Here is a 57,671-nt window from a genome sequence, read left to right as displayed (position 1 = left end):
CCATAGGTCATCCATTTCGCTTATCAAGGAGAAGCCAAATGGTTGAAATATCTTACCGAGATCCCAGAGGTCAAAGAATTGACTAAAAACAGCAGGTATAAAAATTGAAGCAATTAAAAGCATTGCGCTCCCAAAGTAGCTTGTAATGGCTTTCTTACTAAGAATTGAAATTGAAAACTGAAAACCTGAGGCTACAAATAAATTTGGAAGTACTATTAATAGGTATGCGTTCATATACGAAGACAACTGAAGGGGTCCTATTAGTTCAGGGCTGTGTGGTTCTATATAAAATGCTATAAGGGCACCAAAAGGTATGGCAAGCAACAATAAAGAGTTTACTACAAAGACAGCTAAAAACTTTCCGCCAAAATAGTCAAGCTTAGTAGACTGACTAGTATAAACCATTGGGAACATGCGGCATTGTACATCACGAGTGCCGGCATCTCCAGCAATAGAAGAAGCTATTACAAGCCATACAAGAGTGCCAATTGAAGATAGAAATGCAATATGAATAGGTGCGTTTAAATAGCTTTCATCCATAGGACTAGAGAACCTCATCATGAAGAAGGAGAACACAAGTATGATGAAAAAGACTATCCAGACTATCATAGTTCGGAACTGATATGCTATTTCAAAACGAAAAATTTCCCGAAACTTCATAGTAGTACCTTCTTTTCTATTATACCATTACTACGAATTTTACAGAAGTAAACATCTTCTAGGTCTGGATTAATCTCTTCAAATCCGCTACCTGGATGTTCCCTACTATAAATATGGACCACGGTTTTTCCATTAAAAAGCTTAGTAGAAATCACTTTATGCTCTATTTCCAATTGTGGTAATAATTTCTTTTCCACAATTCTTCGCCATATTTTTCCCTTTAGTTTTTCAATAGCCTCTAGAGGCTTAGTTTCGAGCAAAATTGATCCTTTGTTAATAATGGCCATTCGTGTACATAACTCGCTTATATCTTCAACAATATGTGTAGAAAGAATTATAATACTTTTTTCCCCTAACTCGCTTAGAAGATTAAGGAAGCGTACCCGTTCTCCAGGATCCAGCCCTGCAGTTGGTTCATCTACTATCAGAAGTTTTGGATTACCTATTAAGGAAATAGCAACTCCAAACCTTTGACGCATACCGCCAGAAAATCCCCCTACTTTTTGTTTGCGTACTTCATATAAGTTTGTTTTTCGCAATAACTTTTCAACAACTTCTTTGCGGGCCATCCTATTTGTAATACCTTTTAGAATAGCGAAATGATTGAGCAAATCCTCTGCCCTTGATTTAGGATAGAGTCCAAAGTCCTGAGGCAAGTAACCAAGGGTTTGACGCAATTCATTTGGCTGCGCAACTATATCTATTTTTCCTAAGTAAATACTTCCTTCATCCGGTATTTGTAGTGTGGAAAGTATACGCATTAACGTTGATTTGCCTGCCCCATTTGGCCCTAACAAACCATACATTCCCACAGGCACGTCAAGGCTTACATTCTTCAATGCCTGTACTCCATTTGAGTAAGTTTTAGAAATGTTTTTAATAGAAAGTAATAAATCTTTAGTGTCCATATGGTTTTAATAATTTATGGATGTGAGTTTAGGGTATTATTTTGCCTTTATAATTTCCAAAGGAACGCTTAAGGGACATCTTTTAAAAAAGTGATATACAAACTCAACAAAAAAATCTACCAAAACAGCATTACTATCGATTAGAACTTCTATGGATTAAATGATTAATCCTGTAGATTGATTTTGAATTTTCGTCGATTTGAATAAATTCCTTCCTTCAGAATAGTATACCTTTGCTAGTATGGGAAGAATTAAGAAGATATTCGTAGTGATTCATATCGTGGGATGGACTCTTCTATCTATTTTTGTTTTCTGGATAAATAGCGTAATAGAGCCAGAAACCAAGGTTTCCGTATCATTAGGCATGCTATCAATGGGTTTGTATGCCTTTTATGGCCATTTTTTTATTATAACATACCTGCAAAATTTTAAAAAACTTGCAACCTACATTCTTTGTCTTCTAGGCTTACTTCTATCAGCTCCACTATTCTTTGTAGTTTTTCAAGCTCAAGGTATAGATATAAGAGTGGCCTCTTATGCACCTTCAATGATTATAGTCCTACTAATGTGTGGAGCAAGCTGGCTCTTAAGGATTATAGAAGATTGGTTTCTTAACTCCCTAAAAACTGAACAACTGGAGAATCAGGTAGTTAGAGCAGAATTAGATTTCCTAAAATCGCAGATTAATTCTCATTTTCTTTTTAATACTCTGAATAACATCCATGCTCTTGCTTATAAAAAGGATGATTTAGCTCCAGATGCAATTCTTAGATTAGCTTCTTTGATGCGCTATATGATATATGAGTCAAATACTCCATTAGTGCCTCTTCAATTGGAGATCACCTACTTACAGGACTATATTTGTCTACAGGAACTACGCTACAAGGAGGAGTGTCTAAAACGGAGGTCACTGGGCCATAGTTTACGCTGATACTGGGCCAGCCATTCCGGGAATCAACGGGCCAAAAATCAGGCGTTGTTTCCGGAGGTCATTGGGCCATTTAATTACGGCAACCCATTCGAATTCCGGAGGTCATTGGGCCACTTTCCATGATAATTATTAGCCTTGTAGTTTTTAAAAACAATCTACATGGCAGGACAAAGAATAAACATCATGGAATTAAGAAGTTTGATAGCATTTAAGCAAAAAGGCTTGAGCAACCGAAAGGTGGCCGCCCTTTTGGGTGTCAACCGGAAAACCGTAGACGAGTACATCAAGCGGTTCAAGGAACTCGGCTTGGGGTACGGGGAGCTCCTGACTCTTGAGGGAAAGGATCTTGAGGAACTTTTCACCCAAAACAGCCAGACGGAAAAGGAACGGTACGAACAGCTTTCCGGACAGTTCCCACACTTCCAGAAAGAGATGAAAAAGCCCGGGTGCACCCTGCAGGCACTTTGGAAGGCATATATTGCAAAACATCCGGAAGGCTATAAATACAGCCAGTTTACCTGGCATTACCGGCAATGGAGCAAACGCCACCATGTTAGCGGAAAGCTGACCCACAGGGCCGGAGAAAAGCTTTTTGTGGACTTTTGCGGCAAGAAACTCTTTTATGTGGACAGGCATACCGGCGAACAGATCGATGTTGAGGTTTTTTTGGGGATCATGCCCTGTAGCCAATATACCTACGTCAAGGCCGTGGCCAGCCAGAACCGTGAAGATTTTATCAGCTGCCTAGTCCATTGCCTCGGATGGATAGGAGGCGTCCCCTATGCGGTGGTGCCGGACAACCTTAAGTCTGCCGTAAGCAAAAGTTCAAAATATGCCCCCATACTCAACAAGACTTTTGCCGATTTTGGACAACATTATGGCTGTGCACTTGACCCCACACGCCCTTACAGCCCACAGGACAAGGCCCTTGTCGAGCGGACGGTAACCATTGTCTATCAACGGATATACTACCCCCTGAGCAACCACACCTTTTTCAGCCTGGCCGAGCTCAACGATGCCATTGCCGACAAATTGGTGGAGTTCAACGATTATCTGTTGAGCCACGGACAGGGCAGCAGGAGGAGCCAGTTCATCGATATTGAAAAAGAGTTCCTTCAGCCCCTGCCAAGTGGTATTTATAGTATCAGGAACTATAAAAAAGCCACAGTCCAGAAAACCTCCCACGTCTTCATGGGAGAGGACAAGAACTATTACAGCTGTCCCCACCGCTATATCGGGCTGGCCGTGGAAGTACAGTACAATCAGGACATAGTGGAGATCTTCCACAGGCAGGAAAGGATAGCCTTCCACAAAAGGAGCTTCAAAGCAGGTCACTACATCACAGTGGGCGACCATATGCCCAGCAGCCACCAATACTTCAATGAATGGAGCCCCGAATTTTTTCACCGGAGAGCCCAAAAGGTCGGTCCCCACACCCAAGAGTACATCGGCAGGCTGATCGGGCAGTATGACTATCCCGAAATTGGCTACAAGCAGGCCCAGGGGATCCTTGCCTTTTTGAAAAGCTACGAACCGGAGCGCCTGGAAAGGGCCTGTAAAAGGGCTCTGGGATTCGAAAAAGCCTCTTACCATACCCTTGAAAGGGTGTTGCAGAACAAAATGGATATGGAGGAGATCCCCTTTCCGGAGGACCGAGTGACACCTGAACACAAAAACATCAGGGGGCTTTTCAGTTGAGCGGCTTCAACCCATCTACATTAAAAACCAATCCATATAAACTATGAACGAATACAACACAATCGAAAAATTGAAACAGATGCGCATGGGGGCCATGGCCGAACTTTACCACAAACGGCTCACCGAAAACCTTTACAAAGAATTTTCTGCCGATGAGCTGTTGACCTTGTTGGTCGACAGCGAATGGGAACAAAGGCAAAACAGGACGATTGACAACCTAATCCGCCAGGCCGGTTTCAAGCAGGCTTCCGCCGCCACTGACATCGATTACCATGCCTCACGTAATCTCGACAGGTCGGTGTTTGAAAGGCTGCTAGGGCTTGGCTTCATCCGCAACAGGGAAAACATCATACTTACCGGTGCCACAGGTTGCGGAAAAAGTCACCTAGCCCAGTGCCTCGGCGTAAAGGCATGCCAGTTCAGGTACAAAACACTTTATTACAATACCTCGAGATTTTTTGACACGGTCCGGCTTGCAAAGCTGGAGGGCACCTACCATAACCTACTTAAAAAGCTGGAAAAAACCGCGGTATTGATCCTGGATGATTTTGGACTGGCACCCATGGACACCCAAGCCAGGCATGCCCTGATGGACGTTATGGAGGACAGGTATGGGAAAAGCTCTACCATCATAGCCTCACAGATCCCGGTGGCCCAGTGGCATGCTACCATCGGAGATGACAGCATTGCAGATGCCGTTCTTGACAGGCTGGTATACTCCTCCCACAGGATAGAACTGGAAGGGGAATCTATGAGAAGTAGAAAGAAGTTGGACAATTAAAATATAATCCCATAATTGCACATGGAAAGTGGCCCAGTTATTCCCGTAATCACTGGCCCGGCATGCTCCGTAATCACTGGCCCATCATCGCCGTAATAGACAGAGGAGTCGGTTGTGAATTTTGCAATTGAAGGTAATTTAGAAAATCATAAAATTTCACCATTGATTTTTATACACCTCCTTGAAAATGCTTTTAAGCACAGTCCTTCTTGGCTTCACTCCAAAGATATAAAGGTCAAATTATTCATTGAAGGAAATAAACTTGCTTTTCGGATTGAAAACCCAATAGATGAAAATGGTGAGAATTCAAGGAAACAAAAAGGGGGGACAGGATTATCAAATGTCCGGAAAAGGCTCCGACTATTATATCCTGGGAAACATACTTTTGAAACTTATGCAGACTCAGGAAAATATACAGTTATACTAAACTTATACGATCTTTATGCTGGTGAACATGAAAGAAACACTCACATGTTTTATAATTGAAGATGAACCTCTGGCGCAGGAAATGCTGGAAAATTATATTTCCAAAGTTTCATTTTTGGAGTTAAAAGGTGTTTTCATGAATGCAATGGAAGCGGTAAAGCCTATTAAATCAGAAAAACCTGATATTTTGTTTTTAGATATTAACATGCCATATATGGACGGTATGAGCTTTATACCGATGCTGAACCCCAAACCATCAATAATACTTACGGTGAATATGCTCTTAAAGCCTTTGAGCTGGAAGTAAAGGACTATTTAGTAAAACCTTACTCATTTGAAAGATTCTATAAAAGTGTGCTAAGGCTTTACCAAAAGGAAAACAACCATCAGGAAGCCCTGGAACCTAAAATTATTAAAGATAATTCTTTCATCTTCTTGAAGGTAGGGCATCGCATGCAAAAAATTTTTACAGATGATATCTATTATATAGAGGGCATGAAGGACTATCTGCGGATCTGTACTGCTGGCGAGAAAATAATGACATTAATGAACTTTGCAGGGATTGAAGAAATACTTCCTTATGAAAAATTTGTCCGTGTGCACCGCTCTTTTATAGTATCCATCGAAAAGATTGATCACATTGAAAGAAACAGAATTAAAATATTAGATCAATATATACCAATTGGTGATAGTTATAGCGAGTATTTTTTTAATAAAATTAAAGGGTTAAGTAAGTAGTATGGATATTATCCGATTTACCCCTAATTCTGAGGGTTTCATAAAATGGGCTTCAGAATATAAAAAAAGTAAGTCACTTTATTGAGCTAACAAGTCGCCGACAACTTTTGGCCTGAAGATACTAAAGCAGCACGGTATTCGGGCATCCTACCTTAATATCAAAGGAAAATTACTTACTAGCATCATTGCGAATATCCATTTTTAAACAATTCAAGGAGCTGAGTTTGCAAGAAAATCCTTCACCCGCATCAATTCAACATGAAACTTCTGAGGCTCTTCATAAAAAGGAAAATGAGCAGATTCCTCAAACCAAACCACCTCTTTATGTGGTGCATCAATCCTGTCCATGTACTCCGCACCCAAAATTGAAGGGGTGTTGAAATCATGTCGTCCCAAGAAGAAAAACAAGGGGACCTCAAATCCGTCTATCTCCCCTTCATAGGGATTTGGCCAAACATCGTATTCCATTTTTCTTCCGACTAAATCCGCACCTCTTTTGACATTTATAATGTCTTGTATAGTATATTCCCGAGCTTTAAGGCCTGTTTTGAGAAGTGGCCAAAAGCTAGTTGAATTTTTAAGTTCTCCTCCGTACTTGAAAAGGTCATTTTCCGAAACTGAGATTTCTCCGCTAGCATAACCTGCAGCTAGTTCGTTTTCTCCTTTTTCTGCACTCTTTTGGGCCAAAAAATCCAGTTGGATATCCATAACTTGTTCTTTGGTGCCTGCCACCTGCCCCATCCCTATAAAAGCCTGGTAATATTCAGGATGTTTTTGTATGGCCAAAAGACCTAAATAACTTCCCCATGAATGCCCAGCAAGGTATATCCTGTCTTGCTTGAATCTTCGGCGCAGCAATTCGGTGAGCTCAATTGTTTCTTTAAGAGTTTGGCTTACAGTTAAAGGAGAATTCATAGAATCCTCAGAAAAGGATTTACCTGCCCCTCTCCTGTCCCAATGGACTATAACAAAATCTTTTTCAATATCACGTTGAAAGGAATGGGCAAGGTACATGGCAGGCATACCCGGCCCCCCATGGAGGAAAAGTAAGACCGGATTGTTCTTACTCCTTCCCCTGGTCAAGATCCATTGATTCGCACCTCCCAGATTCACTTGCTCCAATGAAGCTATACTCTCAGGATTATTCAGAGGCGGGGTTTCCCCTCTGCGGATACCAAACTCTACTGCTAACCAAAGAGTAGCGGTAAGCATCATGCATAAAAAAACAGCCCAAAATTTATTAATTTTCATACGACAGTTAGTTTAACCCTTTAAAACGCCATCCATCAAAAGTAATTTAAAGTAAATTACATAATATTCAAAGAAAAATATTAACCTAAAGACATTTACAAAAAGTTCTTCATTTCAGGTCCCATGACATTTAGACATAGGTTTCTTAGTTTTATATATGTCGGATGGCCGAAGTCCAATTGGAAGCCGATCCCCTCCTTCAAAGTACCACAGATTTCTTCACTTTCCCACAAAGCCGGATTGGTACAAAAGGGAGGATTGGTGTGCGGTGGGAATTTGGAAGATTCTATAAGCTCAGACCCTTAACTTGCTTATATTTGACGCCAAAATTACTCCTGGATAGTAGATATCCTTATTTTCCCTGATATGGTATGCATTTTTAGCTAAGCTTCCTGGTACAGTCCACAAACTTGACCAGTTCAGATTTTTCAAACTATGATGATGATTTTTTTGAATTAAAGAGAGTTCATTACCATCTTCAATGCTTAGTGAAATCTCACCTTCAGCTACTCCATCAAAAATTGTAATAATGTGCAAGGGCAGGATTATTATCCCATTAGAGTCATACATCTTCATCAGGCTACTTGAGCAATCTTTGATCTGAACAATTGCTTCTTCCCATTTACCATGTGTATCCTTATTTATTGAGAGAGACTTATAAGAAGCAAAGCTATGTTTCACTTCAAGGTAAAAATCTATTTTCCGGTACCTAGCCCAAATATCAACCCAGCCATGTGATTCATATCCCTGCTTTAAATTTTTACGGTTTGCAGGTATCTCCAAAAGAAAAGCTTCTGCAAATCCTGCTAATGCCGGAGCTAGAATGGAATTTACTTGCCTTTCTCCAAAAGCAAATGGAGTCTCATAAACAAATTTCATGTATTTAGTGGAATGCTTCACAAATCCATTAGTCAATCTTTCTAAAAAATCCTGAGCAATTCTTTTCCCCTCACCGTCAACTACTTCGCTTAACACTCTAGTATTGTTGTTTAAAAATCTGGTTTTCATAAATAGAAAAAATTAGGATGGTATATTTGATAAAATTGATTCAATTAATGGGTCCCTGATATTATATATACTTCACCTTGTTAATAAAGTTTCCCCAACAAGTCTGAGCACTACCCAACGGCCCTAGCTTTTTAAGATTGAGGGATGGTAGTAACAATCCCCTTACTCCAGGCTTAAATTTTGGCAGAGTTACTTCCAGTTTAATTTTCTCGAGTCGGAGACTCTTTACTCAGAGATGCGCAAGTCGGAGACTTGGCATAACGAGATTTAAGTTCAATCTTAAAAAGTCAGAAGCACAATGGGGTTTTATAGTTTATGAGATTATAGGTTTATGGATGTTGCATTACTGAAACAGGGATTACAAATCCCATTTATCTGAGCTCGAGATTGCAAATCACGAACAGCGTTGCAAGAACAGCGTGGTGCCAGGGACTCCACATTTCTTATGAATTTGCTATGGGTAATGCAAATAGATGTTTACATTATAAACAATAAAATGTCAACATTATAAACAATACCTATGGATACCAGGCAACAGCTACTGAATCTAAAGTCTCGATGTGAGGCTAAACTGAAATCCTTCTATTCCTGGCAGAAGCTACCTTATGACAGGATTGCTAAGGGAAGAGGGATAATTGCGAATATTGATATCGCGCTTAACTATATGAATGATGGCAATGAAGATGGTGTAGAGAGATGTCTCAAAGAACTGAGGGATAAAGGTTTTGAGATTTGATTATACTATACAAACTCCCTTATCTCGTAATTGGGTTTAAGGCCTGCGGCCTGGGTTAAGGGATTGCCTGCCCCTGTTCAGTGTTTCAGCAATAAAGTCGTCTTTGGCCACACGGTACCCGACCCTGTCATTTTTGTATTTGGCTGCTAATTCGGTTTTCAGTTGTTCATATTCCTTGGCCCTTTTAGGGTAAGCAGTCAAGTAGTCACGGAAAATGATTTGGTCCAGCATTTCATGTTTAGGAGGGCACATATGGATATGAAATATCTGCTCCCTTAGGCCATCCAGATTGTATCCCTTCACAAATATCATATAATCTGCATCCTTTCCGATCTGTCGAAAAAAGTGATAGTTCAAATCTTGCAAAGCGTCAATAATTTCATCGTCGAACAGGTTCTCTTTGGGGATTTCAATCGAGATGTCGATATACGGTTTGGCTTTGATATCAAGAATTGCTGTGCTTCCTACGTGTTCGATGCTGATTATCTTGTCACCGATCTTTTCGGTGATTTGTCGCCTCTCTTGTTCAAAGATATTTTTCCAGTTTAGGTTATGGTTTACTAGTTCAATGGGAAATAAAGTATCCCATTCATGCTTGGTCAAGTCTTCTAGTTTTTTGTTCATGATTCAGATTTATAGGGCAGAGCTTGCTACTGACGCAGAGAAAGGATTAGCTGTGATACATTTATTCCCAAAAAATATCCGCTAAATTAACCCAATCCCCCTCCCCCTGCAATACCGCGATCAGGGTATTTTTAGGTATTAGCCACTAAGACGCCAAGGCACAAAGATAAGTTAGCTTAGCACCTTCGGGCCTTCGTGGCAGTGAAAAACTCTGGCCACAAAGAAAACTTAGAGAAAGAAATGGCTACAAAGTCGCCAAGGCACAAAGAAGTAAAACTTAGCGCCTTCGGGCCTTCGTGGCAGTGAAAAACTCTGGCCACAAAGAAACTTAGAGAAAGAAATGGCTACAAAGTCGCCAAGGCACAAAGAAATAAATCTTAGCGCCTTCTCGCCTTCGTGGCAAAAACCCGAAAATTTATTCTCCTTTAGCCTTGTCACATACCATATCCCGCTTTTCAAGCAGCTTAAGCAAAACTTCCCTACCTTACGACAGGATCGCTAAGGGAAGAGGGATAATTGCGAATATTGATATTGCGCTTAACTATATGAATGATGGCAATGAGGATGGTGTAGAGAGATGCCTTAAGGAACTGAGGGATAAAGGTTTTGAGATTTGATTCTACCTGCGGCCTGAGTTAAAGGATTAAAGTTTAAAATTGACAAATTTTTACCTTTCGGTGAATGGGGGTTATTTAGAGGTGAATGAGGTGATTTGGCAGGTGAATGATATAGGCCTATTATTTATTCCCGTATTGAAGCCGTCAGTCATTTTTCAACACCTCTTCCATGATATGGTGGTGGATAATTTTAAGTAATCTTGGCCGGTTAAAGCGTTGAAGCATGATTGGGTATATATTGAGCAATATGTTAGTGATGATCAACCACTTCGCATCGTTCAAAGAATTTGGGACAGCAAGGGTCAGTATTAAAACTATAAGGGCTATGATAGTGTGCCCAAATTCTGATGAACGTGAATTATATTCAACTAACTTCAATGCAGATATGCTTTTCTGTACGGGGTTCTTCTGCCGGGTTATTTTCTCCCATCCCACCCATACAAGCAGTCTTCTGTAATAATGGACACCTAAGTATCCATATATTTTCCCCTCTTTTTCAAATTTCTTTGATTCAAAATAACCTGAATCCAATTTAAAGTCAATCTGTGATGCCAAAAAAGTAAACCAGGCCATCAGTAAAAAATTTAATGTCCAACTAAATACGAAGCTTGAAACTGTGAACATCTGACCCACCAAATAGATCAACCCGATGACGCTTAGTGTGGCCATGGTAGAGGTAATCCATTTCATTATATTCTTTTCCATCTCATTCTCTTTTAACCTTATTGCCACCAATTTAAAAGGTTCTTTCTAAATCTGCCAGCATTGCCGAAAAAGGTTTACCAAAGGGGCCTCAAAGTAAAAAAGGTTGAAATAGGTCGCACTAAACAAAATGGGCACGAGGGCACACAATGAGGCCACCAAGGAGCACAAAGTTTTATGCCATTCCATTATTAACCATAGAGGGATAATACTTTCGATTTACCGATCTGTTGTGTATACCCTTGGTCTCGCCCCCTTGATAAAGAGGCTCTGACTCATTAGGTTTCGAGCCTTAAATCCATCAACTTGGATCGACATCCTAGTTAAACAAATATAGATTGCGGGTTGTTATGGCAGGACAAAAACCTATTATAATAGGCCATTGCAACAATGATTAAATTTTGATTTTAATTTCAGTCGTGGACAAAACAAAAATTATTGAGAACAACTGCCTATGGAAACCACCCCATTCTTCATTTTTCTCTTTATACACCTAAGTTCCCTGATTTTAGGTTTTGGATCAGTCTTGGTAACTGACTTATATGGCTTGCTTTGGGTTCGGGATCGTGTTCGATTCACACAGGTTGTGAGTGTAAGTGGCATCACCGAATATTTCATCTGGGCAGGTTGGATAGGAATGGTGGCAGCAGGTATCCCACTCGCCATTCTAAAAGGGGAGATTGACAACCTGATGATAATAAAGCTCTTCTTCGTCGTACTCATTGGTATAAATGGCGTACTATTGCATTTTCTTCATAAGAAGGTTGGTAGATACCAGAAGGGTGAGCATGTACCAGATCTATTTATGTTCCGACTAATGCTGTCTCTCGGAGTGTCCCAACTCAGCTGGTGGAGTGCACTACTTATCGGATTCCTCCATCGTCACGTATCAACTGTCATTAATTGGCCGGATATGCCATGGTTAGCTAGTGGCCTGATCCTAGGAATCCTTCTGGTTATATGGGGAATAGGTGAGATATTCTTAAGAAAAACTGTTTAGATCAATTCTACTAATCAACGCTATTTAGACTTGATCTAAGAAAGTGACAGATAAAAAATCTCAAACTATGACTTTTTCTTCTTATAATTATTTGGACTTAATCTAAATACCCAATACCTTTCGGCAATTAAAAGAGGTATTTATGACACTTGATCAATTAAAAATCGGACAGTTTGCTGAGCTGGATAAGATCTTGGACTCCCCGCTCACCCTCAATTTTCTGGAAATAGGCCTTTCCCCTGGGAAAAAGATTCAAATAATCCAGAAGGCACCGTTTAAAGGCCCAGTGGCCGTGCTGCTCGAAAACCAAACCATTGCCATCCGGCTGCAGGAAGCTAAGTTACTAAAGGTCAAAATCTAGCCATTCAACGTATGGAAGCCCTTATTGCCAAACAAACAAAAACCATTGCCATCATTGGAAACCCCAATGTTGGAAAGTCCAGCATATTCAATCAGCTTACAGGCCTGAAACAGAAAGTCGGAAATTACCCAGGAATTACCGTTGACAAAACCGTAGGCGCATTAAAGAACAAGGAAAAGCAGTTCCATATCCTTGACCTGCCAGGCACCTATAGTCTTTACCCCAAATCAGAGGATGAACTGATCGCCCACCGGGTACTCAGCGGCAAGGCAGATGCAAAACCTGATTACATTCTGATGGTTTTGGATGCCTGCAATCTGGAAAGGAGTTTTTTGCTGGCAAGTCAGGTAATGGATTTGGGAATACCGGTAGCCTTAGTGGTGAACATGAAAGACTTGGCGGAAAAAAAAGGCATCAAAGTCAACACCTTTAAGCTTTTTAGGGAAACGGGAGCACCCATCATCCTTACCGATGCCCGAAAGAATGATGGAATGGACCAGATCAAATCCATGATTTTCGAGGAGAAATTCGCCGCTCCCAAAACTTTCCTAAATCTGGATGGCCTCCTACCACAAGACCTTTCCGGCAAAATCAAATCCCGATTCTCCTTGGAGACCGATTATCAGGCTTTCCAGTACCTGGTTTTTGCCGGATACGACCTGACGGCCCCTGCCGCAGACAAAGTCTGGCTCACCCGGCAACTTGTAGAGTTCGACTGTGACATCAGATCCCTGCAGATTGCCGAAACCAATGCCCGTAATAAAGAGATTGAGTTATTGCTGGAAAAGGTCGTCTCCAAAGACCCATTGCCCCAGAGGAACCTGACCCAGAAGCTGGACAACTTCCTGATGCATCCAGTAATGGGATACTTTTTCTTCTTGGCCTTAATGCTACTGATCTTTCAGGCCATCTTTGCCTGGGCGGAGGTGCCAATGGACCTCATTGATGAAGGCTTTGCCATGGTGGGCAGCTGGATTGCAGAGACACTTCCATCCGGGGCCTTTACAGACCTGATCGCGGAAGGGATAATCCCGGGAATTGGAGGGGTTGTCATTTTCATTCCCCAGATCGCATTACTGTTCGGATTTCTGGCCTTTCTGGAAGACACGGGTTATATGTCGAGAGTGGTCTATTTAATGGACAGGGTGATGAGACCTTTTGGTCTGCACGGCAAAAGCGTTGTTCCCCTTATTTCCGGAATGGCCTGTGCGATCCCCGGCATCATGGCCAGCCGTAGCATCAGCAATTCCAAGGAAAGGCTTATCACCATCCTGGTCACCCCCTGGATGAGCTGCTCGGCCAGGCTGCCGGTCTACATCATCCTGATCGGCCTGACTGTTCCGGATGATTTGGTCTGGGGAATGAACCTTCAGGCCATTGTTCTACTCGCCATGTACCTGTTGAGCATAGGGGCGACTTTGGGAGGGGCATTTCTCTTAAAGCTCTTCCTCAAAACCAATGAACAGAGTTATTTACTCACCGATCTGCCCGTTTACCGCATGCCCCGTTGGAAGGCCGTCTTGCTGACCATGTTCCATAAATCAAAGGTCTTCGTATTGGAAGCAGGAAAGGTAATCCTTTCCATCTCCATTGTTCTGTGGATATTGGCTTCTTACGGCCCCTCCAATTTAATGGATGCCGTAGAGCAGGAAAAGGAAACTGCCCTTGCACAGGCTGATGAAGCTGAAAGTGGGGAAATTGAGGAAATCTACGCCTCCAAAGAACTGGAGGCTTCCTATATCGGAATTTTGGGTAAATCCATCGAGCCGGTGATCCGGCCATTGGGCTATGATTGGAAAATCGGAATAGCTCTGATCACTTCTTTTGCCGCCCGGGAGGTTTTTGTCGGCACCATTGCGACCATATACAGTGTGGGCGGTGACCCGGAAAATGACCTGACTATCCGGGAAAAACTAGCCAGGGAAGTCGACCCCGAAACAGGAGAAAAGGTGTTCAATAAGGCCACTGCCTTCTCCCTGATGGTATTTTACGCATTTGCCATGCAGTGCATGAGCACCTTGGCCATTGTCTACCGGGAAACCAAAACCTGGAAATGGCCTGTCCTGCAGACTATCTTCATGACCGGTTTTGCTTATCTGGCCGCATTTATCACTTATCAAATCTTCTCATCATGATACAGGAAATTATAGTATGGGGTTTATTTACACTCATTATCGCCTCCTGGCTTTGGAAGCTGGTACCCAAAAAACACACCACTTCAAATGGCAGCTGCAACGGCTGTAAGTGTTAAGGCGATTCCAATTGACTTAGCTTTTGCCGCCCTCCCTGGATAAGAGATGCGCAAGTCCGAGGCTCGGATATTTATCAAGGTCTTGTAGTTAGAATTGTTGCACCTTTTCTGAGAATAACCAATACTTTTCGTTCCGGAGTCGTCTTCCGCTCAAACACAGTACTAACTCCCAAAACCTTGTGAATGCCGATTTCTTTCACTCGGGAAGCAATGGTTTTATGATGTTACCTTACCTTTTGTCCCAAAGCTCTTGCCCCAAATACAGCTCCTTCCTCAGCAGCTCTTCAAAAACAGGAGATGCATTGTCACCGTTCAGCAGGATTAAATATCCGTTTTTAGAGTGGGGGAAAATGATGGCCAAAGTATTTACACCCGGATCTCTTCCGGTATGCATCAGGGCATATTCTCCTCCGGAAAATCCAGTATGCTTTTCCCAGCCTAGTCCAAAGAATTGGTCATCGCCGGGTTGCACTTGGCCCCGATGCATCTCGTTCAACAAGTCCTTGGACAAACCCGCTCCGTCCAAGACATAGGTTAAGAACCTTCCATAATCCTCCACGGTGGTCAGGAGGTTTGCAGCGGCATTGGCTTGAAAGTATTTTTCGGTAGGGAAAGGATTTCCTTCCTTATCAAAGTTCTGGGCATAACGTAACTCATCCATTCCACTGTCCCACCAAAAGCGAGTGTCCTCCATTCCAGCAGGCATAAAAAGATATTGTTTTGCAAGTTCCTCTAGGCTTCTGCCAAGCTTTTTCTCCACTGCTTTCCTAAGCCATTCAAAGCCTTCACCCGAATACTGGTACCCTGCACCCGGCTCAAATTTAAATGCCAGTCGGTTAGCATCCTCCATATACCGCCAGTTGGGCAAGCCAGTTTGGTGTGTCAGGACTAGCCTTGCGGTAAGTGATCTGTGCCGATCATCCTCACGGACATCCTCGTCCACCCAGTACGAAGACAAGGGTTCATCCAATTCCAGCAACCCTGAATCAATGAGTTTTAGTACAGTCATGGCAACTACCGGCTTGGTTAGGGAAGCCACTTTAAAAATGGCGTTATGGGGCGCCATCCTTTCTTTATCCAAGGTGCCGTAGACCTTTGCCGAAGTAAGCCGCCCTTTCTGAATGATTCCCAAACCCAGAGCTGGCACCCGGCTGCGCTTCAGCAATTCTTCCATGCTCTTAACTTTGGAACTGTCGGAATCCTTTAATTGATGATCATAACTTAACACCTCTGAAAGTTTCCACTCCCCCTCCTGAAGTCTCCACACATGGGTAAAATTGGCCGTAGAAGTATAGCGGTCGGGATTCCCCACCTCCCTGAGGAAAAAATGGTGGACACCCTGTTGAATAGCGCCGTATAGTTCACCATCATCATAAAGGGGATAAACCTTCAAGCTACCTCGTTCAAGTTTTCTGATCGGCTTGGTCGATTGGTTGGCACAAATGTTTTTCCGGATGTTTTGAAAAAAAGAATCCCGGTCCTGAAAGCCCGATTGGTCATGGTAAAATCTCAGGTCATGGGCAATGATGCCTTCGAGATAATCAAAATCACACTGATTGAAACTTTTCTGAAAAAAAAGACTGTCCAAATGTTCCAACTCCCGATAAAGGGAGGAGATTTCTTTAGTTTGAGCGGACAGAGCATACAGGTTGGCTATTAAAATACAGGCGCTGAGAAAGGTGAATTTTATCATGCTTTTTTTTCCACCAAAGATCAGCCTCTTCTTTCTTTTTGCCTAAAATACAACCCGCCAAATACACGACAGTTCCCCGTCAATGGCCTGACAAGGCTATATTAGATTAAATCCCAGTCTGATGCGTAATTTCCCATGCTTATCCAATGCTGCTGAATTTATCAATATAATAGTGAGGTTGGATATGATCAGGAAACCCATAACGGCAAGCATAAACCAGTTCTGTAAGCCAAGCCATTTCTGCAGAAAAGCACCGCCCATGAATATGATAAAAGCAAGCAGTGAATTTAGAATTTGAAGGGAAAGAAGCTGTTTGGCCATGGGGTCAAACCTCTTTTTGACAAACATAATAAGGAGCGGCAGTAGTATGTTTGCGGGTGGAAAAAATGTACTCGGCAAAGAGGATAGGTTAATGATTTTTAATAGTGTCAGATTTTGCAGATTGGGTTTTTCTTGGGTGCCCAATAATTGTGGGACCTCCACACCAAGAGAGAGGGCCAGTGCCTTCAGCGTATGGCCCTTGGGTACGGCCCCCGACTCCACTCGCTGTATGGTCCGCACCGACACACCGGACTTTCCGGCCAGTTCTTCCTGGGTCAGGTTTGCTTTCTCTCTCAAAGATGTTAGGCAGGACATATAATCAAAATTAAGAAGGATTTGGCGATTGTTAAAGATATGTACAGATTATGACATTTGGAAAGAAACTTGACCCTTGCTCCAGTCCTAGTCCCCTATTTTAACTGGCTTTTTGTTTTCATCAATCGCAACTAGTGTAAAACCTCCCTTAATTGCCAGGTGGCGGCTATCACTATACATTTCCTCAACAAAGATTTCAACCTCAACCTCCAAGCTGGTTTTGCCCACCCGCGTGACTCTACCGACCAATTCAATGATTGTATCGGCAGGAATGGGGTGATTAAAATCTATCTGCTTTGAGGAAACGGTCACCATTTTTTTCCTGCTAAACCTGGTGGCAGCCATAAAAGCCACTTCATCCATCAGGTACATGGCCATTCCCCCAAAGAGGGTGTCGTAATGGTTGGTTGTATTTGGGAAGACTACCTTGAACACTCTGGTTTCGGAGTCTGCAATTCTTTGGGCTAGATCCATCAGGCCACCTCCCTTTCAACGGCCAGAAAATGGGTGACTTTGCCTTTTTTACCTTTCAAGGGCAGGATGTGAACCAGACATTCATAGGGCTCCTCCCATTTCCGGTAGTTGGTAAGCTGCATTTCAAATTCGATTTCCTTATCCAGGTTTCTTCTGAAATCCACTACCCTTTCCTTTCTCGTGCCCGGCCCCTGTAAAAATGAAGGCCGCTTACCCAAAGCATAACTGGAGGCATAACCTGTCATAACCTCAAACCCTGAACAGGTCCACATGATGTTGGTATTTACATCAGTGAGGACCAGGGCTTCGTATGGCATGTTTAGCACGGTTGACCAATTTTGATTCCAGGCATACCTATAACCTAATTTTTTTAAATGTTGAGTATCCAGTTTTCTGACTTTATCATCCACCCTGCTCATGGCAATTACATCATAACAGTGCAAAAACGGGACTTTCCCAGCAGGTAAAATGGACGGGGCCGGGGATGAAAGTTTATTGCTGTAGGTGGACATGGCAAAGACATCCAGACTATGGATGGTGCTGCATTTTTGTCTCGCGGGAGGAAAGGGTTTTAATGATCTTGGACTATCAATCCACGGATAGCCTAATTGTGATGCTGACATTGCTTTTAAATTTGAGTTTTGAAACAAGTTTTCAAAATTCCGCAATGCCCCTGGGCAGATTAATAATAAAAGGATATAGCTGTGCCAATCCTGACTATTACCCCAATCCACGAGGGCATATGTCAATACAAAGTAGGCAAGTCTCCTGGCTTGTAACTTTTTGCCGGCCTTCTCATGACCTTTGTACAGGGCACCATGGCAATTTCGGTCAAAAACACGGTGTTACTTTACAGTTGCGGGACAGCTCATGATTCACACATGATTCCTTTTTAATCGGCATTTCTGCCAAACCTGCTTTGAGTTGATGAAATTTCAAAGGGAAAGTTATAAGTTTCTTTCCATTAATCAACTATAGATGTGCGGAAATATAGCCGCACCTATAGCCGCTTATTTGTTTTCACCATTTTTTTTGAACTCAATCAACTCAAGCTCAAGGTTTTTCCTCTCAGTGATATCCCGGAAATACACTGTAATTCCCTTTCCTGAGGGGTAAGCAGTCACATCATACCAAGCTTTGGTTGGAGGGAAATATTCATCAAAAGAGCGGGCCAATCTATCCCCCATCACCAGGTGATACTCGGTATAAAACTGGAGTTCAACCGCTTCAGGAAAGGATTCCCAAAGGTTTGTCCCCATGACTTCTTCCTTTTTTCTGAAAAGGACTTGTTCGGCCTTATTGTTCCAATAAGTCACGATCCAATTTTCATCCACTTCAAAAAATGCATCCTGTATGCTTTCCAAAGTCTGCTTTACACGTTGATTGGATGCTTCCAGCTCCCTTTCGTATTGCTTGCGCTCTGAAATATCCCGAGCAATAGCTATCATGAGATTTTCCTCCACCAAGGGAGTGGCAGTCCATGACATCCAGACCTCCTCCTTATTTTTGTTCAGGAGCCTGTTTTCAAAATAACTCAAGGTTTGACCGGTTTGAAGCTTGGCTAGGGCGGCGGTAGTCTTTTCCCTGTCTTCAGGATGCACTACTTCCATAAATGGAATACCGAGCGTTTCTTCTACAGTATAACCCAAAACATTGCTGACGGCCTTGTTCATCTTTTTGAAGTATCCATCAAATCCCGCAATCACTAGGATATCACCAGATAGGTCAAAAAAGCTGTTTAACTCGTTCTCTGTACGTTTTCTGATAAAATTGCTGGCAAGCTGATCCAGAATAATGGGACTTAGGCTAAGACTTTCCTGGAAATCATGATGTTGCTTCTTGGCGAAAAGGATAATTACAGCTATGATGTCCTCACTGGATTTAACCGGATAGGCTATTGCACTTGTCAATCCGTTGGCTTTGGCAAAATCCTTTCTGTAAAAATGTGGGTTGGTGGCTAAATCCGAAAGCTCGACTACCTCCCTCCTCTTCCATGCCAATCCTTGAATACAGGTTTCCTTTTCAAATTTCTTTGGATATCCACCGGGGTTCTCCTCATAATCCCCCTCATAAGCTTCCAGGTACAGCTTGTTCTCTCCACTAACAGGAGGAGCCCAGAATTCCCCATAGTCCAGTTCCGTGAATTCCAATAACCCCCTCACTACAGCACCTAAGGCTTCGGTAGGGGTGCTTTTTTCAGAAAATATACCACTAAGGGAAATTCTTAGTTGATCCTCCTTTTCTATGCGCTTAACTTGGCTAATGTCCTGAAGTGCGCCCACAAAGCGTAAGGGATTTCCATCTGCATCCCGCACCACAATTCCCCGGTCCAATACTTGAACGTATTCTCCATTCCTTTTCTGATACCGATATTCCTCTTCCCAAGTGAGCAATCCACTATGAAGAAAACCTTCTAAACTTTGGGCTACCCTCTCCAAATCCTCAGGGTGAACCTTTTCTAAATAGCCTTGATTATCCTTTCTGAATGTATCGGCATTGTAATCGAAAATTTTATAAAAACTATCCCCGTACTCTATTTTACCATTAACTATATCCCAATCCCAAATGGCATCAGAAGTAGCCTGGGTGACCAATTCATAGCGTTGGTTGGTTTCATGAATGGCGGCTTCAGCCGATTTCCTTTCTGTAATATCCTGTACGGTCCCCTCAAAAAAGACTTTGTTACCCTTATCATCATACCCCACTTTTCCGAGTTCGTGAATCCACTTGATCCGTCCATCAGGCATGATGATGCGATATTCAGCATCAAGGATCTCATCGTGTTCCACCGCATACTCCAGCGTTTCTTTGATATATTGGCCGTCCTCAGGATGGGCAGTACTGAAAAACCAATCCGCATCCTTATCAGGTCCTTCGGTAGTTTCCCAGATATGGAAGACACCTCCTGTTAAGAATAGCTTTTGTTGCTCCAAATCAATTTGGAAATAACCCATTTCTGCCATTTCCTGAGCTGTCTGAAGTTTGGTTTGGGAATCCTTCAATTTGGAGAGGGCCTTTTCCCTTTCTGTCACGTCCACAGCCACAGCCATAACCCCTTTGTCGCCAAATAAATCAAATTCATATCCATAGACCTCAACTTGTATAAAACTGCCATCTTTCTTTTGATGGGTATGGGTGCCGAATCTAATGGTCCCGGATTGGGGGATACTATTGGTTAAGGCATTATGAAGCTTAGGCAAATCATCCTGGGGACGGATATCCCTTATGGTCATACTCAAAAACTCCTCCTTTGAATAACCATAGGTATTGATCGCGGTCTGGTTGACATCTAGGAACTTTAGCGTTTCAGGATCAAAAACCCATTTGGGTATAGGACTTAAGTTGAACATAAACTTGTGTCTCTGTTCAGAAAGCCTCAACTCCTCATCAGCTTTTACCTTTTCGGTGATATCTCTTGAATTGGTGACGATACCATTAATTGATGGGTCATTTAAACGGTTGGTGGCAACCGTTTCCACCCATATATAAGAGCCGTCTTTATGAGCAAACCGCATAGGTGGTAGTTTGATATGGTTTTTTACCTTAATTTCCTCCAGCGCTTGTAGTGCTATTTGAATATCATCGGGGTGGATAATAATAAAACTTTCCCTACCCTCTAGTTCTTCTGATGTAAAGCCAATCACAACTTCTACATTCGGACTGATATAAAGGAAGTTGGCCTGAGGGTCAAGGATGCTGACAATATCTGCTCCATTTTGGACCAAATTCTTGAACCTGCGTTCGCTCAGTTCCATCTGGATTTCTGCCTCTTTTTTATCCGTGATGTCCCTGGCATTGAAGACAACCCCATTGATGGCAGGGTCGTCCAGGTGATTGGTAAACACCACTTCCAGCCAGATATAATTACCTCCTTTGGTTACAAATCTATAGTGAGGAGCCTTTATTATCTTTTTTTGACTTATCTCCACAAGGGCTTCCTGCACCTCTTGCAGATCATCTGGATAAACATACGGGAGGCCTAGTTCACCGATCATTTCTTCCTGGGTAAAGCCAACTATTCCTTCAACGTTAGCACTGATGTATTTGTATCTGGCTTCCATATCGATAATACCTACGATGTCCGCCCCGTTCTGAACGAGGTTCTTAAACCTGCGCTCACTCAGCTTCAGTTCCTCCTCGGCTTTTTTCCTGATGGTGATATCACTGGCGACAGCAAACATCAATTTTTCCTCCCGATCATAATTAACCGTCCAGTTCACGGGCACCAGGTGTCCATCTTTATGTATATACCTGTTTTCAAAAAATGTAACATCCTTGCCGGTCCTTATCCTCTCACCTATAGTTTGAGTTTTAGCATGGTCCTCAGGAGCAATAAAATCATAAATAGGCCGGCCCATCATCTCCTCAGGTTGGTATCCCCATACCTTCTCGGAAGCTTTGCTTACGTCCCTAAACTTCCCGCGATCATCTACGGTGCAAATTACATCCAACGACCTTTCCAGTATTTTGGAAAGCTTAGCCTCATTGGCCTCCAAAGCTTGTTCAGCCTGCTTAGCAGCGGAAATATTGGTCATTATCCCCCTGAGAATAACCGGCTGGCCTTTGGCTTTGATGACTGTGACCATGTTTCTAAACCAAACCAAATTCCCTTGGATATCATACATTCGGAATTCGAAATCAAAGTTTCCTCCTTTTTCCAAGCCTGCCTGCAGTTGTTGGGTGAAATTTTGCCTATCCTTCTCATGGATATTTTTCTTCCAAAACTCCGGGTTATTGTACCAGTCTTCCGGGTTGTAGCCCAAAATTTCGGTGGTCTGGGGGCTGATAAAGTTCACGGTCAAATCCTGGGTGGTTTCCCAAACGATACCGTCGATGGTAGAAACCAGGTTTTCAAGCTGGTTTTTAGCCTTACTAACGGCCTGTTCTGCTTTTACCGCCTCGGTGATATCCTTTGCAATTCCGAAAACGCCCACAATATCCCCATTGGTATAAATCGGCAAATGGGTAATATTTAATATCCGTTTGGTTCCCCTAGTGGAAACAAATCCGGTATTGAAATTCACGGATTTTCCTTCGGATGCTTTCAGGAAATTCTCATATACTCGACGGGTATCTTCCAAAGGAAACAAAGGTAGAAAATAAGTTCCCATCAGACTTCTATAACTGGACTCTGTGAGATTTATCGTTGCAGCATTGGCATTCACAAACTTGCCTTGGGTATCAAATGAGTATACCGGATCAGGATGGTGTAGGAACAAGGAGTGGTATCGCTGCTCGCTTTCTTCCAGGGCTATCTCAATTTTCTTTTTTTCGGTGATATCCATGATGTGGGCCACAAAATGAAATGGTTCACCTAGTTTGTTTCTAACCAGGGCAACACTTATATAAGCCCAGACCGTTTCTCCTCCTTTTTTAAAGAACCTTTTTTCTGTTTTATAAACCTCCATATCACCTTGGAGCAACTTGGTATGGGCTTCCAAACTTGCCTCCAAATCCTGGGGATGGGTCATTTCCTGATAGTTCTTACGCAGAATTTCCCACCGGCTATAGCCAAGGATTTCACAAAGCTTGGGATTTACCTCCACCCAATTACCATCAAGGTCCACCAGGCCAATGCCTACCGATGAAAGGTCAAATATATTCCTGAACTTCGAATCCGCATCTTCCAAGCCGCTGGATTTTTGCCCTTTGGCCAAGACATCCTCTACATGGGCAGTTACATCAAAAACGGTTTGCAGGATCCTCACAATCTCCCCCTTTTCGTTAAACATGGGGGTGTTGGTGGCTTCCCAGTACCGCTCTTCTTTTTCCCCGGTATAGTGGTTGATAATATCGTATTTAAGGATGGGCATTTTTTGGGCTGCTTTGGCCTCCAATACCGCATCAAAATACTTCAAATGGGGATGAGGTCCTTTGCTGGTCTCTTTGCCCAAATCAGGAAAGGCATCATGCACTTTTTTCCCGATGACCATTTCCCGTGTTGCCATTGCCCCTTCTAAAAAAGCAGCATTGACATCAATGATGGTAAAATCCGGAGAATTAATATCCAAGATGGCCGATGGCGTACTGGAATGGTAAAATATATCTTGATAAATGGTATCCATTGTTTGATTAAAGTAAATCCGTAATAGCATCAATACTAGGACAAAACTGTCTAATTTTTGGGCTAATGCTAATGTGACCCATTCCTTCTTTGCTTCCGCCTCTGTTAGGGAATAAAAAGAGCCGACCTGTCTTTTCTGCAGGCAGACTGTGATCATTGGGGATAATCATATAGAATTAATTGAAAACCCTGAAAAACAAGTTTATAATTCTAGCCATCACAACTGGCCGACAATATCCTTCAGAAACGCAAAATAGGGATAAATAACATCTTAATCAATAAATACTTTTTGGGACAGCTGGGCTCATTAAAACCAAATTATTCGTCGGAATTATTATATTTCAAGATAAAACTGACAAAGGAAGGTTGCTAGCTTTCCCATTGCATATTAGGTCCGAAACTCTTTTGGCACCCTATCGAGGAAAAGCTCAAAAAGGGATCATTTTTTCATATTATTGTAGGACATATTCCTTGTATTATACGTTTAGTAGGTATATCAATTAATTTCATAATGAAAAAGCTCTTTTTATTATCCATGGCCACCTTGCTTTTGGCCGCCTGCTCAGATGAAGGGATTACTCCGCAGACGAGCGTGGTAGGCAACTGGGAACTTGTAGAAGTAAGAAGCTCCTGGACAAACGAGGTGACCCCATCATCCGCTTTGCCCTATAGCAATTCCTATGAGTTGAAAGCTGATGGCACCTTTGTCAAGTTCAACACCCATTTTGGGCATGATCTGACAGGAACCTATGAGGAGGAGATCGCGGAATTCGAAGAGAACCCTGATTTGATGAAAATCATTATCCTGACTTTCGATCGGGTAACCCTAGAGGAAACACTGGAAACTGATGAGGCCGGAAATTTAATTACATGGAATTCGGATCCCCACTATTTTCATATCTATAGCCATGATGAAAAGGAAAACCTCCTTTTTCAATCTAACGGTACCATAACCAACTCCGGCCGGGGTATTATGGACGGCCCTATGTATGTCTATCATAGAAAATAAGGTTAGTGGGTAAACTTGATGGATACCGTAGGAGCCAAGCAAGTAGCTTTTGTCTAACCTTTCCAGGTTGAACTTATCCAACACTGTCCTGTTGCCTTTCAGGACCGCTTCTACCTCTCCGGTTTTATTGATAAAAGTGACCGTAGCCTCTTCCTCAATTTCTATCTCGATGTCAAATGCCATCTCCTCTACAGGGGGTTCATCGTTGTGTTCATCATGCCATGAAGATGAGGAAATCCCAGCTACGGAACTGATATTGAGGCCATGGCCCTGGGCATTTGCAGCCACACCTGACACTGTCCAAACAGCAAGCCCTAATAGGGCAATTGCGAGTAAAATCCATATGGGCTCAAAGAACAGCACTTGCCCCATGCTCAGTGCTCAGTGCGCCAACAGCTCCAGCACCTGCTGATCATGCAGCCCTTTGCCGGTATGAAAATAGAACAGGTGGCCGTGGTCGACGCGGAAGGAGGAGGTTGTCAAGCTCAGGTCGTTGCGGAGGTCGATGTGCTTTTGAATTTCTCTTACTTTGTCCCTCCAGATTGAGGCCTCCTCGTAGGCCTGACGGCGGGTTGCCAGGTCCTTCTCCTTTTCTGCATACTCCAGGCGGGCATCATTGTAAAACTCAAAATCCAACACCTTAAGTTTTAATCCCGCTTGGTCCGTCAGCTCCTGGATGAGTTGGCGAAGTAGAGCCCAGTCTGGTTCGGATGCTGCAAGTGCTGAGTTTAATTGGTCAAGTTTGTGGTCAAAGTCCATGTTCTATCAAATTTGTATCAAGATAGGGGGATTAGCTGTGGAGCGCAATAGGAGAATGGAGGTATGGGGAAGAAAGGGAGACATTTAGTGTCCTAGGCAGAAAAGGGTCAAAAAATTGGGCACCAAGGGCACAAAGAAAAAGAAGGGCACGAAGGGAACGAAGGAATTGATAATTAGGAATGAGGAATTATTGGGCGTATTAATTCTTCGTACTTCGTCCCTGGTATTTCGTACTTAAAAATCTACTCCACTCTAACATAAACCTTGTCTCTCACAATCACATCACCTCCTACTATACCACCTGGTATCAGAAATTCTTGGTTGTCGTTTTGGAGGATTAGTTCGAATTGGCCAGGCTCGGGTACTGGATATGGATTGAGTCTATCTTCGGGCACAAAGGATTCATCATAAGGCCTATAGCCCATGAAAGTAGCTGTTTTGGTTAAGGCAGTACCATTATAACTGTAATTTCCTCTTTCAATCATAATTAAACCAACTGGTTGCCTTTCCCCTACTTCTCTCATAGAATGCCTGTACACATAACTTCCGTTTTGGTGAAAGGTATAATCCTCTACATAGTCCAAACCTAAATATTCATTGAAACCGACCATTTCCCAGGTACCGACCAGTTTCATCTCAAATTCATTTGCGGCCTCGTGACAACCGGTGGCCAGTATCAATAATGATAAAAGGGGAATGAGGAATAGATTTTTCATAACAAACCGAGCATATTTCTTTACAATATAGTAAAAAATGAGGTATGCGCGAAGTTGTTAGTGTGGTAAAATTTGGATGTTGTCGGGGTTGTCCGCTTTTCCGAAGCTGAAGCTTCGGAATTTGCTGTTGTCAGGGTTGTCAGGGTTGTCAGGGTTGTCAGATTCTGCATCATACGGGCCACTTTAGCCATTTGACTTTCCCTCAGAACTACGAAAACCAAGACATCAGCTCGTTTTCGCCTGCGGCGAAAACGGCATGACAACCATGAGGATAACATTTTTTCAAGTTGCTGTTTAATTAAAAGTTTATTACTTTACCTTAATTTTAAAAATATTTTTAGTCAAAAATCAACCAAACCCCGACCTTCGGTCTCCGGTCTTCCAAAACATGAAACATCTATACATTCTTTTCGCAATCGTCCTTTTGTTTTCCTGTGGGACGGACAAGGGACAGGAACAAAATCAATATGGTTCTATTAGTTTCTCGCTTGACACCGTAATGGTGGATGCAGGAAATGAGATAATCAATTTGAAAAACGGCATCTGGCTATCCACGCTTAGCAATGACAAAAAGTTGTTTTACAACTTTGACCAGGATCAAACCACTGTTGAAAAGATCGATCTGGACGGGTTGGTGTTGGCTGAAAAGATCCCCTTTGAAAAAGAAGGCCCCAACGGTACCGGCCAGTTTGTCTCCTCAGTCCAAATGGACAGGGGCAATAATTTGATGATCAGCACCTGGGGTGAAATGGGAGTTTTTAACTTACAGGGGGAGAAACTGAGGCAGTTTAACATCAAAGACTTTGAGAATTTCTCTTCCGACTTTCTGATTTCGGAGGACAACAACTCTTTGGTCGGAATCATACGAAGCTGGACCGAAAAAGGCTTAGAATTGGGCGTATTGGATTATGAGGGCAAGAATCTAAAGAAATACACACTGGAGGATTTTGACCGCACCCAGGATTATCATGTCATGATGCGCTCCGGCAACGCTGTCCAAATAAGTGGTCAAGCCGTTAAGATCCAGGAACATCAGGGCAAATACCTGATCAGCAATTCCATTTTCAACACCTTGGCCTTATATGACCCAGTCGCCGACTCGGTATCCTACATCAAGTATGATAATAAGTTGACAGAAAACTCAAAAACCGGAAAATACCGCAACGAGGTGGAATCGAGAGAAACCTTTCACAAGGAGATCACTTTAATCAACCAGGAAATAAGTTTCCAAGCTCCCATGTGGGATGAGAAGAAAGAAGTTTTCTACAGATTTTCCTACAAGCAAAAACCTGAATCCCCCGACGCAGACCCCGATACCCCAAGAAAATACGATGTATTCCTGACCATCCTTGACGGCTCCTTCAATGTGCTTGGAGAAAGCAAAGTGGATGTCCTAAGCAAAACCCCGAGCAGCAGCTTTGTCAAAGACGGTAAAGTGTGGATCTATGAGAATGTAGATGATGAGTTGGGGTTTGTGAGGCTGGAAGTAATTTCTTAAAGTACGAAGGACGAGGTACGAAGTCGGGTTTCCCGGTCCGCTAAGCTACTCGGGACTTAGCGCAATGACGGCCGACCTGTTACTTCGTACTTTTGTCTAACCCTCCATACTTCTTGTTAAACATAAATCTCACCCCTTTTTTAACCAAAATAAATAAGACCACCTCAAATCTTAATTAAAATCAGCGCAAATCCTTCAGAAAATTCATGCCAATTCCCCGCCCAAAATCCTATTTGCCTAAATAGCTAAGAAAAACAGGGAATTAACATGTTTTATCTTCAAAACGCAATGTATTACTCAAAATCCTATTGCTCTTCGCTTAATTAAGCTTACCTTACCAACAATAATAATTAACACCTCTATTGACTGACAACCAATAAGTTACATCGATGTTTTCCGAGTACAAACAACCTGAAATCGGTTAGGAAAACATGTAATATTTTATGAATGAAAGCTTGTAGGCTATGTGGAGAAAAAATGATAACCCCACTTCTTATCCCTCAGGATAAGAGAATATATCATTATTGTACCGACTGCTATTTGATATTTGTTGATACTGTTTACCATCTTGATAAAGAGAAAGAAAAGCAAATCCTTACCAACCGGAACCAAAGTATTGAAAGACAAGAATATGTTAATTATATAAGTCAAGTCATTAAACTAACGCTACCTCATATCACTGAGGAGGAGATAGGATTGGATTATGGATGTGGGCCAACCCCCACCCTGACCTACCTGCTCAAGAAAGAGAACATCACCTGCTTCAACAATGATTACAATTTCGGTTTTACCCATCCATACAAGCAATATGATTTTATTTTTGCCATTGAGTGCCTAGAGAAATTCAAAGAACCTAACGTGGAATTTGATTTTCTCCTGGACCACTTAAAAATCGGAGGAATTCTCGGGTTGATGACCAATACCTATCCAGAAAAAGAAAGTTTTAGACATTGGCATAAAAGGCAGGACCCTACCCATGTGAGTTTTTACCACCAAAGAACTTTAGACTATTTTATGTCTAGTAAAGGACTGGAATTGGTTGATTCTGATTCCGATAAGGTCTATGTTTTTAGGAAAAAGGTTGGGGAACCTCATTTGGAAAAGAAAAATTTAAAAATGGAAAACCTGGGGAGTTAATTAATAAAACCTGTCCCGTTTCCCTGCCTCAAAACCATCCCATATAGCTTTTGTTGTATTAAATACCTGTAACCATACGGGTATTTATTATATTTGTACTTTACGCATAAAACTAGCTACATGGAATATACTACCAAGAAAGTCACGCTCAACGACATTCATGAGAATCTTGGCGCCAAGATGGTGCCGTTCGCCGGATATAATATGCCCGTGCGCTACACCTCCGACTTGGAGGAACACAAGACGGTAAGAAAGTCTGTGGGAATTTTTGACGTGTCCCACATGGGGGAATTTTTGGTTAAAGGCCCCAAGGCTTTAGACCTAATCCAATACGTGTGCTCCAATGACGCATCCAAGCTTGTAGTCGGTCAGGCTCAATATGCTTGCTTCCCCAATGAAAAGGGTGGCATTGTGGACGACCTTATCGTTTACAAAATGGCCGAAGAAGAATACATGCTGGTGGTCAACGCTTCCAATATTGACAAGGATTGGATGTGGATCAACAAACATAACAAACAGTTTGGCGCTGAACTCGAAAACATTTCGGACAACATCTCACTTTTCGCCGTGCAAGGCCCTGATGCTTCTGATGCGCTTCAGCCACTGACTAAGAAAAAGCTTGATGAAATTAAGTTCTATCACTTCGCTGTGGCAGAATTTGCGGGCGTACCGGATGTGATCATCTCGGGAACCGGGTATACCGGAGCTGGAGGATTTGAGATTTATGTGAAAAATGAGCATGCCGAGAAAGTATGGAACGCCATAATGGAGTCTGGAAAGGAATACGGCATCAAGCCAATTGGCCTTGGAGCAAGAGATACCCTCAGACTTGAAATGGGTTACTGCCTTTACGGAAATGATATCGACGACACCACCTCTCCGCTTGAAGCAGGCTTGGGTTGGATTACCAAATTCACCAAGGACTTTGTCAACAGCGAAAATCTGAAGAAGCAAAAAGAAGAAGGTATTAAAAGAAAGCTGGTAGGATTTATCCTTCACGAAAAAGGCATTGCAAGAGCAGGATACACCATTGTCAATACTGAAGGCGAGCCTATTGGCAAGGTAACATCAGGCACCATATCTCCATCCATGGGATTGGGTATCGGCTTGGGTTATGTCAAGAAGGAATTTGCAGGAGAAGGAGAGTACATCGGCATTCAGATCAGAAACAAAAACCTGGAGGCCACCATCGAGAAACTACCTCTCTACAAGAAGTAGTCTTCGGTCTCCGGTCTTCCGTCTTCCCTAAAAAAACCAAAAAACAATAGCTTCCACCAACCTGGAAGCTATTTTTGTATTATGAGAAATATAGAAGTTTGCCTTACTCCCGAACTCATACACCTATATGAGCTAGAGAATAAGATTGTAATAGTCGTTGATATTTTCAGGGCCACCTCCACCATGGTCACCGCGCTGGCCAATGGGGTGCAAAGTATCACCCCGGTTGAAAATCTTGAAACTTGCCGACAAATGGCGAGCGAGGATTATGTGATAGCCGGGGAAAGAAACGGAAAAACAGCCGAGGGCTTTGTCCTAGGCAATTCCCCGTTGAGCTACCTTGATGAGGCCTATCTACATAAAAAGGTCGCCATGACCACCACCAACGGAACCTTGGCAATCGAGAAATCTAAAAACGGGTCTGCGGAGATTCTGGTAGGAGCATTTTTAAACCTTCACGCCACGGCAGAATACCTGAAGGAAAAAGAGCATGATATAATCATCCACTGTGCAGGCTGGAAAGGAAAATATAACTTAGAGGATTCCCTCTATGCAGGAGCCCTAATTGAAGCACTTTCAGAAACCCACACTTACGACTGTGACGGAGCCTTGGCTAATAGAGCCCTTTACCTGGCTAATAAAGAAGACATCAACGGTTTCCTCGCCCAAGCCTCCCACGCCAAGCGCCTACAAAACCACAATATTGAAGCCGATATTGACTTCTGCCTGGCAGTGGATAAGTATGAGTTGGTGGCCAGAGTTGATGGAGGGGTTTTGGTGAAGTACGAAAGAGGAAGGACGAGGTACGAGGAACAAAGCTAGCTTAAATCACATCAGTTAATTTAACAATTTTGAGTCCATCAAACTTAAAAACAGACTTACCATTAAGCTTGAGTTCTTGGCCTTTTGATAATCCATTGGGAAGGTTGGATGCGACCACGGCATAGTATTCAATTCCAATTTCCGTAAGGGTTTCTTCGTGCCTGAATTTATTAATCCTTTGATGCCTTTCTGAAAAGTAGCTGGTGGCTTGCTCGGCCTGACGGGAAAAATCTTTCTTTCCCCTCAGGCTCATGGTAAGCTCTCCATTTTGAATGTTTTCGAATATGATGTCCTCCGAAAAATCCTGGGTCATTTGAGGAACATCAAAATTATTATAGCCCTCTACATAATTCCTGATTATTGCTTCTCTTTCCTGCATATATTTCCATCATTGACCCTAACATCCTGAATTTAAACACTTTAATTTAAAATCACAATACGAAGGATGAAGGAAGAAGAGGCAAAAAGGGGACACAGAGTCGCGCAAAGTTAATCTCGGATTAGGTTTCACTTTTCATCCCTCTATTTTTTTCTCATTCTCATGTTGATCAGTTCAACAGTAGTGACTGTAGTCTGAAAGCGTTCTCTTCAACTCCTTCTCTCTTGCTAAAATGGAAAAAGGGTTAGAAAGCACAACTTTAATTAAATCAATGCTCTCAGTGAATTGCTGTCAAGATTGCATATAATCATAATTCTTTTTATCAAACTAAATTTAGATATCCAAACAAATAGGCAATGAGAATACTGACTATTAACCCCACATTTACTTTATATAAATCCTTAAATATCATTATTTTAGAGCTTTTTATTTCAGCTTTATTTATTCGGTAATTAATAGCCAGTTCGCGGCCGGCTAGTATTCCAATAAACACCCAAGTAGTACTCATGGGGATATTACTAAGATTGGCAAAGAAATAAAGAATTAACGCATACACCAGGTCAATAATAGTGGCAGATCTTATATGGGTGGTATTGGCTTTGGAATTAACTATACCCTGGATTTTTCCACCTCGGCTTTTGAAGAGGTAAGCCATCAATACCAGGATCACTTTTAAAGAAAATAACAACTCAGACCACTCCAGTTGTCTTGGCAGATACACAAATATATTGGCAAAATCCTGGATGAGCCATTGTATCCATAATAGTCCGGTGGACACCCACTGTGCGACCAGCCATTTCGATTTGTGTTTTTTCTTGGATAATTTATGAATACTTTCTTTAGACTCTAATACTCTGGCTATCAATATATAAAGGACAAAAGCAAACACAAATGCCAATGAATATCCAAAAAGAGATTTCAGGATCATCTTTTCTATAACAGCCTGCGATGAGAATATACTTAAGATCAGAAAAGTGGTACTGACAGGAAAACCATACCGCGTTAAAACAATAAGCACGATAGGTGGAAGAAGGTACCATATGTGCATCTTCTCCGGCAAAGGGATTTGATCCAGCCTACCATAGGATACATCCCCGCCATACTGGTACCAGCCATAAAGCAATACGCTAGTAAGAATCACAGAGGCATATAACCAAAGTATCCACCAACTTCTCTCCCTGTTGGACGTCAAAAAGGTTCCTAAGGTCTGAATGACATCATTGCCAATCACCGAATAGGCCGCCAGAATAAATGCAATTATAGGTATCAGATATTCAAAATTCATATAGAATCAATTTCACTTTTTAGTGGGAGTCTTTAATACTTTTATCAAGTTATACAACATCGCTCCGGTCACCAGTCCTTGGGTAAGCAAAAGCATAATCAGTGCTATCGTAGTCATATGCGTGATTTTAAAAGCCTTTTGCGATTAGCTAAATAAACAAGTGAGGTAATGAACAGAAATAGAGATACCAAGAGAATTCGGGCCAGATTAGAATAGAAAAGCTTATCCGCAATTTCCTTTTTTTCCACTAGGGTATCTGCTTCTAATAACAATTCTTTTAATTCATGATTTGAGAGTTTTCGGATAATGGAATGATTGTCCAGTATCCAAGGATCACCATTCCAAAGGTTCAATATACTTGCCGTCCAGTCGTTATCCTCTGGAGTCACCAATGCTCCTATAAATACCATCAGCAATAAGAGTGGGGTGATGTATTTAATGACAACTTTATATATCCGGGGTACTTTCATGTCTGCTCCCTCGGTGATCTCCCGCCATCCTTTATGGATACCAAATACCCAGGAAAACAGTATCGACTCCAGCAGCGCGAATAAAACCAGACTTACTGTGCCTCCCCAATAGTCATATTCTTCAAAAACTCCCTCTTGGTAAAAAAGCACTGTGGGTATACCCATAATCAAAGCCAATAAGCCAAAGGACCAGGCGCCTCTCTTTTTACCCCAACCAAACTCGTCTTTCATAAACCCCATCCAGGGTGTACCCATAGCCAGTGAGGAGGTAATACCGGCAAAGAAGAGTAGACCAAACCATAATATCCCTGCAAAAATAGCCAAGGTTTGGCCCCATTGCTGAAATAGATAAGGCATGGTTTGAAACGCCATACCAAAACCAGCATTTTCCATCACCCAGTCCATTCCAAGGTATCCTGCGGCAATTGGGATTACGATGGAACTACCGAGCACCACTTCTACGAATTCATTCATAAATCCAGCTGAAACAGCATTGAGCGCTATATCTTCATTTTCTCGTATATAAGCCGCATAGCACTGTATGGTACCCATTCCTACAGAAAGTGTAAAGAATATTTGGCCCGCAGCGGCCAGCCATACTTTGGGATTCAGCAAAGAATCGAACTGAGGAGTCCATAAGAAATTAAGGCCATCCCATGCGCTTGCATCCGGAAACTGTGCCGAGCGGCCTGATTCACCTAATGTAAATGCAGATATTGCTAAAATTATCCCAAAGATAATCAGGAGTGGCATCCCAATTTTTGCAGCCTTTTCAATACCCCCCAATCCTTTGGATAATATGTATATATTCAAAATCAATACTAACACATAAAAAACTATAGACTCGAAAGGGATGCCCGTGGTGCTGGTATTGAATGATATGTAATTTTCGAAAAATTGCGCCACCTGGGTTTGTGACATATTTTCAAAACTACCAAACAAGGCATGGAACACATAAATGAAACTCCAGGATTCGATATAGGTGTAATAGGCTACTACGGCAATATTGGTGAAAATGCCAAAAACCCCTATATATTTCCAGATTTTTCCTTTACCCATTCCATCCAGTATAAATGGGGTACTGTGATTATTGTGCTTGCCACCATATCTTCCAGAGGACCATTCAATAAATAATAGGGGTATTCCCAATAATAGAAAGCAGATGAGGTAAGGGATTATAAACGCTCCGCCACCATTCTGCACAGCTTGAACGGGAAACCTTAAAAAGTTACCCAATCCAACGGCATTTCCAGCCATAGCCAATATGAGACCCAACCGTGAGCCCCACGCCTCTTTTGGCATTAACTTAATCTCCATAAAGGATAGAAATAATATATAAGATTTATAAAAAGGGGGCAAAAAACCTCCACTCAACTATCATGAGCAGAGCCTAGATAAAATCAAAAAAAGAAAAAATATGGATATAGGTAATCCAACATACCTGATGCTATCCCAACTTTAAATTTTGGAATACAATAAGATTTTGAGCTATTGGAATTTAAGGAGGATCGCGAAGTGAAATCACAAAAAGCAGAATCATTTAGTTTTTCCTTCGTAGGAAACGAAAAAGTATTTAAAGAGGGCACTACCGCTTCAAATGATGCAGCTTCAATTTTTAGGTTTTGACTAGAAACGAATAATGAAATTAAATTAGGCTTTTCTAATCCCCAGACAATCTGTTCTTTGCCAGGATTTTTATCAATAGTGGTAAATTGAACTCCAAAGAGTACAAACAGGACAAATAATACCCCATACGCAAAGTTAGAATTTCCCACTGATAACATGCAAATAGCAAATCAAATGTAAAGTAAATTTTCACAATGGCAATGTATTTTAATAAGTAAAATTTGCAGAGGAAGCTTTGTTCTCAACTATTCAAAAAAATTATTATATCATATCCAAATATTGGGGGATTTGCATTCCCCGATCCATTTAAACCCCTCAATCCTCCCGATACGTCTTTCGTAAATAGGGTATCCCACTTCATTAATATGACGGACTTCATCATTGCGAAGGAGGCACGACTGAAGCAATCTAGACTTCGTCTAAATCACGGGTTAAGATTGCTTCACCCGACTTGTTCTCTGGAAGTACAGGCCGGTCGGGTTCGCAATGACGGACCTGCTTCACCCGACTTATTCTCTGGAAGTACAGGCTGGTCGGGTTTCCCGATCCGATAAGCAACCCGGGACTTAGCGCAATGACGGACTTCGTCATTGCGATGGAGGAGGAACGACGACTGAAGCAATCTAGACCGTGTCTTAATTCACTGGTACTTAGTACCTAAAAATGTTGAATGATGATGTAATAAAAGGAGCTCCTATACGAAGCTCCTTAATCTATAAACCAGGCCGCAGGCCGAATAAACCATACACCTATTTCAAAGTATGTACCTTCGTCTGTCCATTAGTAGTAATGGTGATTTCGTTGTTACATTGGCCGTTGCCGTAGTTGATGATGTATTCTTTTTCACCTACAACGAGAGTTTTGATACCTGAGGTTGGGTAAAGGTTACCTTTCATGGTGCAGTTTCGGTCCACCTGCAAGCCTTCAGTGATTACCATAGCGTACGGCTCGCCTTCTTGGGTCATGCCCAGAGCGCTGCCAGTAAGGGTAGATTTAAAGTCCGTGGAATTTGTCAGCACCATGTTAACCGTCAGATCACTTTCCCTAGTAGCATATGTACCGTCAGGCCAGGTAACTTTACCGCCTATAAGTTCGGAAAGTAAATCAACCTGTCCTTCGTCAATAATCATCGTCTGATCATATCTTCCCTCTATCTTAAGATCATTTACCTCATAGCCGTGGAAAATCATGCTGGTGTACATTTCCATCCCCATGTTGTCATCTTCCAAACGGAATTCCCCACCTTTATATTCAATCTGAATTTTACCTTTTCGGATATTTCCTTGGCCGTCATCACATCCGTCACCAAAGTCTATCCATATATCCCCTACCGGGCTAAAGCTTTCAGAAATATCTAAATCTATTGTTAAGGAAGCACAGTTCAACCTCAAATCATCAATCTCACTGCCTGCAATACGCATATTGGCACCCCCTTGCTGTCGACCCTGTGCATCCACCGCCTGCCCCATATCAAAGGCATCGTTGAAATATGCTGCTATCTCGGATTCAGTATTTACATCCTGAACTTCTTCTTCATTGGCCCTTTCGAAGGAATCTTCACTCGAACAGGCAACCCATACAAAAGCTCCTACGAGCATGGCCATTGAGGCAAATATATTTAGCTTTCTCATGTCTATAAAAATGGTTAAACATAAGCAATGTAAAAACATTTTGTTTTAAGACAAAAAACCAATCTTTCAGGTTAAAAAATACCTATTTTAAGATATATTATTGGTTATATAAAATGAATTTAATTGGTTTTAAAAATAATGCATCAAAATAATACTACTGATTCTCAGTTACTTGCCAGATAAAATAAAAAAACTTCAGTCTACTGAAGTTTGTCGTTGTTTTTATGGCGGTCTTTATCCCTAATGTTCTTTTTTTCAAAGTTTTTCTCCAAGGCTTTGGTGAGATCCACGCCCGTCTGGTTGGCGAGGCAAATGAGCACCCAGAGCACATCAGCCATCTCGTCCTCCATATTTCTGTCCTTATCTGACTCTTTAAAGGATTGCTCTCCATATCGGCGGGCGATAATGCGGGCAAGTTCGCCAACCTCCTCGGTCAGGATGGCCATATTGGTCAGTTCATTGAAGTACCTAACCCCTACTGTGGTGATCCATTTGTCCACCAGTTGCTGTGCTTCTTCTATAGTCATGGCAAAAAAACTTGATATTAAGGCCAAATATACCGCGATCGCGGTATTGACACGCTTTGTCCAGCGGCCTACCTTTGTGATATATGGTTTTTTCTTTTTAAAGATGGTGAAAAGGTGCTCTCTCAGCTTTTTTCACCATTTTTTTTCTCCCGTCTCCCGTCTCCCATCTTCCGTCTTCTCCCTCACACCCTATTCTTACTATCCATAATAATAGTCACCGGACCGTCATTAGTCAAGGTAACCTTCATATCCGCCCCGAATTCACCGGTCACCACAGCTTTTTTGAGTTCGGCGGACAATGTTTTCCCAAAATTATTATATAATGGAATGGCGGTATCAGGTTTGGCTGCTTTGATGTAGGAAGGTCTGTTGCCTTTCTTAGTACTGGCATGTAAGGTAAACTGGCTGATCAGCAGCACATCGCCATAATGGTCGAGGATGCTTTCATTCATGACCCCTTTCTCATCGGGAAAAATTCGCATGTTGACAATCTTCTTGCTGAGCCACTCGATGTCCTCGCTGTCATCGGCCTCTTCTATGCCGAGCAAGATCACTAATCCCATACCGATTTTTCTAGTCTCCTTGTTGTTAATCAAAACTTCCGCCTGGGAAACCCGCTGTAGTACTGCTATCATGAATAATTAAATCAATTTATTCGGCCTGCATGGCCTTGGAGGAAATGTACTCGACCACCAACTTAGGCTTTTTGAGCGCATGCTGGATCATGGCCCGGGCCACCTGGCTGTCCTGAATGGGTTTGTATTTACGAAACAGCCCAACCATGGTGAGCGCCTTCATTACAACTTTACCCACATCTTCCCCTACTCTTACTTCCTTTCTTTGTCCTAACAAAATTGAGGGCTGGAAAATGCCCAAATAAGAAAACTTGATGAGTTTGAGATCTGCCTCCACCTGGCCCTTCACCTGATTGTAGAAAAAGGAACTCTGCTGATCGGCCCCTATGGCACTGACATAAAGGAATTTTCTGGCTCCGAGTTGAAAAGTCCATTTAGCAAAATTGATCACGTAATCATGGTCTATTTTGAAAAACTCATCCTTGCTTCCTGCTTTTTTGATAGTAGTACCGAGACTGCAGAAGGCGTGAATCTCAGCTTCTCCTGATTCCAGGGCAGCAATGATACCTTGGTTTTCTCCACCAAAATCATCAACCCTCAAACCTTCTACCAGGTCAGTTTTGGTTAAATTGTCAAAATCCACTTCCAGTTGGGCAAGCTTGGAGTGTTTGAGTGCAAGGTGCCTCCTGCCAATCGCGATGACGGCATCATATTCCTTATGCTTGAAGAGTTGGTGCAAAAGCTGCATGCCCACCAATCCGGAACCTCCGGCCACTATGGCTATACGGTTTATCATTATTTATAGGATTGTTCCCAAAGAACAAACTTCTGAATGTCAGATTGCAGGGTTTTGATCACGGCCAGCAATACGGTAAGGTCATCCACATATCCGATTACGGGAATGAAGTCAGGAATCAGATCTATAGGGGTGACAAAATACACCAAGCCCAAAGCAATCATACCCAAAGATTTTGTCGAAAAGCCTTTGTAGCTTCCGTTGACATGGGCGCGGATCATTCTGAACAGGACGTCTACATGGCCGATCATTTCGACCACTTGTGGATTCTTGCTGAATTTCTGCAGTTTCACCGAGGCCGAATCCATGAGTTTTTTGAGTTTGACGTCGTTTTTGGAAATCTTCTGGGCCTGGTCTAAATAAAGGAGTTTTGCTCTCTGAAAAATATTCTCTGCGGTATCTTTAATAGTTGCCATAAATGTAGTTTAGTAGTAAATCCTGATCTCTGATTTTACCATTTGCAGGGCACGTTTGATGCTGTCCATTTTCTGCTCTAAGGAAAGCTGGAAGATTCTCTTGGCGAGTTCTAAACCTTTTGCCTCCTCATTGAGATCCTGTGAGGCCCGGTTGATCATGGTAATCACGTCCTCCACAGCCTTGCGGACACTTTCCCAAGTTTCGTCGGAAAAGTACACTTGTTGGGAGAGGTTATGGTTAAACTCCTCTCTTACCTCAGATAGGAGAACAGCATGGAGCTCCCTGGCAGAAAAGGACCCATCGTTTACCCGGCGAACCAGGTTGTTGGGCGTAATCCTTTCCAGCAGAAGGCACAGTCTCTCACCGGCCTGCAGTCTTATTGGCAACACGGTATCCGTGTTCTTTGTTTTCAGTTCGATCAGCTTGTTATCCCTTTCCCTTTTCAAAAATGATACCGCGATGATGTACATGCCATAAATGACTAGACCTGCGGGCAGGATGATTTTCAAAAGCTCTGTGATATATTCCATCGGTTTGATTTGTTTCTCGAATATCTTAAATAATTTGGTAGGGATAAAACTGTGCTAGGATTTAATTTATGCATAATTTTGAACTCATAGCGTACCAAATACCATTGTGAGTATATGATCATACCCATCAAAATCACCGAAAAGGCCCAGGCCGAAATCCGTAATATCATGGCCAACAAAAACATACCGGCCGACTATTGCCTCCGTGTGGGGGTAAAAGGCGGGGGCTGTGGCGGCATGGCCTACGCACTGGGCTTCGACAAACCCAAAGAAGGCGATGAGAAGTTTGACTTGGAGGGCATTCCTGTTTTGTTGGAAAAAAGACATGTGATGTTCCTAATGGGCATGCAGATAGACTTTTTTGATGGCTCGGATGCGAGGGGGTTTACGTTTGTGAATCCGGATAGGAAGTAAGAATACGAAGTACGAGGTACGAAGGACGTTTCGTGGTTGTCAGGGTTGTCCACTCTTCCGGAGTGCCTCCGGAAATTATTGTTGTCATGGTTGTCGTTGTCCCGACTCATCACCAAAGCGGCTACTTCAACTCCTCAAACCCATGCCTCACATTGCTCCAAAACTCATCCAACACAATTACCCTTGGCTTAAGGAAAGAGATGATCTTGGGCCAGTCGTTTTTTTCCATGACGCTGACGCCATTTAGTACTGCTTCGGCTTTTGAGACAGGGCGGCCGTATTCGTCGGGCTGGGCATAGGACCACTCCCACTCTTCGCCCAACATGGAATGTAGCATCTTTTTGAACATGAGCAACTGCTCGTATTGGAGTTCCTGGATATCCAGATCGGGATGGTTGAGTTCAATCCCAATGGAGGCAAATCCCCGCTCGGCCTTCATCCTGAAAAAAAGCTGCTTCACCCCCGTTTTATAATTCTGCCAATTTACCCGGGTTCCCTCAGCCGATGGAACAGGTTTCATATATGCCCCAAAGGCGGTCCAAAACTCCTTCTTCGTCTTGGCTATCTCTGCTTTCTTGTACATTTTTATATTCTTATCTTGGAATGACAGTAGACCGAAGACGGAAGAAGTCTAGGGGGACAGCGCTCCGTGCCCAGCGCTCTAATAACTCTTCGGACTATCCGTAGGCAGCACTATGATAAAATCCGCCTTGGCTTTGGTTTCCTCATCAATTTCCTCGGTATCCTGCTCCACGAGGGTGATGGTCATGATAGAAAGCCCTTCCTGATAATGGTTGAGGTACCAAACGATCCCCTCATAGTTGTTGGAGTGATAGGAACCGTTGATGTGATAAAACAACTCCCGATCCTGCAGGCCTTTTACGATAAAGTGGGCCATGGTGGCATCCTTGAGTGCTTGAGCGGCGACCATATGATCAGCGTTCATATGACTGCCATGCATCATTTCCTTCATGCCCACATAGCCCGGCAGTTCCCGGTCAATCTCTATGGGCAATGGCGCAACATATCTTTTTGCTTCGTCCGACAATTCCTCCAAAACCTCAAATCCTCCTCTACTTACCGCTGATGCGTACTTACGGGGAACATTTGTCGCTTCGAAAGGTATGTCATTGGATTGGGCAAACTGAATCAATGGCTTATAGTCTGTCTGGTAATTATTCCAAAGCTTCACCTCAGCCTCAAAATTCTTTTCGTTAATCAGCCCGGCAAACCACTCCTCGATGTTGAGTTGGTCATCCCTTTCGAAAAACTCCCCGCCTAACACCATGTCTTTTCCTTCCCTATGTAAGCTTTTCAGCAGCTGAAGCTGAAGCCAATGAGCAAGGCTGTTGTTATGGAGTTCGCCGAAAAGCACCACTTGATTGGAGGCGGCCTCCTCAGCCATGTACTCCAAACTCACTTCCTCACCATGAGAGTTGAATATCCTGTAAGGGACGGTTTGAGCTTGCATCTGAAAAGTAAAAGTGGTTAGAAAAAATACGAGCAAAAATCTATACATAATCTTGTGGGTAGGCTACTTTGACTACGGAATAATTCACCACTCCTCCCAGAGCGGGGTTGTGTTTCTTGATAATGATTTCAATTTGCTTGACCTCAGGATAGATCTTTAATATATCCTGCAGCATCAGGTGTCCCAGGTGCTCAAGCAACTTTACCGGCTCCTGCATATGGGCTTTGGCAATGGTGTAAAGCTTAAAATAGTCCACGGTGGCATGAAGGTCATCATCCAACATGGCTTTCTTAAAGTCTGTATCGACATGCATGTCTACCGTAAACCTGTTTCCCAATTTTTTCTCCTCGGAAAACACCCCGTGGTAGGCATGAAATTCAATTCCTTCCAGCGAAACTCTCCCCATCAGTCAAACTGGTCAAAGAAAGAACCGGAGCTCTGCTTCTTCTCAGCCTGAACGGTAGGACTTGGCTTCTGCTCTTCCACTTTACGTTTCTCTTCTTCCTTTTCCTCCACATTCGCTTCAACGGGCTCCTCAACTTCCTCTTCGATTCTTTTCGGCTCTTCTTTCTCCTCCATGGCTTCTTCTTGCTGCTCGGCCTTTACCTGCTCTTCGATCTCTTCCGGCTGCTCATTCTTTTGATCTACTTCTGCTTGGACTTCCTCCATTTGAGCTGGCACACCTCCCACGAAGGTCTCGAAAGAGCCCTCTTGGCTCAACTGCTCTATCAAATCGGTATGCACTGAAATGTCCGCCTGCTCAAAAGTTTTTTCCGCATCCTCCATGGTATCAATGGTGTGGGTGGCTATCTGTTGAAGGTTTTTCAACACTCTCTGACGCTGCTCAAGCAGGTGCTCATAGTTGTCGACCAAAGTCTGGATATCAGTCTTGAGGTTTTCCATTAGTTCTCTGGCCTTGACTTCTGCGGCTTCGAGCATATTCTGGGATTTCTGCTTGGCGTCGTTTCTGAGTACATCCGCATCCATCTGGGCATCGTTAACAATCTGGTCAGCGGTGCTTTTGGCCTGCTCGATGATGTTGGCGCCGGTATCTTCGGCGGTTTTCAGTGTACGGAATAGGGAAGATTCTACTTCACGCAACTTGTTAGACTGCTTTTCAGACTGCTCAAGTTTGACCTGCAAGTCTTTTTTCTCATCCATCAACCTTTCCCATTCCTGGGACAGGCTGTTCAAAAATGCATTTACCTCTTCCTTGTCATAACCCCTAAAGTGTTTCTCAAAGGTCTTCTGTCTTATTTCTAAGGGTGTTATTTTCATTTTGATGTTGTTTTATGTTTTGTCGGATGACCGATGTCGGATGACGGGGTTACTTCGTACCTCGTACTTCGTTCTTCGTACTTATATTTATATCCCAAATCCCAACTGTTCTATCATCACTCACCGAAATGAGGTGGTCGGAATATTTGCTCCAAAGCACCTTGTTGATCGAGGTGCCATGTCCGGCGTGGCGGGCCTTGTCGATCACTTTGAGAAGGCGAAAACTCTCCCCATCCCAAAGCTTGATTGATTTGTCCATGCTGCACGTGGCAAAATACCTTCCATCTTTTCTGAAAGATAAATAATTGATGGCAAATATATGAGCGGCAATGCTTTCTTTTTCCTCATATGTTTCTGCCTGCCAGATTTTAAGGTGCGCATCCCGCCCTCCGCTAACTAAATCGCCTGACTGCGGATGGTATCCCAGGGCAAAAACCGAGTTTTGGTGGCTTACCAAATGGGCTTTGGGCTTGAAGTCTTTGGAATCAAAAACTTTCACCGTATGATCGCTCATCCCGATGGCAAAATCCTCCCCATTTGGATGAAGCGCCAATACACGGACGCTTTTCTCCCCTATCTTCAAATGCCTGCTTACAGCCCGAGCTTCAATGTCCACCATGATCACCAAGCCGTCACCGGTGCAGACCATCAGCAGGTTATCCTTGACCTGGAGATCAAAGATGGCCGCAGAACTTATTTTTAACGACCATATCTCCTTTTTTGTATCCAGATCGATGACATGTATGCCTTCATAATTGTGCCCGGCAAATAGCCAACCACGCTTTTCGTCTATCTCCAGGGCATATACACTGTGCGGTAGGCGGGCCAGTAATTGTCCATCCTTTGGGTTTGCTTGATTCCACTGCACCACCATCCCATCACCTGAGCCTGTGAAGAAAATGCCTTTTGCAGCCCATTCGGCAAGAGCAAAAATACTATCGTTATGGCCAGTAAGGGTATGGAGTTTATTTACTTGAATATTTGACATATATTGCAGGCAGTAATCCTGAGTTCATTAAGGCATATGCAAACAAAAATAGAAAAAATAAGTCCTTTCTCTGCCCTGGCGATCAAGAATATTGAAGGGACGGAGGGTGAGGCACTAGATTTTTTAAGTTTCCGAGAAAAACTTTCCTACGCAAACATCAGCCATCCCGGCAAAAAAACCGAGTGGCGGGGAGCCAGACTGGCCATCAAGGAAGCTCTGGAATGCATACAGCACCCTTATCCGGGATTTTTCAAGGATGAGCATGGCAAGAGCCACCCCATGGACAATTATGGATATGTATCCCTCACCCACACCATGGGATTAGCTGCAGCGATTTTTCATAAAGAAATGCCGGTGGGTATAGATTTGGATTTTGTTAGGGAAAAGGTGGTGAGACTAGGACCTAAATTTCTTGACCCTTCGGAAATGGACTTCCTGGAAAATGACCCCTTACACTACACCATGGCTTGGTCGGTAAAAGAGTCTATCTTTAAGTGCCAGGGAAAAAGAGGAATCAGTTTGCGCCAAAATATACTGCTGCAGCCATTTGACTTGAATGCTAGGGTGGTGAAAGGCAAAGTGTATGACACCGAGTATACGGACCACCATTATCAGGTGCAGTTGGAAGTGGAGAAGGATGTGGTGTTGAGTTATACGATATGGTAGGAGACCGGAGACCGGAGACTGGAGACGGGAGACGGAAGACGGTAGTATCGAGTTTATTTAAAAAATAATTTGTATATCCATTTTATTGCCAGTAAATACTATCAACTAATGAAAAGTTGGCTGAAAGCTAGATTTACGGCCTCTTCGGTCTTCGGTCTTCTGACTTCCGGCTCCTTAAACAAGGAGTTAATGGTTACTGGCATCATTGCGGATAATCATAAAAAATAAATTAAATCTGGCTGAAATGAAAAGGTCGCTCTTGTTTCTGGTTTTGATGATTGGTCCTGTGCTGTTCTCCATGGCCCAGCGGGTGGAGAATTTTGCGCTCAAGGATGCCAATAGTGGATCAACTGTTTCATTAGATCAGCTAAATGACAAGCGGGGTACTGTTTTGATTTTCACCTCCAACACCTGTCCTTTTTCCAAACTTTATGAGGACAGAATTAAAGATATTGCCAGCAGGTTTAGTAACGATTTTTCTTTTGCCCTTATTAATCCACACGCGGGAAGCATCGAAGAAACGGAAAATGAAATGAAGGGCAGAAGCTTTCGCTTCCCTTATCTGATGGATGGGGAACAAAAAGTTACCAGAATGCTTCAAGCTAGCAAGCTCCCAGAAGTATTTGTGATCACCAGTGGCCCCACAGGTCAATCGGTGGTATATCAGGGCGCCATTGACAACAATCCCCAGGCCCCGGGTAGTGTTAGTCAGCGATATCTGGAAAATGCCCTCACCCAAATCCAGCGACGCTCCTCCCCTAGCCCCTCTCAAACTCGGGCAGTAGGCTGCAACATCCGCTCTAGGAGTGCTCGAAACTGAAAGTTAATCGTTCAGTAAATCCAGCAGGCCTTTTACCTCTTCTGTTTTTTCTACATCCCCAAGGCGCTCATAAGCTACGATCAAGTTGCGGAACATCCGCTTAATGATATCCATGCTCGAACAAGGCTCAAAAAACTCATCCTTAGGGGCTATTTTTAAATGCTCCAAATAGTGGTAAATATCAGATTTACTAAAGATCAAGCCTTTATTGAACGCATTTATATAAAAGGATTGCTCCTCATTCATGTAAATCAAGACAAATAGATTAGGTAAGTTGACCCCATGTACCGGAATACCTAGTTTTTGGGCTACCAGTAAATAAATTGCGCAAAGACTGATAGGGTTGCCTTTCTTGGTGGACAACACATTGCTAAGCATGCTGTTGCCAGGGGAATGGAAGTTTTTGGTGTTGGCCGAGAATTTCAGCCTGTTGAAAAGTACGTTGTTGATGATGCGGACCTGGTCGTAGGGTTGTAGGTCGTTTTTGAAAGAAGTCCAGACCTCAAAATATATCTGGTGCATTTCCCCGTTTAATTCATCAAATTCCAGATCGGGGTATTGGTAGGTATTGAGTATCCAAAGGCCGGTGAGCAGGTCTTGCTTTTCGGATTCCTTCCACTCCAGCAGGCGGCTTCTCAGCTGGGAAAGCTGCAACTCATGTACCAGTTCCTCAATTTCCTTCTGCACGGTGGGGTTGAAACTTTCCTCCCACTTCTGCTCCAGAAAGGGGATAATTTCCGTACCTAGCGAGATAATTTTACCCCTCACATGGTTGATCACCTCCCTGTCCTCATCATCGAGCAAGGAAACCAGTGCGTTCAATTCTTTGTCCGTCAAATTTTCCATCTTCCTTTCCTGCATCTTAAAAAAAACTGTTCCCAATAATTATAATATCAGGAACAGTTTTCAAATTTACAAACTTCCAAGCAGGAATTAAGTTTGGATCACTCCAACATTAAAACGCTCGGTTATGGGGGCATGATTAGCGGCTTCTATACCCATGCTCACTACTTTTCTGGTTTCCAGCGGATTGATCACCCCATCCACCCAAAGTCTAGCAGAGGCATAATAGGGGCTAAGTTCCTCATAGTATTTGTCTTGTATTTCCTTAAGCAACTTTTCCTCATCGTCCTTGGTAATTTGCTCTCCAGCTTTCTTGAGGCTGGCCACCTTGATCTGCAATAGAGTCTTTGCAGCAGAAGCACCACTCATCACAGCCATTTGAGCCGTAGGCCAGCTGAAGATCAAGCGTGGGTCATAGGCTTTTCCGCACATGGCGTAGTTGCCCGCACCATAGGAGTTACCAATGATAATGGTGAATTTTGGTACTACGGAATTAGCCATGGCGTTCACCATTTTGGCGCCATCCTTAATGATCCCACCATGTTCGGCCGTACTACCAACCATGAATCCACTTACATCATGGATGAAAAGTAAAGGGATTTTGCGTTGGTTGCAATTCATGATAAAGCGGGCTGCTTTGTCTGCAGAATCGGAATAGATCACCCCGCCCATCTGCATTTCGCCTTTCTTGTTTTTGACGATCTTGCGCTGGTTGGCAATGATACCGACAGCCCAGCCATCGATCCTGGCCGTGCCGCAAAGCAAGGTCTGCCCGTAGCTTTCTTTATACTCGTCAAATTCCGAGTTGTCGACAAACCTCCCGATAATCTCCCGCATGTCATAAGGTTTTACCCTATCTGAAGGAAACATTCCGAAGATTTCTTTTTCATCCTTTGCAGGTTTCTGAGGTTCAATACGGTCAAAACCGGCTGACTCAGGTGCTCCCAAGGTTGAAAATATTTTCTTTATAGCATCCAGGCACTCCTGATCTGTTTCGTATTTGTTGTCCGTCACGCCGGAAATCTCACAATGGGTGGTGGCCCCGCCCAAAGTTTCGTTGTCCACATCTTCACCGATGGCAGCTTTTACCAAATAAGATCCCGCAAGGAATATGGAGCCCGTTTTGTCCACAATTAAAGCCTCATCGGACATGATTGGCAAGTAAGCTCCTCCTGCCACACAACTGCCCATAATAGCGGCAACCTGCACAATGCCCATGGAGGACATTTTGGCGTTATTTCTAAACTGTCGACCGAAATGCTCTTTGTCAGGAAAAATCTCGTTTTGCATAGGAAGAAACACCCCGGCACTATCCACTAGGTAGATAATTGGGATCCTGTTTTCCATGGCGATCTCTTGGGCGCGGAGGTTTTTCTTGGCCGTCATGGGAAACCATGCCCCGGCTTTTACTGTGGCATCATTAGCAACGATCATGCACTGTCGGCCACTTACATAGCCGATACCGGTGACTACGCCTGCCGAGGGACATCCACCCTCTTCCTGGTACATGCCATCAGCGGCAAAAGCCCCGATTTCCAAAAATTGAGTATCCTTGTCGCGAAGGTAATCGATCCTTTCCCGGGCGGTAAGTTTGCCTTTTTCATGCTCTTTGGCTATTCTTTTCTCTCCGCCGCCCAGATGGACTTGTTTTAACTTTTTCTCTAGCTTATAAATGAGTTGCTTGTTCAGGTCCTCATTCTTATTGTATTCAAGATTCATCAAAAATTAATTATTGGGTTTATATGCTTTTGCTAAAATAGAAGCAATAAAAGTGATATCAAAAATAAAGTACAAAGAACGAAGTACGAAGTTTGGACTCCAACATCCGCCATCCGTCATCCAACATCCGTCACCCGACTTCCGTCATCCAACATCCTACACCATCACATCGACTCAATCTCTTCTTTATAAGCTTTGATAGAACGGTAAATTGCTGAAGCTACATACGTTTGTCCATTAGGACTGGCTAGAAACCGCTCCTCGGAGGAATTGGTTAGGAAACCTGTTTCAATGAGTACGCTTGGCATACTGGTCGTCCAAAGCACATAGAATGGAGCCTGCTTCACCCCACGGCTCTTTCTCTGCACTCTTGAGGTGAAGTCAGATTCTATCTTTTGGGCCAAGGAAAGTGAATTGGAAAAGTAGGCCTTCTGCATCAGGTTGAACATCATATAAGATTCAGGGCTTTTGGGGTCAAAACCTTCATAGTTTTCCTGATAGTCATCCTCCATAAGAATTACAGCATTCTCCCTTTTGACGATATCAAAATTGGCGTCAAAGTTTTTGCTACCCATAACATAGGTTTCCGTTCCAGCCACTCCCCTGTTGCCGGTGGCATTGCAGTGGATGGACACGAAAAGGTCGGCCTTGTTGCGGTTGGCGATGTTGGCTCTTTCCTTAAGGGGAATAAATACGTCAGTTTTCCGGGTATAGATCACTTCTACGCCTGGAAGGTTTTCCTCAATGTACTGCCCCACCTGAAGGGCGAGTTTTAGTGAAATATCTTTTTCGCGGGAAGAAGCCCCGGAAGTGCCAGGGTCATGCCCCCCATGTCCGGCATCGATTACGACCCTTTTGAGACGGAATTCGGGGGCCCGCTCACCAGTGGGGACAAATCCTGCAAAAAGCCCACAGAGTGTGAGAATCGAAATAATTAGAATATTTTTTGTAAGGGTTCGTTTCATAAACGTTAATAACATTAACTTTACGCAAAAATTGAAAATTTTTGATTAAACTAGAAATAATCTGTGCAGAAATATAGGTTTCTTCTCTTAACTTTCCTTTTATTATTCCTGCTTGATCTAGACGCTTTTAGCCAAGACCGTCGAGGCAGAAGACTGCCCGAAATGCGTGTTACCGCTCCTGATACAGTCATCAATCCCAACCTGCTTCCGCAGCCTGCTTGGCCTGACAGTATACCTATACCTGGCCCTGACACGCTTCCGGACGGCACCGATACTACAACGGTTGTGCCAAAGGGCGACATACAGACCCAGATAGATTATTACGCTGAAGACAGTATTATAACGGATTTCACTTCAAATAAAGTATATCTATACAATGATGCCTGGTTTGAATACGGAAACATTCGCCTCGACGCTGATTATATAGTCATTGATTGGGAAAAGAGCGAGCTTTACGCCTCCGGTATCACCGATACCCTGGGCAGTATTCAGGGAAATCCGGTTTTTAAGGAAGGCCCCGCCACCTATGAGATCCGGAAGGAGATGCGGTATAACTTCAAAACCCAAAAGGCCATCATCAGCGATGTGGTGACCGAGCAGGATGAAGGATTCCTGCGGGGGGAAACGGTAAAAAAAGACGATGACGGTAGCGTGTACCTGGCCGATGGTTTTTACACCACCTGTAACCTGGCCGAACCACATTGGCATATCGCATCAGGGAAAATCAAATCCATCAGAGGCAAGCATGTGATCGCCGGCCCTTTTAACCTCCACTTCAATAATATCCCCACCCCGCTAGGTTTGCCGTTTGGGATCATCCCTGATCAACAGGAAAAGGCCTCCGGTATACTCTTTCCCACCTATGGTGAAGAACAAGTAAGGGGTTTCTTTTTGAGAGATTTCGGCTATTATTTCGCTTTCAACGATTATATACATACCAGACTTACCGGGGAAATATTCTCTAAAGGTGGATATGGAGCCAAAGCCGCAACTCTTTACCGAAAAAGATACCGATACAGCGGAGGGTTCAACTTTGATTACCAAAGGTTCCAAAGTCCGGAAACAGAAGAGTTTCAGGTCGATTACAACGAATTTTGGGTCAACTGGCAGCATACCCCGGAATCCCGCGGAAACAGCCGTTTTTCCGCTTCGGTTAATGCCGGTACCACAACTTATAACAACGCAGTGGTAAACCCGGTGAACTTTGCCCGAAACATCAACGCAGAATTCACGTCCAACATCGCCTACAGCAAGACCTTTGCAGGTACTCCTTTCAGCATGTCGGTCAACCTACGACATTCGCAGAATATACAGACAGATGAAGTAAGGGTTGTCCTTCCTGATATTGCAATCAACATGAACCGGCAAAACCCATTTAGAAACGTTCAGTTTGAGCCTTTGAAGACTTTGAACGTAGCCTGGAACTTCAACGCACAGAACTCAATCAATAATTTAATAACAAACCCTTTGGGGGTCAACACACAGCCTCAATTTCAACAGGCAGATCCATTTGATCCCACCCAAGGCATTGATCCATTGATTGGCCCACCGGTATTGCCGTTTAACTTTGCCAACTTGCCACAGTTACTTAGGGAAGCGGATAATGGGTTCAGGCATACGATCCCGGTGACGTCCAACTTCACGCTTTTCCGTTATTTTACAGGTACGGCAGGCTTCAACTACACCGAGCTTTGGTATCTGAACCAAATCGATTACTTCTACAATGAGGAAGCCCAGCGTGTGGATCAGATCAGGTCTGACGGATTCAACAGAGCAGGTTTCTTCAATTCATCCTTTAACCTCTCGACCAACATCTACGGTTTTTATACCTTTAGAAAAGGCAGCAAGGTAGAGGCTGTGAGGCACCACATGCAACCAACTTTCGGGTTCAGCTATTCACCCAATTTTGCCGACCCACGTTATGGATACTTCCAGGAGGTACAGGTTGACGAATCGGGAAGAACACAGTTTTTCAGCCGTTATCAAGGTGCCATCTTTGGTGGGCCACCCTTGGGCGAAGCCCGATCGCTAAACCTTTCCATCAGAAACGTGGTGGAAGCCAAAGTAAAAACCTCCAATGATACCACTGGAACCGAGGAAACCAAAAAGGTGCCTGTGCTTCAAACCTTAAACCTTGCATCTAATTACAACATGGCAGCCGACTCTTTCAACTTGGCTCCTATCAACATCAATACGAGGACAGCATTCTTTGACCAGCGATTGAGCGTGTTTGTCTCTGCCACCATGGACCCCTATGCCACCCGTACAGTCACCAATGCCCAAGGTCAGCAAGCTGAGCAGCGGGTAAATGCATTTGCTTGGAACCGTGGCCAAGGCATAGGACGATTGCGGAACGCGACCCTAAACTTAAATGGCAGTATCAACCCGAGTCGTTCGGAAACAAGTCCGGGCGAAAGGCGGGATGAGATCACCAATGATTTTATGGCCCAGGGCGGGGTGATGAATGAGTTTGCCCAGAATGAAATAGACCGCATCGTAGCTGATCCAAGTCAATACATAGACTGGGAAATTCCGTGGAATCTGACTTTTGGCTACAACCTCAGTTACAACAGAGCCTTTACGGGTACAACAAACGTGACCCAGGCACTGAACGTGTCGGGTGATGTTAGTTTCTCCGAAAAGTGGAAGATCAACTTCAACACAGGTGTTGACCTTTCCACTACCCAGATCACCCAGTCCATGATTGGCATCGCCCGTGACCTTCACTGCTGGCAGATGAACGTCAACTGGATACCCTTCGGGAGGTTTACCTCCTACAACATTGATATCAGGGTGAAATCGTCGATACTTCAGGATTTGAAGGTGTCGAGGAGAAGAAGCTTCTTCGATTCGTTTAGGTAGGAAGAGACGGGAGACGGGAGACGGAAGACCGGAAAGGGGACACAGAGTTACTCGGAGTTAAGCACTGAGTTTCACGGAGCCCAGAGGCGGAAAAAATGGGGCACAAAGTCGCCCGAAGTAAAAAAAATAAGTCGCACAAAGGTAGTAAAATTCACGTTTTTTCGACCGAGTGACTCTTGGGAAGAATCTAAAACAAAAGGTCACGGAGTCCCACGCGGAAGAATGGGATACAATGGGCACTAAGGGCACAAAGGAATGAAAGAACACAAAGGCTGCTTCGCGGGTTAAAGTCCCTATTTTTTAGATGCTCCAGAATTTGAAATTACACAAAAAGAGATGACGTCAAGTTTCACGGAGCCCCGACGCGGAGGAATGAAAAACTAAACCGCAAAGTAACGAAGAAGCGCAAAGGAGAAATCTTTTCGGAAACTCAAAAACTTGAAAGGGTTGAGCTTTTATAGCTGAACATTTCCTACAGAAATAATAAACCAAAAAAAAGCCTGATCATCGCTGATCAGGCTTTTTTATTTATCATTTATTCTGGAATCTTACCAGATTCTAACTCTGTCTTCAGGGGCTTTGTACATGCCGTCGCCTTCCTGTACGTTGAATGCTTCGTAGAAGGCATCAATGTTCACAAGTGGACCGTTGCCGCGATACATGGCTGGAGAGTGAGGGTCAGTTTGGATCTGGGTTCTCAGGGCTTCTTCTCTGCTCTTAGTTCTCCAGATGGTGGCCCAAGAGATGAAGAATCTTTGCTCAGGTGTAAAACCGTCGATGGACTCAGGTCTGCCGTGCTCATCCAAGTGTTTTTTCAAACCGTCGAAAGCCACTAACACACCACCAAGGTCACCAATGTTTTCGCCCAAGGTAAGGCTTCCTTTTACATTCACGCCGTCCAATGGCTCGTAGGAATCATACTGAGCTACCAACTGACCGGTTCTTTCCTGGAAGTTTTCCAAGTCCTCATCCTGCCACCAGTTTCTCAAGTTTCCTTGTGCATCGTATCTGCTTCCTTGATCATCAAAACCATGGCTGATCTCATGACCGATTACGCCACCGATACCACCATAATTCACAGCAGCATCAGCTCTGTAATCATAGAAAGGAGGCTGAAGGATACCCGCTGGGAACACAATCTCGTTCCAAGTTGGGTTGTAATAGGCATTTACTGTCTGAGGAGTCATGAACCACTCATTCTTATCTATAGGCTTGCCTAATTTGGAGATGTTCTCGTTGAATCTGAATTCGGAGGACTTCATAGCATTATCAAAGTAACTTGCCGTTTCCGGATCACCGTCCACCTCTAGGTCAGCATAGCTTTTCCACTCATCAGGGAAACCGATCTTTACATTGAATGTACCCAATTTCTCAAGGGCTTTCTCTTTGGTCTCATCGGTCATCCAGTCAAGATTTCTGATTCTTTCACCCATGGCCAGCATGATGTTGTCCACCATTTCCTGGGCTTTCTCTTTGGCTTCCTGCGGGAAATACTCCTCCGTATAAAGCTTACCGATAGCCTCACCTGCTGCTCTTTCTGTAGTAGCAAGTACGCGCTTCCATCTTGGTCTCATCTCGTCGGTACCCTGAAGTTCCTTGCCGTAGAAATCGAAGTTGTTTTTCACAAAATCATAGCTAAGGTATGAAGAGGCACTGTTGACTACATTCCACTTCAAGTATTCCTGCCAAGTAGAGGCAGGAACTTCCTTGATAATCTTCTCCACTTCCTCCATAAATTTAGGCGTAGAAACAATCACCTCTTCGGTATCTGCATTGAGCTCTGCCAAATAGCCTTTCCAGTCAAATGAAGGCGTAAGCTTGTTCATTTCGCTCAAAGTGTATTTGTTGTAGCGACCTTCTGGGTCGCGCATTTCAATTCTGGTCTTACTGGCTTTTGCCAATCTAGTCTCCAAATCCATGATACGCTGCGCGGCTCCTTCGGCATCATCCACGTTGGCCAACTTCAAGGCTGAGGCTACATGCTTCTGATACTTTTGGCGAAGATCGTTGAACTTCTCGTTGTCCTCCACATAATAATCACGGTCAGGAAGACCCAAACCGCTTTGGGAAACGTAAAGAGCCATTTTCTCAGAATCCTTTAGGTCGGTGTTGACACCAAGTCCGAAGAAGGCGCCTCCGCCTTTTTTCTGCTGCTTGACCATGTAGGCCTGCAGATCTTCCACGTTGCTGATCTGGTCGATTTCCTCAAACCACGGCTTCAAAGGCTCCATGCCTCTATTTTCTGCCAAGGTGCTGTCCATACCTATACGATAGAAGTCAGCGGCTTTTCTCTGGTCAGATCCTTCCTGGAACTCATCGCTTTCGGAAGCTTTTTCCAACACACGTAATACCGCCTCATTGTTGAATTCGCGAAGCTCATTAAAGCTTCCCCAACGACCCTGATCGCCAGGAATCTCAGTTTTTTCTAGCCAACCACCGTTCACAAACTGGAAAAAGTCATCCTGTGGGCGCGTGGTGGAATCCATGTAATTCAAATTGATGGCTTGCACTTCTCCTCCTTCGGTAACGGAGGACTGCTGGGAACAGCCGACCATCAACAGGCCGGTAAAGGCAGCGCCAAAACCTAAATAAGTAAATCGATTCATATATTATATTGGTTATTGATTTTTCTGTCAGCCAATTTAAGAAAAAAAGGCTATACGCACTAATGGGTTTATTTTAACGGCATTGCCCCGGGCGGGGAGACCGAAGACCGAAGACCGAAACAGCGGCTAATGTGAATTCTGACCAAAAATCAATCAGGTTTTGTCATTTACTCGTATGGTTGCGATATACAGAAAACAAAAACACCTCCCGGATTTCTCCGAAAGGTGCTCTAGAATTTTAGCTGTTATATTCTAACTATTCAACCCATTTGGCCACTTCTTCTTTTGAAGGGTTTTTGGCGTCGAGTTTTAGCTTTTTGCGCTTGCCGCACACATCATTGAAAAGCTTATTAGCATCCTGTTCTTTCAGCTGGTCGATCGTATGGATGTTCAGCTCACGGATGGCAGGAATCAATGCTGGATCAACTCCCTGCTTGATGAAATCCTCATCGGTGGCGATACTTACTTTCTTCTCAGGTCTCATTTGCGGGAAGAACAACACTTCTTGGATAGTCGACTTATTGGTAAGTAACATGGTTAATCTGTCGATCCCTATTCCTAGACCGGAAGTAGGAGGCATACCGTACTCCAAAGACCTTAGGAAGTCATCATCCATAGCCATAGCTTCGTCATCCCCTCTTTCTGCAAGTTTCAGCTGCTCTTCAAACCTTTCTCTCTGATCGATTGGGTCATTAAGCTCAGAGTATGCGTTGGCAATCTCTTTACCATTTACGAAAAGTTCAAACCTTTCGACAAGGCCTTCTTCAGTTCTATGCTTTTTCGCCAAAGGCGTCATTTCTATCGGATAATCTGTGATGTAGGTCGGCTGAATCAAATTTGCCTCCACTTTTTCACCAAAGATTTCGTCAATTAACTTGCCACGGCCCATGGTGTCATCCACTTCAATGTCGAAATCGGAGCAAACCTGACGAAGGCCCGCCTCGTCCATTTTGCTTACGTCCACATCAGCATACTCATTGATGGAGTCATACATGGTCAATCTGCGATAAGGTCCGGCAAAGTCAATTTCCTTGTCCCCAACTTTTACTTTGGAGGTACCGTGAACCGAAACGGTCACCTTCTCCAAAAGATCTTCCACCATTTCCATCATCCAAATGTAGTCTTTATAGGCCACATAGATTTCCATGGAGGTGAATTCCGGGTTATGGGTTCTATCCATACCCTCGTTTCGGAACATTTTACCAAACTCATATACTCCATCAAAACCGCCTACGATCAACCTTTTTAGGTACAGCTCATTGGCAATCCTTAAATATAAAGGCATGTCCAGCGTGTTATGGAAGGTATTGAACGGACGAGCCGCTGCACCACCGTGCACTGCCTGAAGAATAGGGGTTTCAACTTCCAGCCAGTTGTGGTCGTCAAAATACCTTCTCATGTTGGAAATGATCCTGGAACGGGTCACGAATACGTCCTTCACATCGGGGTTGACGGTAAGGTCAACGTATCTTTGTCTGTAGCGGAGTTCAGGGTCAGTAAAACCGTCAAAAACATTTCCGTCATCATCTCTTTTCACCACCGGAAGCGGCTTCACAGACTTGGAAAGGATTTTCAGTTCTGTAACGTGCAGGGAGATCTCACCGGTTTGGGTGGTGAAGATATACCCTTTCACCCCGATGAAGTCACCGATACCTAAAAGTTTTTTGAAAACCGTATTGTAGAAAGTCTTATCATCTTCAGAACAAATATCGTCCCTTCTGATGTAGATCTGCAGCCTTCCGGTGGAATCCTGGATTTCGGCAAAAGAAGCCGAGCCCATGATCCTGCGGCTCATCAGCCTTCCAGCAATGGTTACATTTTTATAATCGTTCTTTCTGTTCTCGTAGTTTCTATGAATATCGCTTGCGGTGACATTGACCGGAAAGGATTCGGCCGGATAGGGATTAATCCCCAGCTTCATCAATTCCTCACGGTCTTTTCTTCGCTCTAATTCCTGCTCGCTTAATAATTGCATTGATATTGGTGAATTTTTGCTACTTTATTTATTGTTTTTAATTGCCTTTCTACGGGCAATTTCTTTTTTAATCAAATCAAATTCACGGCTGGATTGGCCGGCCATGCTAGTATTTTCCTCTGCCCTTCGGGCCAAATAGGGCATGACGCTTTCCACTGGACCGTATGGCACATATTTCATCACGTTGTAACCTGCCTTGGCTAGGTTGAAGGAAATGTTGTCACTCATGCCGTAAAGCTGGGCAAAGAACATTCTTTCATCATCCGGCTTGAGTCCGTGAAGGGACATCAACTCTGTCAGCATGACATTACTGAGTTCATTGTGAGAGCCGCTCACCAAAAACACCCTCTGCTTATTGTTGATACAAAATTGCAAAGCATCATTGTAGTCTTTGTCAGAAGCTTCCTTGGTAGGCTGAATAGGGCTTTCGTAACCCATATCCAAAGCGCGCTGTCTTTCTTTTTCCATATAGGCGCCCCTAACCAGTTTCACTCCAAGATAATATTGCTTTGCCACAGCGTCCAAATGGGCACCTTTCAGCCTTTGAAGCATGTCATGCCTGTACATCTGGTAAGTGTTGTACACGATGGCAGTCTCCCTATTATATTTTTCCATGGCCTCGTAGACCATGTCATCTATTACATCCTGAAACCAACTTTCCTCTGCATCCACCAAGATTCTAACTTTGGCATCATGCGCAGCTTTGCAAAGCTCGTCAAATCTTCCCCTCAACCTTTCAAACGAAGCCTGTTCCTCATCCGAAAGCGGTTCTTTTTCCTGGATTTTGGTCATGATTTCAAAATCCCCCAGTCCCGTCACCTTAAAGACCGCAAATGATATGTGCATAGATTTGGCGGCCTTTTCTATGGTCTTGAGAATTTCCTCTTTGGTGTTGTCAAAACTCTCCTCATCTCCCTCACCTTCCACCGAGTAATCCAAAATCGACCCTATATTGTACTTCCCTAGATCCAGAGCGGTACCATGACAATCTTCAATAGTCTCTCCACCACAAAAGTGTCCAAACATCGTAGCCTTCATCAATCCCTTAACTGGAAATTTCAGCTTAAATGCTAAATTTGTCATCTTAATGCCTAGCTTGACGGCAGTCTGATTATTCATGGTAGCGAAAATGGCGTACATCTTCCTCAAATCTGCGTCAGTCTTGGATTCAAAAGCTACCTGAAGATCATCAAAGGAAATTTTGGGTTCTGTTCTCATACATGATGCTCTATAGTATATTTGGGTGGGACCGGTAGCCTAGGCTCCCCTATCCGCATGCAAATATATCAAAAAAACCCCTACTGCCTTATAATTGTTAATTGATTTATTAGCCTTGAGCATACATGAACAAAGATTTGATTCTTAAGAAAATAGGAGACTGGAACCAAGGTTTCAGTTACCCCCTCTATATAGCCGGACCCTGCAGTGTGGAAACCCCTGAGCAGTTGGACCAAACGGTCGATCATCTCGTCCAGCAGGGCATTCGTACCATCCGTGCGGGAGTTTGGAAACCTAGAACCCGTCCAAACAGCTTTGAAGGTGTAGGAGCGATTGCCCTTCCTTGGATCCAGGAAGTGAAGGAAAAACACGGGGTTAAATTCGCCATCGAGGTGGCCTCTCCCGCTCATGTGGAAGAAGCCTTGAAGGCAGGCATCGACGTTATATGGATTGGTGCACGCTCTACGGTCAATCCCTTTACCGTGCAGGATATAGCTGACAGTTTGAAAGGTGTGGACATACCTGTGCTCATCAAAAACCCCATCAATCCTGATTTAGCACTCTGGATCGGGGCCATAGAAAGAATAGCCCAAGCCGGAATTACCAACATAGGTGCCATCCACCGGGGTTTTTCCAATTTCAATGACACCAAATACCGTAATTCACCTACTTGGCAGATACCGATAGAGTTGAAATCCCTCTTCCCGGATTTACCGTTACTATGTGACCCCAGCCATATCTGCGGAAACAGAGACCTGATCCCACACATTGCCCAAAAAGCACTTGATTTGAGTTTTGACGGGTTGATCATAGAATCGCATGTCAATCCGGATAAGGCTTGGTCAGATGGTGCCCAGCAGTTAACCCCGTCCGACTTAGGTGGGCTTTTGCA

General features: G+C 43.4%; 55 protein-coding genes and 1 riboswitch (2 of these 56 cut by a window edge). Of the genes, 21 read left to right on the top strand and 34 right to left on the bottom strand.

Annotation, left to right across the window (positions count from 1 at the left end; all coding sequences use genetic code 11):
• Positions 1 to 609 carry the 5' portion of an ABC transporter permease gene (locus FPL27_RS05620; RefSeq protein ID WP_143960155.1) on the bottom strand. The gene continues 231 nt to the left of window position 1, outside the view, so only the first 609 of its 840 coding nucleotides appear in the window; it begins with the start codon at positions 607 to 609; its stop codon lies beyond the left edge, outside the window.
• Between the two features lie 47 nt (positions 610 to 656).
• Positions 657 to 1,568, bottom strand: a complete 912-nt coding sequence (locus tag FPL27_RS05615) for an ABC transporter ATP-binding protein (RefSeq protein WP_143960154.1) — start codon at positions 1,566 to 1,568, stop codon at positions 657 to 659.
• A gap of 241 nt (positions 1,569 to 1,809) precedes the next feature.
• Here FPL27_RS05615 and FPL27_RS05610 point away from each other — a divergent pair, with 241 nt between their 5' ends.
• From FPL27_RS05610 to FPL27_RS19970, 6 genes are all read left to right on the top strand, one after another.
• Entirely contained in the window at positions 1,810 to 2,499 is a 690-nt protein-coding gene (locus tag FPL27_RS05610) for a sensor histidine kinase (RefSeq protein ID WP_143960153.1), read from the top strand.
• Positions 2,500 to 2,658: 159 nt separating this feature from the next.
• Positions 2,659 to 4,197 carry an IS21 family transposase gene (istA, locus tag FPL27_RS05605; protein ID WP_143959261.1) on the top strand — a complete coding sequence of 513 codons (1,539 nt, stop codon included), beginning with the start codon at positions 2,659 to 2,661 and terminating at the stop codon, positions 4,195 to 4,197.
• A 43-nt stretch (positions 4,198 to 4,240) separates the two neighbouring features.
• Positions 4,241 to 4,978 carry an IS21-like element helper ATPase IstB gene (gene istB, locus FPL27_RS05600; RefSeq protein WP_143959262.1) on the top strand — a complete coding sequence of 246 codons (738 nt, stop codon included), beginning with the start codon at positions 4,241 to 4,243 and terminating at the stop codon, positions 4,976 to 4,978.
• A gap of 114 nt (positions 4,979 to 5,092) precedes the next feature.
• Positions 5,093 to 5,464, top strand: a complete 372-nt coding sequence (locus FPL27_RS05595; protein WP_143960152.1) for a LytS family sensor histidine kinase — start codon at positions 5,093 to 5,095, stop codon at positions 5,462 to 5,464.
• A complete protein-coding gene (locus FPL27_RS19975) occupies positions 5,433 to 5,711 on the top strand; it encodes a LytR/AlgR family response regulator transcription factor (RefSeq protein WP_235893375.1) in 279 nt (92 codons plus the stop codon). The genes FPL27_RS05595 and FPL27_RS19975 overlap by 32 nt, the downstream gene beginning before the upstream one ends.
• Before the next feature lie 47 nt (positions 5,712 to 5,758).
• Positions 5,759 to 6,142 (top strand): LytR/AlgR family response regulator transcription factor, encoded by a 384-nt coding sequence (locus FPL27_RS19970; RefSeq protein ID WP_235893374.1) that lies wholly within the window; start codon positions 5,759 to 5,761, stop codon positions 6,140 to 6,142.
• Positions 6,143 to 6,352: 210 nt separating this feature from the next.
• Here the strand turns inward: FPL27_RS19970 and FPL27_RS05585 are convergent, their stop codons facing one another.
• Complete coding sequence (locus FPL27_RS05585) at positions 6,353 to 7,393, bottom strand: alpha/beta fold hydrolase (protein WP_143960151.1); 1,041 nt, start codon at positions 7,391 to 7,393, stop codon at positions 6,353 to 6,355.
• 294 nt (positions 7,394 to 7,687) lie between these two features.
• Positions 7,688 to 8,401, bottom strand: coding sequence for a hypothetical protein (locus tag FPL27_RS05580; RefSeq protein WP_143960150.1), 714 nt, complete (start codon positions 8,399 to 8,401; stop codon positions 7,688 to 7,690).
• Positions 8,402 to 8,921: 520 nt separating this feature from the next.
• Between FPL27_RS05580 and FPL27_RS05575 the strand changes: the two genes are divergently transcribed.
• Positions 8,922 to 9,137: a hypothetical protein gene (locus FPL27_RS05575; protein ID WP_143960149.1), complete on the top strand. Its 216-nt coding sequence runs from the start codon at positions 8,922 to 8,924 to the stop codon at positions 9,135 to 9,137.
• A 36-nt stretch (positions 9,138 to 9,173) separates the two neighbouring features.
• On the opposite strand, the gene FPL27_RS05570 is transcribed toward FPL27_RS05575, so the two are convergent.
• Positions 9,174 to 9,761 (bottom strand): GrpB family protein, encoded by a 588-nt coding sequence (locus FPL27_RS05570; protein WP_143960148.1) that lies wholly within the window; start codon positions 9,759 to 9,761, stop codon positions 9,174 to 9,176.
• A 431-nt stretch (positions 9,762 to 10,192) separates the two neighbouring features.
• Between FPL27_RS05570 and FPL27_RS05565 the strand changes: the two genes are divergently transcribed.
• Complete coding sequence (locus FPL27_RS05565) at positions 10,193 to 10,378, top strand: hypothetical protein (RefSeq protein WP_143960147.1); 186 nt, start codon at positions 10,193 to 10,195, stop codon at positions 10,376 to 10,378.
• Positions 10,379 to 10,522: 144 nt separating this feature from the next.
• Here the strand turns inward: FPL27_RS05565 and FPL27_RS05560 are convergent, their stop codons facing one another.
• Positions 10,523 to 11,083 carry a glycosyl-4,4'-diaponeurosporenoate acyltransferase CrtO family protein gene (locus FPL27_RS05560; protein WP_143960146.1) on the bottom strand — a complete coding sequence of 187 codons (561 nt, stop codon included), beginning with the start codon at positions 11,081 to 11,083 and terminating at the stop codon, positions 10,523 to 10,525.
• A 451-nt stretch (positions 11,084 to 11,534) separates the two neighbouring features.
• Between FPL27_RS05560 and FPL27_RS05555 the strand changes: the two genes are divergently transcribed.
• The 3 genes from FPL27_RS05555 (at position 11,535) to feoB (ending at position 14,576) form a co-directional block, all read left to right on the top strand.
• A complete protein-coding gene (locus FPL27_RS05555) occupies positions 11,535 to 12,080 on the top strand; it encodes a hypothetical protein (protein WP_143960145.1) in 546 nt (181 codons plus the stop codon).
• Positions 12,081 to 12,222: 142 nt separating this feature from the next.
• On the top strand, positions 12,223 to 12,441 hold the full coding sequence (locus tag FPL27_RS05550; RefSeq protein ID WP_143960144.1) for a FeoA family protein: 219 nt from the start codon (positions 12,223 to 12,225) through the stop codon (positions 12,439 to 12,441).
• Between the two features lie 11 nt (positions 12,442 to 12,452).
• Positions 12,453 to 14,576 (top strand): ferrous iron transport protein B, encoded by a 2,124-nt coding sequence (gene feoB / locus FPL27_RS05545; RefSeq protein ID WP_143960143.1) that lies wholly within the window; start codon positions 12,453 to 12,455, stop codon positions 14,574 to 14,576.
• 345 nt (positions 14,577 to 14,921) lie between these two features.
• On the opposite strand, the gene FPL27_RS05540 is transcribed toward feoB, so the two are convergent.
• The 5 genes from FPL27_RS05540 to FPL27_RS05520 all read right to left on the bottom strand — a co-directional run bounded on the left by FPL27_RS05540 (position 14,922) and on the right by FPL27_RS05520 (position 23,560).
• On the bottom strand, positions 14,922 to 16,385 hold the full coding sequence (locus FPL27_RS05540) for a serine hydrolase (RefSeq protein ID WP_143960142.1): 1,464 nt from the start codon (positions 16,383 to 16,385) through the stop codon (positions 14,922 to 14,924).
• A 96-nt stretch (positions 16,386 to 16,481) separates the two neighbouring features.
• Positions 16,482 to 17,021 carry a helix-turn-helix domain-containing protein gene (locus FPL27_RS05535; protein ID WP_143960141.1) on the bottom strand — a complete coding sequence of 180 codons (540 nt, stop codon included), beginning with the start codon at positions 17,019 to 17,021 and terminating at the stop codon, positions 16,482 to 16,484.
• An 87-nt stretch (positions 17,022 to 17,108) separates the two neighbouring features.
• Complete coding sequence (locus FPL27_RS05530; RefSeq protein ID WP_143960140.1) at positions 17,109 to 17,495, bottom strand: acyl-CoA thioesterase; 387 nt, start codon at positions 17,493 to 17,495, stop codon at positions 17,109 to 17,111.
• Positions 17,495 to 18,118, bottom strand: coding sequence for a PAS domain-containing protein (locus tag FPL27_RS05525; protein ID WP_143960139.1), 624 nt, complete (start codon positions 18,116 to 18,118; stop codon positions 17,495 to 17,497). Before FPL27_RS05525 ends, FPL27_RS05530 begins: the two co-directional genes overlap by 1 nt.
• A 118-nt stretch (positions 18,119 to 18,236) precedes the next feature.
• A riboswitch (cobalamin riboswitch) is annotated at positions 18,237 to 18,428 on the bottom strand.
• A 77-nt stretch (positions 18,429 to 18,505) separates the two neighbouring features.
• A complete protein-coding gene (locus FPL27_RS05520) occupies positions 18,506 to 23,560 on the bottom strand; it encodes a PAS domain S-box protein (protein ID WP_185974304.1) in 5,055 nt (1,684 codons plus the stop codon).
• Between the two features lie 510 nt (positions 23,561 to 24,070).
• On the opposite strand from FPL27_RS05520, the gene FPL27_RS05515 reads away from it, so the two are divergent.
• Positions 24,071 to 24,568, top strand: a complete 498-nt coding sequence (locus tag FPL27_RS05515) for a hypothetical protein (protein WP_143960137.1) — start codon at positions 24,071 to 24,073, stop codon at positions 24,566 to 24,568.
• A 381-nt stretch (positions 24,569 to 24,949) separates the two neighbouring features.
• Here FPL27_RS05515 and FPL27_RS05510 read toward each other — a convergent pair whose 3' ends face one another.
• Both FPL27_RS05510 and FPL27_RS05505 read right to left on the bottom strand, forming a co-directional pair.
• Positions 24,950 to 25,327: a UvrB/UvrC motif-containing protein gene (locus tag FPL27_RS05510; RefSeq protein ID WP_143960136.1), complete on the bottom strand. Its 378-nt coding sequence runs from the start codon at positions 25,325 to 25,327 to the stop codon at positions 24,950 to 24,952.
• Positions 25,328 to 25,569: 242 nt separating this feature from the next.
• Positions 25,570 to 26,043 (bottom strand): hypothetical protein, encoded by a 474-nt coding sequence (locus FPL27_RS05505; RefSeq protein ID WP_143960135.1) that lies wholly within the window; start codon positions 26,041 to 26,043, stop codon positions 25,570 to 25,572.
• Between the two features lie 388 nt (positions 26,044 to 26,431).
• On the opposite strand from FPL27_RS05505, the gene FPL27_RS05500 reads away from it, so the two are divergent.
• From FPL27_RS05500 to FPL27_RS05485, 4 genes are all read left to right on the top strand, one after another.
• Entirely contained in the window at positions 26,432 to 27,541 is a 1,110-nt protein-coding gene (locus FPL27_RS05500; RefSeq protein ID WP_143960134.1) for a DUF4221 family protein, read from the top strand.
• Positions 27,542 to 28,018: 477 nt separating this feature from the next.
• A complete protein-coding gene (locus tag FPL27_RS05495) occupies positions 28,019 to 28,678 on the top strand; it encodes a methyltransferase domain-containing protein (RefSeq protein ID WP_185974303.1) in 660 nt (219 codons plus the stop codon).
• Between the two features lie 120 nt (positions 28,679 to 28,798).
• On the top strand, positions 28,799 to 29,896 hold the full coding sequence (gene gcvT / locus FPL27_RS05490; RefSeq protein ID WP_143960132.1) for a glycine cleavage system aminomethyltransferase GcvT: 1,098 nt from the start codon (positions 28,799 to 28,801) through the stop codon (positions 29,894 to 29,896).
• 81 nt (positions 29,897 to 29,977) lie between these two features.
• A complete protein-coding gene (locus FPL27_RS05485; protein ID WP_143960131.1) occupies positions 29,978 to 30,718 on the top strand; it encodes a 2-phosphosulfolactate phosphatase in 741 nt (246 codons plus the stop codon).
• A 1-nt stretch (position 30,719) separates the two neighbouring features.
• Here the strand turns inward: FPL27_RS05485 and FPL27_RS05480 are convergent, their stop codons facing one another.
• The 10 genes from FPL27_RS05480 to FPL27_RS05435 all read right to left on the bottom strand — a co-directional run bounded on the left by FPL27_RS05480 (position 30,720) and on the right by FPL27_RS05435 (position 38,954).
• Positions 30,720 to 31,097 (bottom strand): nuclear transport factor 2 family protein, encoded by a 378-nt coding sequence (locus FPL27_RS05480; RefSeq protein WP_143960130.1) that lies wholly within the window; start codon positions 31,095 to 31,097, stop codon positions 30,720 to 30,722.
• Positions 31,098 to 31,419: 322 nt separating this feature from the next.
• The gene (locus FPL27_RS05475) at positions 31,420 to 32,382 is read right to left on the bottom strand and encodes a hypothetical protein (protein WP_143960129.1); all 963 of its coding nucleotides are present in this window, start codon (positions 32,380 to 32,382) and stop codon (positions 31,420 to 31,422) included.
• A 113-nt stretch (positions 32,383 to 32,495) separates the two neighbouring features.
• Positions 32,496 to 34,169: a sodium-dependent transporter gene (locus FPL27_RS05470; RefSeq protein WP_235893373.1), complete on the bottom strand. Its 1,674-nt coding sequence runs from the start codon at positions 34,167 to 34,169 to the stop codon at positions 32,496 to 32,498.
• Between the two features lie 83 nt (positions 34,170 to 34,252).
• Positions 34,253 to 34,627, bottom strand: a complete 375-nt coding sequence (locus tag FPL27_RS05465; RefSeq protein WP_143960128.1) for a hypothetical protein — start codon at positions 34,625 to 34,627, stop codon at positions 34,253 to 34,255.
• Between the two features lie 600 nt (positions 34,628 to 35,227).
• Positions 35,228 to 36,109, bottom strand: coding sequence for a hypothetical protein (locus FPL27_RS05460; RefSeq protein ID WP_143960127.1), 882 nt, complete (start codon positions 36,107 to 36,109; stop codon positions 35,228 to 35,230).
• A gap of 200 nt (positions 36,110 to 36,309) precedes the next feature.
• The gene (locus FPL27_RS05455) at positions 36,310 to 36,636 is read right to left on the bottom strand and encodes a nucleotide pyrophosphohydrolase (RefSeq protein WP_143960126.1); all 327 of its coding nucleotides are present in this window, start codon (positions 36,634 to 36,636) and stop codon (positions 36,310 to 36,312) included.
• A 182-nt stretch (positions 36,637 to 36,818) separates the two neighbouring features.
• Positions 36,819 to 37,271, bottom strand: coding sequence for a D-aminoacyl-tRNA deacylase (gene dtd / locus FPL27_RS05450; protein WP_143960125.1), 453 nt, complete (start codon positions 37,269 to 37,271; stop codon positions 36,819 to 36,821).
• Positions 37,272 to 37,287: 16 nt separating this feature from the next.
• Entirely contained in the window at positions 37,288 to 38,007 is a 720-nt protein-coding gene (locus FPL27_RS05445) for an NAD-dependent epimerase/dehydratase family protein (RefSeq protein ID WP_317129428.1), read from the bottom strand.
• Positions 38,007 to 38,423 (bottom strand): YkvA family protein, encoded by a 417-nt coding sequence (locus FPL27_RS05440; protein ID WP_143960124.1) that lies wholly within the window; start codon positions 38,421 to 38,423, stop codon positions 38,007 to 38,009. The genes FPL27_RS05445 and FPL27_RS05440 overlap by 1 nt, the downstream gene beginning before the upstream one ends.
• Before the next feature lie 9 nt (positions 38,424 to 38,432).
• Positions 38,433 to 38,954: a DUF7935 family protein gene (locus tag FPL27_RS05435; RefSeq protein WP_143960123.1), complete on the bottom strand. Its 522-nt coding sequence runs from the start codon at positions 38,952 to 38,954 to the stop codon at positions 38,433 to 38,435.
• 114 nt (positions 38,955 to 39,068) lie between these two features.
• Between FPL27_RS05435 and FPL27_RS05430 the strand changes: the two genes are divergently transcribed.
• Complete coding sequence (locus FPL27_RS05430; protein ID WP_143960122.1) at positions 39,069 to 39,368, top strand: HesB/IscA family protein; 300 nt, start codon at positions 39,069 to 39,071, stop codon at positions 39,366 to 39,368.
• A gap of 121 nt (positions 39,369 to 39,489) precedes the next feature.
• On the opposite strand, the gene FPL27_RS05425 is transcribed toward FPL27_RS05430, so the two are convergent.
• From FPL27_RS05425 to FPL27_RS05405, 5 genes are all read right to left on the bottom strand, one after another.
• The gene (locus FPL27_RS05425; protein ID WP_143960121.1) at positions 39,490 to 39,951 is read right to left on the bottom strand and encodes a DUF4268 domain-containing protein; all 462 of its coding nucleotides are present in this window, start codon (positions 39,949 to 39,951) and stop codon (positions 39,490 to 39,492) included.
• A 78-nt stretch (positions 39,952 to 40,029) separates the two neighbouring features.
• Positions 40,030 to 40,887, bottom strand: coding sequence for a ChaN family lipoprotein (locus FPL27_RS05420; protein WP_143960120.1), 858 nt, complete (start codon positions 40,885 to 40,887; stop codon positions 40,030 to 40,032).
• Positions 40,880 to 41,245, bottom strand: a complete 366-nt coding sequence (gene folB, locus FPL27_RS05415) for a dihydroneopterin aldolase (protein ID WP_143960119.1) — start codon at positions 41,243 to 41,245, stop codon at positions 40,880 to 40,882. The genes FPL27_RS05420 and folB overlap by 8 nt, the downstream gene beginning before the upstream one ends.
• Complete coding sequence (locus tag FPL27_RS05410; RefSeq protein ID WP_143960118.1) at positions 41,245 to 42,117, bottom strand: DivIVA domain-containing protein; 873 nt, start codon at positions 42,115 to 42,117, stop codon at positions 41,245 to 41,247. The genes folB and FPL27_RS05410 overlap by 1 nt, the downstream gene beginning before the upstream one ends.
• A 49-nt stretch (positions 42,118 to 42,166) precedes the next feature.
• The gene (locus FPL27_RS05405; RefSeq protein WP_143960117.1) at positions 42,167 to 43,105 is read right to left on the bottom strand and encodes a WD40 repeat domain-containing protein; all 939 of its coding nucleotides are present in this window, start codon (positions 43,103 to 43,105) and stop codon (positions 42,167 to 42,169) included.
• 36 nt (positions 43,106 to 43,141) lie between these two features.
• On the opposite strand from FPL27_RS05405, the gene FPL27_RS05400 reads away from it, so the two are divergent.
• Positions 43,142 to 43,771 (top strand): 4'-phosphopantetheinyl transferase family protein, encoded by a 630-nt coding sequence (locus FPL27_RS05400; RefSeq protein WP_143960116.1) that lies wholly within the window; start codon positions 43,142 to 43,144, stop codon positions 43,769 to 43,771.
• A 244-nt stretch (positions 43,772 to 44,015) separates the two neighbouring features.
• The gene (locus tag FPL27_RS05395; protein ID WP_143960115.1) at positions 44,016 to 44,591 is read left to right on the top strand and encodes a redoxin domain-containing protein; all 576 of its coding nucleotides are present in this window, start codon (positions 44,016 to 44,018) and stop codon (positions 44,589 to 44,591) included.
• Between the two features lie 3 nt (positions 44,592 to 44,594).
• Here FPL27_RS05395 and FPL27_RS05390 read toward each other — a convergent pair whose 3' ends face one another.
• The 3 genes from FPL27_RS05390 to FPL27_RS05380 form a co-directional block, all read right to left on the bottom strand.
• A complete protein-coding gene (locus FPL27_RS05390; RefSeq protein ID WP_143960114.1) occupies positions 44,595 to 45,437 on the bottom strand; it encodes a transglutaminase-like domain-containing protein in 843 nt (280 codons plus the stop codon).
• 87 nt (positions 45,438 to 45,524) lie between these two features.
• Entirely contained in the window at positions 45,525 to 47,153 is a 1,629-nt protein-coding gene (locus FPL27_RS05385; RefSeq protein ID WP_143960113.1) for an acyl-CoA carboxylase subunit beta, read from the bottom strand.
• A gap of 164 nt (positions 47,154 to 47,317) precedes the next feature.
• On the bottom strand, positions 47,318 to 48,118 hold the full coding sequence (locus FPL27_RS05380; RefSeq protein WP_143960112.1) for an N-acetylmuramoyl-L-alanine amidase family protein: 801 nt from the start codon (positions 48,116 to 48,118) through the stop codon (positions 47,318 to 47,320).
• Positions 48,119 to 48,181: 63 nt separating this feature from the next.
• Between FPL27_RS05380 and FPL27_RS05375 the strand changes: the two genes are divergently transcribed.
• A complete protein-coding gene (locus FPL27_RS05375; protein WP_143960111.1) occupies positions 48,182 to 50,980 on the top strand; it encodes a putative LPS assembly protein LptD in 2,799 nt (932 codons plus the stop codon).
• A 548-nt stretch (positions 50,981 to 51,528) separates the two neighbouring features.
• Here the strand turns inward: FPL27_RS05375 and FPL27_RS05370 are convergent.
• The 3 genes from FPL27_RS05370 to FPL27_RS05360 form a co-directional block, all read right to left on the bottom strand.
• Positions 51,529 to 53,586, bottom strand: coding sequence for a M13 family metallopeptidase (locus FPL27_RS05370; RefSeq protein WP_235893372.1), 2,058 nt, complete (start codon positions 53,584 to 53,586; stop codon positions 51,529 to 51,531).
• A gap of 256 nt (positions 53,587 to 53,842) precedes the next feature.
• The gene (lysS, locus tag FPL27_RS05365; RefSeq protein WP_143960110.1) at positions 53,843 to 55,561 is read right to left on the bottom strand and encodes a lysine--tRNA ligase; all 1,719 of its coding nucleotides are present in this window, start codon (positions 55,559 to 55,561) and stop codon (positions 53,843 to 53,845) included.
• Positions 55,562 to 55,585: 24 nt separating this feature from the next.
• Positions 55,586 to 56,779 carry a proline dehydrogenase family protein gene (locus tag FPL27_RS05360; RefSeq protein WP_143960109.1) on the bottom strand — a complete coding sequence of 398 codons (1,194 nt, stop codon included), beginning with the start codon at positions 56,777 to 56,779 and terminating at the stop codon, positions 55,586 to 55,588.
• A 125-nt stretch (positions 56,780 to 56,904) separates the two neighbouring features.
• Between FPL27_RS05360 and FPL27_RS05355 the strand changes: the two genes are divergently transcribed.
• Positions 56,905 to 57,671 carry the 5' portion of a bifunctional 3-deoxy-7-phosphoheptulonate synthase/chorismate mutase type II gene (locus tag FPL27_RS05355; protein WP_143960108.1) on the top strand. 322 nt of this gene lie beyond the right edge of the window, so only the first 767 of its 1,089 coding nucleotides appear in the window; its start codon is at positions 56,905 to 56,907; its stop codon lies beyond the right edge, outside the window.

It is taken from the genome of Litoribacter populi (assembly GCF_007483685.1).
GTDB lineage: Bacteria > Bacteroidota > Bacteroidia > Cytophagales > Cyclobacteriaceae > Litoribacter > Litoribacter populi.
The sequence above is the reverse complement of the archived record's forward strand: the minus strand, read 5'-3'. Positions and strand labels throughout refer to the sequence as shown.

What these genes read in the sequence shown, in the direction of transcription:
- FPL27_RS05615 (WP_143960154.1), bottom strand. Translation starts at nt 1,568, where the DNA reads ATGGACACTAAAGATTTATTACTTTCTATTAAAAACATTTCTAAAACT.
- FPL27_RS05610 (WP_143960153.1), top strand. Translation starts at nt 1,810, where the DNA reads ATGGGAAGAATTAAGAAGATATTCGTAGTGATTCATATCGTGGGATGG.
- istA (WP_143959261.1), top strand. Translation starts at nt 2,659, where the DNA reads ATGGCAGGACAAAGAATAAACATCATGGAATTAAGAAGTTTGATAGCA.
- istB (WP_143959262.1), top strand. Translation starts at nt 4,241, where the DNA reads ATGAACGAATACAACACAATCGAAAAATTGAAACAGATGCGCATGGGG.
- FPL27_RS19975 (WP_235893375.1), top strand. Translation starts at nt 5,433, where the DNA reads ATGAAAGAAACACTCACATGTTTTATAATTGAAGATGAACCTCTGGCG.
- FPL27_RS05585 (WP_143960151.1), bottom strand. Translation starts at nt 7,393, where the DNA reads ATGAAAATTAATAAATTTTGGGCTGTTTTTTTATGCATGATGCTTACC.
- FPL27_RS05580 (WP_143960150.1), bottom strand. Translation starts at nt 8,401, where the DNA reads ATGAAAACCAGATTTTTAAACAACAATACTAGAGTGTTAAGCGAAGTA.
- FPL27_RS05575 (WP_143960149.1), top strand. Translation starts at nt 8,922, where the DNA reads ATGGATACCAGGCAACAGCTACTGAATCTAAAGTCTCGATGTGAGGCT.
- FPL27_RS05570 (WP_143960148.1), bottom strand. Translation starts at nt 9,761, where the DNA reads ATGAACAAAAAACTAGAAGACTTGACCAAGCATGAATGGGATACTTTA.
- FPL27_RS05560 (WP_143960146.1), bottom strand. Translation starts at nt 11,083, where the DNA reads ATGGAAAAGAATATAATGAAATGGATTACCTCTACCATGGCCACACTA.
- FPL27_RS05555 (WP_143960145.1), top strand. Translation starts at nt 11,535, where the DNA reads ATGGAAACCACCCCATTCTTCATTTTTCTCTTTATACACCTAAGTTCC.
- FPL27_RS05550 (WP_143960144.1), top strand. Translation starts at nt 12,223, where the DNA reads ATGACACTTGATCAATTAAAAATCGGACAGTTTGCTGAGCTGGATAAG.
- feoB (WP_143960143.1), top strand. Translation starts at nt 12,453, where the DNA reads ATGGAAGCCCTTATTGCCAAACAAACAAAAACCATTGCCATCATTGGA.
- FPL27_RS05540 (WP_143960142.1), bottom strand. Translation starts at nt 16,385, where the DNA reads ATGATAAAATTCACCTTTCTCAGCGCCTGTATTTTAATAGCCAACCTG.
- FPL27_RS05535 (WP_143960141.1), bottom strand. Translation starts at nt 17,021, where the DNA reads ATGTCCTGCCTAACATCTTTGAGAGAGAAAGCAAACCTGACCCAGGAA.
- FPL27_RS05530 (WP_143960140.1), bottom strand. Translation starts at nt 17,495, where the DNA reads ATGGATCTAGCCCAAAGAATTGCAGACTCCGAAACCAGAGTGTTCAAG.
- FPL27_RS05525 (WP_143960139.1), bottom strand. Translation starts at nt 18,118, where the DNA reads ATGTCAGCATCACAATTAGGCTATCCGTGGATTGATAGTCCAAGATCA.
- FPL27_RS05520 (WP_185974304.1), bottom strand. Translation starts at nt 23,560, where the DNA reads ATGGATACCATTTATCAAGATATATTTTACCATTCCAGTACGCCATCG.
- FPL27_RS05515 (WP_143960137.1), top strand. Translation starts at nt 24,071, where the DNA reads ATGAAAAAGCTCTTTTTATTATCCATGGCCACCTTGCTTTTGGCCGCC.
- FPL27_RS05510 (WP_143960136.1), bottom strand. Translation starts at nt 25,327, where the DNA reads ATGGACTTTGACCACAAACTTGACCAATTAAACTCAGCACTTGCAGCA.
- FPL27_RS05505 (WP_143960135.1), bottom strand. Translation starts at nt 26,043, where the DNA reads ATGAAAAATCTATTCCTCATTCCCCTTTTATCATTATTGATACTGGCC.
- FPL27_RS05500 (WP_143960134.1), top strand. Translation starts at nt 26,432, where the DNA reads ATGAAACATCTATACATTCTTTTCGCAATCGTCCTTTTGTTTTCCTGT.
- FPL27_RS05495 (WP_185974303.1), top strand. Translation starts at nt 28,019, where the DNA reads ATGATAACCCCACTTCTTATCCCTCAGGATAAGAGAATATATCATTAT.
- gcvT (WP_143960132.1), top strand. Translation starts at nt 28,799, where the DNA reads ATGGAATATACTACCAAGAAAGTCACGCTCAACGACATTCATGAGAAT.
- FPL27_RS05485 (WP_143960131.1), top strand. Translation starts at nt 29,978, where the DNA reads ATGAGAAATATAGAAGTTTGCCTTACTCCCGAACTCATACACCTATAT.
- FPL27_RS05480 (WP_143960130.1), bottom strand. Translation starts at nt 31,097, where the DNA reads ATGCAGGAAAGAGAAGCAATAATCAGGAATTATGTAGAGGGCTATAAT.
- FPL27_RS05475 (WP_143960129.1), bottom strand. Translation starts at nt 32,382, where the DNA reads ATGAATTTTGAATATCTGATACCTATAATTGCATTTATTCTGGCGGCC.
- FPL27_RS05470 (WP_235893373.1), bottom strand. Translation starts at nt 34,169, where the DNA reads ATGGAGATTAAGTTAATGCCAAAAGAGGCGTGGGGCTCACGGTTGGGT.
- FPL27_RS05460 (WP_143960127.1), bottom strand. Translation starts at nt 36,109, where the DNA reads ATGAGAAAGCTAAATATATTTGCCTCAATGGCCATGCTCGTAGGAGCT.
- FPL27_RS05455 (WP_143960126.1), bottom strand. Translation starts at nt 36,636, where the DNA reads ATGACTATAGAAGAAGCACAGCAACTGGTGGACAAATGGATCACCACA.
- dtd (WP_143960125.1), bottom strand. Translation starts at nt 37,271, where the DNA reads ATGATAGCAGTACTACAGCGGGTTTCCCAGGCGGAAGTTTTGATTAAC.
- FPL27_RS05445 (WP_317129428.1), bottom strand. Translation starts at nt 38,007, where the DNA reads ATGATAAACCGTATAGCCATAGTGGCCGGAGGTTCCGGATTGGTGGGC.
- FPL27_RS05440 (WP_143960124.1), bottom strand. Translation starts at nt 38,423, where the DNA reads ATGGCAACTATTAAAGATACCGCAGAGAATATTTTTCAGAGAGCAAAA.
- FPL27_RS05435 (WP_143960123.1), bottom strand. Translation starts at nt 38,954, where the DNA reads ATGGAATATATCACAGAGCTTTTGAAAATCATCCTGCCCGCAGGTCTA.
- FPL27_RS05430 (WP_143960122.1), top strand. Translation starts at nt 39,069, where the DNA reads ATGATCATACCCATCAAAATCACCGAAAAGGCCCAGGCCGAAATCCGT.
- FPL27_RS05425 (WP_143960121.1), bottom strand. Translation starts at nt 39,951, where the DNA reads ATGTACAAGAAAGCAGAGATAGCCAAGACGAAGAAGGAGTTTTGGACC.
- FPL27_RS05420 (WP_143960120.1), bottom strand. Translation starts at nt 40,887, where the DNA reads ATGTATAGATTTTTGCTCGTATTTTTTCTAACCACTTTTACTTTTCAG.
- folB (WP_143960119.1), bottom strand. Translation starts at nt 41,245, where the DNA reads ATGGGGAGAGTTTCGCTGGAAGGAATTGAATTTCATGCCTACCACGGG.
- FPL27_RS05410 (WP_143960118.1), bottom strand. Translation starts at nt 42,117, where the DNA reads ATGAAAATAACACCCTTAGAAATAAGACAGAAGACCTTTGAGAAACAC.
- FPL27_RS05405 (WP_143960117.1), bottom strand. Translation starts at nt 43,105, where the DNA reads ATGTCAAATATTCAAGTAAATAAACTCCATACCCTTACTGGCCATAAC.
- FPL27_RS05400 (WP_143960116.1), top strand. Translation starts at nt 43,142, where the DNA reads ATGCAAACAAAAATAGAAAAAATAAGTCCTTTCTCTGCCCTGGCGATC.
- FPL27_RS05395 (WP_143960115.1), top strand. Translation starts at nt 44,016, where the DNA reads ATGAAAAGGTCGCTCTTGTTTCTGGTTTTGATGATTGGTCCTGTGCTG.
- FPL27_RS05390 (WP_143960114.1), bottom strand. Translation starts at nt 45,437, where the DNA reads ATGGAAAATTTGACGGACAAAGAATTGAACGCACTGGTTTCCTTGCTC.
- FPL27_RS05385 (WP_143960113.1), bottom strand. Translation starts at nt 47,153, where the DNA reads ATGAATCTTGAATACAATAAGAATGAGGACCTGAACAAGCAACTCATT.
- FPL27_RS05380 (WP_143960112.1), bottom strand. Translation starts at nt 48,118, where the DNA reads ATGAAACGAACCCTTACAAAAAATATTCTAATTATTTCGATTCTCACA.
- FPL27_RS05370 (WP_235893372.1), bottom strand. Translation starts at nt 53,586, where the DNA reads ATGAATCGATTTACTTATTTAGGTTTTGGCGCTGCCTTTACCGGCCTG.
- lysS (WP_143960110.1), bottom strand. Translation starts at nt 55,561, where the DNA reads ATGCAATTATTAAGCGAGCAGGAATTAGAGCGAAGAAAAGACCGTGAG.
- FPL27_RS05360 (WP_143960109.1), bottom strand. Translation starts at nt 56,779, where the DNA reads ATGAGAACAGAACCCAAAATTTCCTTTGATGATCTTCAGGTAGCTTTT.